Origin of the sequence: Pseudomonas sp. ICMP 8385 (assembly GCF_002699915.1) — a bacterium.
GTDB lineage: Bacteria > Pseudomonadota > Gammaproteobacteria > Pseudomonadales > Pseudomonadaceae > Aquipseudomonas > Aquipseudomonas gessardii.
The window spans coordinates 56,093-106,363 of the sequence record NZ_LKBY01000092.1; the positions used below are offsets into that span (position 1 = coordinate 56,093).

Annotated in this window: 41 protein-coding genes, 4 tRNA genes and 1 pseudogene (1 of these 46 running past the window's edge); 19 read left to right on the top strand and 27 right to left on the bottom strand. The window is 58.4% G+C overall.

Annotation, left to right across the window (positions count from 1 at the left end; translation table 11 throughout):
* Both AO268_RS11510 and AO268_RS11515 read right to left on the bottom strand, forming a co-directional pair.
* Positions 1-333 carry the 5' portion of a CocE/NonD family hydrolase gene (locus AO268_RS11510; RefSeq protein WP_099168750.1) on the bottom strand. 1,677 nt of this gene lie to the left of the window's left edge, so the window shows 333 of its 2,010 coding nt (coding positions 1-333); it begins with the start codon at positions 331-333; its stop codon lies beyond the left edge, outside the window.
* A gap of 27 nt (positions 334-360) precedes the next feature.
* Positions 361-1,944, bottom strand: coding sequence for a BCCT family transporter (locus AO268_RS11515; protein ID WP_099168751.1), 1,584 nt, complete (start codon positions 1,942-1,944; stop codon positions 361-363).
* A gap of 645 nt (positions 1,945-2,589) precedes the next feature.
* Between AO268_RS11515 and kdpF the strand changes: the two genes are divergently transcribed.
* From kdpF to AO268_RS11545, 6 genes are all read left to right on the top strand, one after another.
* Entirely contained in the window at positions 2,590-2,688 is a 99-nt protein-coding gene (gene kdpF / locus AO268_RS11520; RefSeq protein WP_003219423.1) for a K(+)-transporting ATPase subunit F, read from the top strand.
* A gap of 107 nt (positions 2,689-2,795) precedes the next feature.
* The gene (gene kdpA, locus AO268_RS11525) at positions 2,796-4,502 is read left to right on the top strand and encodes a potassium-transporting ATPase subunit KdpA (RefSeq protein WP_099168752.1); all 1,707 of its coding nucleotides are present in this window, start codon (positions 2,796-2,798) and stop codon (positions 4,500-4,502) included.
* A 10-nt stretch (positions 4,503-4,512) separates the two neighbouring features.
* Positions 4,513-5,166, top strand: a complete 654-nt coding sequence (gene kdpC, locus AO268_RS11530) for a K(+)-transporting ATPase subunit C (protein ID WP_099168753.1) — start codon at positions 4,513-4,515, stop codon at positions 5,164-5,166.
* A gap of 12 nt (positions 5,167-5,178) precedes the next feature.
* Positions 5,179-7,248, top strand: a complete 2,070-nt coding sequence (kdpB, locus tag AO268_RS11535) for a potassium-transporting ATPase subunit KdpB (protein ID WP_099168754.1) — start codon at positions 5,179-5,181, stop codon at positions 7,246-7,248.
* A 108-nt stretch (positions 7,249-7,356) separates the two neighbouring features.
* Positions 7,357-10,008, top strand: a complete 2,652-nt coding sequence (locus tag AO268_RS11540; protein ID WP_099168755.1) for a sensor histidine kinase — start codon at positions 7,357-7,359, stop codon at positions 10,006-10,008.
* Positions 10,005-10,697: a response regulator gene (locus AO268_RS11545; protein ID WP_099168756.1), complete on the top strand. Its 693-nt coding sequence runs from the start codon at positions 10,005-10,007 to the stop codon at positions 10,695-10,697. Before AO268_RS11540 ends, AO268_RS11545 begins: the two co-directional genes overlap by 4 nt.
* On the opposite strand, the gene AO268_RS11550 is transcribed toward AO268_RS11545, so the two are convergent.
* The 12 genes from AO268_RS11550 to AO268_RS11605 form a co-directional block, all read right to left on the bottom strand.
* Entirely contained in the window at positions 10,657-11,601 is a 945-nt protein-coding gene (locus AO268_RS11550; protein WP_099168757.1) for a LysR family transcriptional regulator, read from the bottom strand. The genes AO268_RS11545 and AO268_RS11550 overlap by 41 nt on opposite strands.
* Positions 11,602-11,752: 151 nt before the next feature.
* Positions 11,753-12,778, bottom strand: coding sequence for an SMP-30/gluconolactonase/LRE family protein (locus AO268_RS11555; protein ID WP_099168758.1), 1,026 nt, complete (start codon positions 12,776-12,778; stop codon positions 11,753-11,755).
* Positions 12,775-13,947, bottom strand: a complete 1,173-nt coding sequence (locus AO268_RS11560) for an alpha/beta hydrolase family protein (protein ID WP_099168759.1) — start codon at positions 13,945-13,947, stop codon at positions 12,775-12,777. Before AO268_RS11560 ends, AO268_RS11555 begins: the two co-directional genes overlap by 4 nt.
* A gap of 9 nt (positions 13,948-13,956) precedes the next feature.
* Entirely contained in the window at positions 13,957-14,886 is a 930-nt protein-coding gene (locus AO268_RS11565) for a 3-keto-5-aminohexanoate cleavage protein (protein ID WP_099168760.1), read from the bottom strand.
* 45 nt (positions 14,887-14,931) lie between these two features.
* Entirely contained in the window at positions 14,932-16,065 is a 1,134-nt protein-coding gene (locus AO268_RS11570; protein WP_169901124.1) for an FAD-dependent oxidoreductase, read from the bottom strand.
* Positions 16,066-16,109: 44 nt separating this feature from the next.
* A complete protein-coding gene (locus AO268_RS11575; protein ID WP_099168762.1) occupies positions 16,110-17,093 on the bottom strand; it encodes a VOC family protein in 984 nt (327 codons plus the stop codon).
* 162 nt (positions 17,094-17,255) lie between these two features.
* A complete protein-coding gene (locus AO268_RS11580) occupies positions 17,256-19,649 on the bottom strand; it encodes an efflux RND transporter permease subunit (RefSeq protein WP_099168763.1) in 2,394 nt (797 codons plus the stop codon).
* Complete coding sequence (locus AO268_RS11585) at positions 19,636-20,697, bottom strand: WD40/YVTN/BNR-like repeat-containing protein (RefSeq protein WP_169901123.1); 1,062 nt, start codon at positions 20,695-20,697, stop codon at positions 19,636-19,638. Before AO268_RS11585 ends, AO268_RS11580 begins: the two co-directional genes overlap by 14 nt.
* Before the next feature lie 53 nt (positions 20,698-20,750).
* Entirely contained in the window at positions 20,751-22,106 is a 1,356-nt protein-coding gene (locus tag AO268_RS11590) for a DUF1329 domain-containing protein (RefSeq protein WP_099168765.1), read from the bottom strand.
* Positions 22,107-22,132: 26 nt separating this feature from the next.
* Positions 22,133-23,764 (bottom strand): DUF1302 domain-containing protein, encoded by a 1,632-nt coding sequence (locus tag AO268_RS11595; protein ID WP_099168766.1) that lies wholly within the window; start codon positions 23,762-23,764, stop codon positions 22,133-22,135.
* Positions 23,765-24,244: 480 nt separating this feature from the next.
* A tRNA-Asp gene (locus tag AO268_RS11600) sits at positions 24,245-24,321 on the bottom strand.
* 18 nt (positions 24,322-24,339) lie between these two features.
* Positions 24,340-24,415 (bottom strand) — tRNA-Val (locus AO268_RS11605).
* A 201-nt stretch (positions 24,416-24,616) separates the two neighbouring features.
* Between AO268_RS11605 and AO268_RS11610 the strand changes: the two genes are divergently transcribed.
* The 3 genes from AO268_RS11610 (at position 24,617) to AO268_RS11620 (ending at position 28,643) form a co-directional block, all read left to right on the top strand.
* Complete coding sequence (locus AO268_RS11610; RefSeq protein WP_099168767.1) at positions 24,617-25,135, top strand: sigma-70 family RNA polymerase sigma factor; 519 nt, start codon at positions 24,617-24,619, stop codon at positions 25,133-25,135.
* A gap of 7 nt (positions 25,136-25,142) precedes the next feature.
* A complete protein-coding gene (locus AO268_RS11615; RefSeq protein WP_099168768.1) occupies positions 25,143-26,126 on the top strand; it encodes a FecR family protein in 984 nt (327 codons plus the stop codon).
* Between the two features lie 78 nt (positions 26,127-26,204).
* Complete coding sequence (locus AO268_RS11620; protein WP_099168769.1) at positions 26,205-28,643, top strand: TonB-dependent siderophore receptor; 2,439 nt, start codon at positions 26,205-26,207, stop codon at positions 28,641-28,643.
* A 151-nt stretch (positions 28,644-28,794) separates the two neighbouring features.
* On the opposite strand, the gene AO268_RS11625 is transcribed toward AO268_RS11620, so the two are convergent.
* Together AO268_RS11625 and AO268_RS11630 are read right to left on the bottom strand one after the other, a co-directional pair.
* Positions 28,795-28,871 (bottom strand) — tRNA-Asp (locus tag AO268_RS11625).
* 19 nt (positions 28,872-28,890) lie between these two features.
* A tRNA-Val gene (locus AO268_RS11630) sits at positions 28,891-28,966 on the bottom strand.
* A gap of 159 nt (positions 28,967-29,125) precedes the next feature.
* Between AO268_RS11630 and rdgC the strand changes: the two genes are divergently transcribed.
* The 3 genes from rdgC to sugE all read left to right on the top strand — a co-directional run bounded on the left by rdgC (position 29,126) and on the right by sugE (position 31,525).
* Positions 29,126-30,046 carry a recombination-associated protein RdgC gene (gene rdgC / locus AO268_RS11635; protein WP_029292788.1) on the top strand — a complete coding sequence of 307 codons (921 nt, stop codon included), beginning with the start codon at positions 29,126-29,128 and terminating at the stop codon, positions 30,044-30,046.
* A 101-nt stretch (positions 30,047-30,147) separates the two neighbouring features.
* Positions 30,148-31,104, top strand: a complete 957-nt coding sequence (locus AO268_RS11640; RefSeq protein ID WP_099168770.1) for a bile acid:sodium symporter family protein — start codon at positions 30,148-30,150, stop codon at positions 31,102-31,104.
* 106 nt (positions 31,105-31,210) lie between these two features.
* Complete coding sequence (gene sugE, locus AO268_RS11645; protein ID WP_099168771.1) at positions 31,211-31,525, top strand: quaternary ammonium compound efflux SMR transporter SugE; 315 nt, start codon at positions 31,211-31,213, stop codon at positions 31,523-31,525.
* 70 nt (positions 31,526-31,595) lie between these two features.
* Here the strand turns inward: sugE and AO268_RS11650 are convergent, their stop codons facing one another.
* The 6 genes from AO268_RS11650 to AO268_RS11675 all read right to left on the bottom strand — a co-directional run bounded on the left by AO268_RS11650 (position 31,596) and on the right by AO268_RS11675 (position 38,109).
* Positions 31,596-33,470: an MFS transporter gene (locus AO268_RS11650; RefSeq protein WP_099168772.1), complete on the bottom strand. Its 1,875-nt coding sequence runs from the start codon at positions 33,468-33,470 to the stop codon at positions 31,596-31,598.
* 67 nt (positions 33,471-33,537) lie between these two features.
* A complete protein-coding gene (locus AO268_RS11655) occupies positions 33,538-34,692 on the bottom strand; it encodes a TDT family transporter (protein ID WP_099168773.1) in 1,155 nt (384 codons plus the stop codon).
* Between the two features lie 253 nt (positions 34,693-34,945).
* Positions 34,946-35,725 (bottom strand): ABC transporter permease, encoded by a 780-nt coding sequence (locus AO268_RS11660; protein WP_099168774.1) that lies wholly within the window; start codon positions 35,723-35,725, stop codon positions 34,946-34,948.
* Positions 35,722-36,654, bottom strand: coding sequence for an ABC transporter ATP-binding protein (locus AO268_RS11665; RefSeq protein ID WP_099168775.1), 933 nt, complete (start codon positions 36,652-36,654; stop codon positions 35,722-35,724). The genes AO268_RS11660 and AO268_RS11665 overlap by 4 nt, the downstream gene beginning before the upstream one ends.
* Positions 36,655-36,788: 134 nt before the next feature.
* Complete coding sequence (locus AO268_RS11670) at positions 36,789-37,406, bottom strand: glutathione S-transferase family protein (protein ID WP_099168776.1); 618 nt, start codon at positions 37,404-37,406, stop codon at positions 36,789-36,791.
* 43 nt (positions 37,407-37,449) lie between these two features.
* Positions 37,450-38,109, bottom strand: coding sequence for a transglutaminase-like domain-containing protein (locus AO268_RS11675; RefSeq protein WP_099168777.1), 660 nt, complete (start codon positions 38,107-38,109; stop codon positions 37,450-37,452).
* 202 nt (positions 38,110-38,311) lie between these two features.
* On the opposite strand from AO268_RS11675, the gene AO268_RS11680 reads away from it, so the two are divergent.
* Together AO268_RS11680 and AO268_RS11685 are read left to right on the top strand one after the other, a co-directional pair.
* Positions 38,312-40,759 (top strand): acyl-CoA dehydrogenase, encoded by a 2,448-nt coding sequence (locus tag AO268_RS11680; protein ID WP_099168778.1) that lies wholly within the window; start codon positions 38,312-38,314, stop codon positions 40,757-40,759.
* A 76-nt stretch (positions 40,760-40,835) separates the two neighbouring features.
* Positions 40,836-41,243 carry a PA2817 family protein gene (locus AO268_RS11685; protein WP_099168779.1) on the top strand — a complete coding sequence of 136 codons (408 nt, stop codon included), beginning with the start codon at positions 40,836-40,838 and terminating at the stop codon, positions 41,241-41,243.
* A gap of 159 nt (positions 41,244-41,402) precedes the next feature.
* Here AO268_RS11685 and AO268_RS11690 read toward each other — a convergent pair whose 3' ends face one another.
* Positions 41,403-42,335, bottom strand: a complete 933-nt coding sequence (locus AO268_RS11690) for a LysR family transcriptional regulator (protein WP_099168780.1) — start codon at positions 42,333-42,335, stop codon at positions 41,403-41,405.
* 90 nt (positions 42,336-42,425) lie between these two features.
* Here AO268_RS11690 and AO268_RS11695 point away from each other — a divergent pair, with 90 nt between their 5' ends.
* Positions 42,426-43,052, top strand: coding sequence for a hypothetical protein (locus AO268_RS11695; protein WP_099168781.1), 627 nt, complete (start codon positions 42,426-42,428; stop codon positions 43,050-43,052).
* 154 nt (positions 43,053-43,206) lie between these two features.
* Positions 43,207-44,946, top strand: a complete 1,740-nt coding sequence (locus tag AO268_RS11700) for a dipeptidase (RefSeq protein WP_099168782.1) — start codon at positions 43,207-43,209, stop codon at positions 44,944-44,946.
* A 109-nt stretch (positions 44,947-45,055) separates the two neighbouring features.
* Here the strand turns inward: AO268_RS11700 and AO268_RS11705 are convergent, their stop codons facing one another.
* The 4 genes from AO268_RS11705 to AO268_RS11720 all read right to left on the bottom strand — a co-directional run bounded on the left by AO268_RS11705 (position 45,056) and on the right by AO268_RS11720 (position 47,629).
* Entirely contained in the window at positions 45,056-45,538 is a 483-nt protein-coding gene (locus tag AO268_RS11705) for a YybH family protein (RefSeq protein WP_099168783.1), read from the bottom strand.
* Between the two features lie 16 nt (positions 45,539-45,554).
* A complete protein-coding gene (locus tag AO268_RS11710; RefSeq protein ID WP_099168784.1) occupies positions 45,555-46,541 on the bottom strand; it encodes a zinc-binding alcohol dehydrogenase family protein in 987 nt (328 codons plus the stop codon).
* A gap of 10 nt (positions 46,542-46,551) precedes the next feature.
* Positions 46,552-46,929 carry a YybH family protein gene (locus tag AO268_RS11715; RefSeq protein WP_099168785.1) on the bottom strand — a complete coding sequence of 126 codons (378 nt, stop codon included), beginning with the start codon at positions 46,927-46,929 and terminating at the stop codon, positions 46,552-46,554.
* 154 nt (positions 46,930-47,083) lie between these two features.
* Positions 47,084-47,629, bottom strand: a complete 546-nt coding sequence (locus tag AO268_RS11720) for a TetR/AcrR family transcriptional regulator (RefSeq protein ID WP_236309838.1) — start codon at positions 47,627-47,629, stop codon at positions 47,084-47,086.
* Between the two features lie 171 nt (positions 47,630-47,800).
* On the opposite strand from AO268_RS11720, the gene AO268_RS11725 reads away from it, so the two are divergent.
* The 3 genes and pseudogenes from AO268_RS11725 to katA form a co-directional block, all read left to right on the top strand.
* Positions 47,801-48,697, top strand: coding sequence for an oxidoreductase (locus AO268_RS11725; RefSeq protein WP_257154367.1), 897 nt, complete (start codon positions 47,801-47,803; stop codon positions 48,695-48,697).
* Positions 48,688-49,590 carry a LysR family transcriptional regulator gene (locus AO268_RS11730; protein ID WP_099168788.1) on the top strand — a complete coding sequence of 301 codons (903 nt, stop codon included), beginning with the start codon at positions 48,688-48,690 and terminating at the stop codon, positions 49,588-49,590. The genes AO268_RS11725 and AO268_RS11730 overlap by 10 nt, the downstream gene beginning before the upstream one ends.
* Before the next feature lie 226 nt (positions 49,591-49,816).
* Positions 49,817-50,271 (top strand): annotated as a pseudogene (katA, locus tag AO268_RS11735) (catalase KatA); the annotation flags it as partial.

Sequence of the window (50,271 nt, forward strand, 5' to 3'; positions counted from 1 at the left end):
CTGGCACAGCCAGTCGATCACGTCGAGGGCGTCATCCTGCTCCTGCAACAGGTACTCATCGGCCATCAGGCCCTGGGATTCGCTATTGCCGCGCATATCGACCCGCACGCAGACATAGCCCTGCCCCGCCATCCATGCGTGGGTCAGGGCATCGCGCACCGCCGTGCCATCGCGCTTGCGATAGGGCAGGTATTCGAGGATCGCCGGGAAGGCCTGCGCGCCCGCGGTTTCAGGCAGCCAGATGCGGGCAGCCAGTTGCGTGCCATCGCTCATGGGGATCAGGCAGTGCTCGATCTCGCGAACCTTGTAGGCAAATTCGGTGACGATTTCCATGGGTAACTCCAGCAACCAAGAGACAAGTCAGCGGGCAAAATCCGCCACCGGGCGGGCACCCCGCAGGCCAGGTTCGACCTGCACCGCAGGGGCTTTGACGTCCAGCAGCGCGGGGTTCTGCAACCAGTAGAGCAACGACGTGCTGGCCAGCAGCACCAGGAGCATGCCCGGTAGGCCACCGAGGTTGGAGAGCATCTTCACCCCGTCGATGCCGACAAAGGCCACCATGACCCAGGACACCGTGCCGATGATCACGCCCCAGACAATCTTCAGCAGCGGGTTGCCGTCCAGGTCCGAATCGGCGGTGACGCCTTGGCTACACAGGTTGGCGATCACGTCGGTGCTGGAGTCGGCGGCGGTGACGAACGAGATAAACGCGACAAACAGCAAAAACGCGATCATCAGGCCGCTGGCCGGCAACTGCTGGAACATCTGGTACAGCACATGCTCCACGCCTTGTTCGTTGAGCACGCGGTTCAAGCTGCCATCGCCGAGGGCATCGAAATACAGGCTGCTGCCGGAGAAGATGCAGATCCACAGCGCGGTAAACAGCGCCGGGTACAGCATGTTGATCTGGATAAATTCGCGCACCCGGTAGCCCCGACCGATCTTGCCGAGGAACAGCGCACTGACCGGCGCCCAGGCAAACCACACCGACCAGTAGAACACCGTCCAGCTCTGCGGCCAGCTGTCGCCACTGGCGGCGCCGGTGGCCAGGCTGCGGCTGAAGAAGGTATCGAGGTAGACCCCCAGGGACTCGACGCCCAGGCTGAAGATGTACAGGGTCGGCCCGCACAACAACACGAACGCGCCCAGGGCCAGCATGATCCAGGTGTTGAACGACGACAGCATGACGATGCCGCGCTGCAGGCCGCTGGCGGCCGAGGCGACAAAGGTGAAGACGATGACCGCGATGATCAGGCCCAGGCGCAACGGCGTGGTCTCGCCGCCAATGTACTGGCTCAGGCCGCCAGCCAAGGTCAGCGCGCCGGTGCCCAGGGACGAGGCCATGCCTGCGACCAGGGCGAACATCGCTAGGGTGTCGATCAACCCGGCATAGCGCTTGACCCGTGCGGCGCCGAGCAAGGGTTGCAACATGGCGCCGATGGAGAAGTGGCTGCGCAGGTTGTAGAACACCAGGGCAAACACCAGGGAGGGCACCAGGTAAATGGCGTAGGGCGTGAGGGTCCAGTGCAGAAACATCGTCGACAGGGCAAAGCTTTTGGCCGCCGCGCTGCCCGCTTCGATCGGCAGGCTGCCGGGCGGTGAGTACAGGTGGTAGAGCGGCTCGGCCGTGGTCCAGAACAACACGCCCACCGCCAGGGTGGTGCACAGCGCGACCATGAACCAGCGCCATTTGCTCAACAGCGGCGTGGCGCCCTCCCCGCCGATACGCACCTGGCCCAGGGGCGAAAAATACACGATGGCCGTGAGCACCAACATGGCGAAAGAGCCGGCACTGAACAGCCAGGAGAAGTTTTGCAGGATCACCGTATTGAGCTGTTTGCTCACGGCGAGGAATGCCGTGAGGTCGATATAGCTGGCGATCACCGCCGCCAGCAGAATCAGAAAGGTTGGCCAGAAGACCAAAGGACGCAATGGGTATTTCATCTCGTGCGCTTCCCCAGACAGACTATTTTTATTGCCGTTGCAGGCCATTGTTAGAAGCGGGCACTGTGCCGCCTTGAAGTCTTCGCGTGGCTATAGATAAGCGTGGGTGCCGGCCGCGGTGCAATCGACCAATGGGTATGGGGGTATTCCGTCAGGTCATGGCCACTCCGGGGGGAACCGGGATCGTCGCGGCGCTGGTGCCCAGCACCGCGTAAAGAGTTCATATAGTTTGTCTATTCTGCATAACGTTTACGTCGCCGCTATTGAGTAACCAAGTGCAAACACTCTACCGTCACTGCCTACCCTAATACCCGTAGGAAGTTATCGTGGAAAGTTCAACTTTAGGCATGATCGTCCTGTCAATGATTGCGCTCTTCGGTGCTGCCGCATTTTGCTTCGAGCACCTCGCCACCCGCAGCGAGAAGAAAAACAAAACCAAATAAGCGGGGCGTCAACCTCAGCAGCACCCAGTGTTTAAAGGGATACCCGGGCGGCGGGCGATCCCTTTTTTTCGTCTGCCCGGCAGAACTTTCTCTATATGCCGTCTTAATACCGCCACGCGTAATCAGTGCCCGAACTTGATACCCCGGGGATTAACCTCCCCGCGTCCGCAGTTGCGGCTTATTTATTCAGGGGAGTTACACCGTGCTCACACTTAAGTTCATTTATATCGCCAGCGGCTTATGTGCCGTGGGGCTGTTCGCTTACTTGGGCTACGCCCTTATTCGCGCAGAGAAATTCTAGGGAGCTGGCCATGTACGACCTGATGTTTATCAGCCTTTCCCTGGTGTTTTTTGTTGCGACTGCCATGGCCATTGTCGCCATGGGCAAGATTTGAACGGAGCCACGACATGTTAAGCACGCTGTTGGAATTTGCGCTGGTCCTGGGGGTAATGACGGGGCTCGCCGTACTGATGGGCAAATGGCTGACCCGGGTCTTCACCGGGACCCGGCATGCCTTGCCGGAACGCTTTACCTATCGCCTGCTGGGCATCGACCCACAGGAAACCATGGGCTGGGCCCGCTTCGGTTCGGCGCTGTTGTTGTCGAACGCGGCGATGATGCTGCTGGGCTATCTGGTCCTGCGCCTGCAGACCTTCATGCCGATCAACCCACTGGGGCTCGCCGCGCAAACCCCGGACCTGGCGTTCAACACCGCCGCGTCCTTTATCACCAACACCAACTGGCAGGCGTACTCGGGCGAGACCAGCCTGTCGAACTTCAGCCAGATGGCGGTCATCACCTTTCTGATGTGCGTCGGCGCCACCTCCGGCGTGGTCGCGGCGGCCGGTTTTATTCGTGGCCTGAGCCGCTCCAGTTCGGGCGATATCGGCAACTTCTGGGTCGACTTCACCCGCACGCTGTACCGCGTGATGCTGCCGCTGTGCGTGGGCATGGCACTGGTGTATGTCTGGCAGGGCATGCCACAGACCTTCGCCTCCCAGGCCCTGGTCACCACCCTGGAAGGGGCGCAGCAACAGTTGATTGTCGGCGCAGTGGCCAGCTTTGAATCGATCAAGCACATCGGCACCAACGGCGGTGGCTTCTTCAGCATGAACGCCGCGCACCCGTTTGAAAACCCGACGCCGCTGACCAACATCCTGCATATCCTGAGCATGTTGCTGATCCCTTCGGCGCTGACCTACACCTTCGGCAGCATGCTGCTGCAACGCCGTCAGGGCTGGGTGTTTTTCGGCACCTTCCTGGTGATGTTCATCGGCTTCCTCGCCCTGGTCTACGGCGCCGAGCAAAACGGCAACCCACTGCTGACCCAGGCCGGCGCCAACCAGACCCTGTCCCTGGAACACAGTGGCGGCAACATGGAGGGCAAGGAACTGCGCTTCGGTATCGCCGACAGCAGCCTGTTCATTGCCACCACCACGGCGGCGACCACCGGTTCAGTCAACACCATGCATGACTCGCTGACCCCCATGGGCGGTTTCGTGCCCCTGGCGCAGATGATGCTCAACTGCGTGTTCGGCGGCGACGGCGTGGGCTTTATCAACCTGATCCAGTACGCCCTGCTGACGGTGTTCCTGGTGGGCATGATGATCGGTCGCAGCCCGGAGTTCCTCGGCAAGAAAATCGAGGCGCGGGAGATCAAGCTGGTGATGCTCTCGGTGCTCGCGCACCCCATCAGCATCCTCGGCTTCACCGCCCTCGCCGCCCTGTGGCCCGACACCATGGCCAGCCTCAACAACCTCGGCCCCCATGGGTTCAGCGAGGTGTTGTACGCCTACACCTCCGGCACCGCCAACAACGGCTCGGCCTTTGCCGGCTTGAACGCCAACACGCCGTTTTTCAACACCACCATCGGCCTGGCGATGTTGATCGGGCGCTTCTTCACCATGCTGCCGATGCTGGCCGTGGCCGGCTCCCTGGCGCTGAAAAAAACCGTGCCGGCCGGTGCCGGGACCATTCCTACCGCAACCCCGCTGTTCATGCTGCTGGTGGTGTTCGTGGTGCTGGTGGTCGGCGGCCTGACCTTTTTGCCGGCGCTCGCGCTCGGCCCGCTGGTGGAGCAACTGCAGTTGCTGTCCGGCCACACGTACAACTGAGGACACGTAGATGACAACTCAATCGATCTTCAAGGGGCTGTTGCGCCCGGTGCTGGTGTCGGCGGTATTTTTCATGCTGTTGACGGGGTTCGCCTACCCGGCGTTCACCACCGTGACCGCACAGCTGATGTTCCCGTTCCAGGCCCGCGGCTCGCTGATTGAACGCGATGGCCTGGTCATGGGCTCGACCCTGATCGGCCAGCACTTCACCCGGCCGCAATACTTCCATGGCCGCCCGAGCATGACCCTGGGCGCCGACCCGCAAGACCCGGGCAAAAGCGTGTCGCAGCCGTACAACGCCGGTTCCAGCGGCGCCAGCAACCTGGGGCCGACCAGCCAGAAGCTGGTGGACCAGGTGGCCGCCCGCGTGCAGGCCTATCGCCTGGCCAATGGCCTGGCCGCCGACGCCCAGGTGCCGGTGGACGCGGTCACCGCCTCCGCCTCGGGCCTCGACCCGCATATCTCGGTGGCCAATGCGCGCCTGCAACTGCCACGGGTCGCGCGCCTGCGGCAGATCCCCGAAGCCGAGCTGCTGCAACTGGTCAGCCAGCACACCAGCGCGCGCACCCTCGGCCTGCTCGGCGAGCCCCGGGTCAATGTGCTGCAACTCAACCTGGCGCTGGACGCCCGCCTGCCATCACCGCCTATTGCGGCCAGTGAGTAAGAGATTGCCCTCATGAAAAATGCTCGTTTACCTCTGTTTGATCGCGCCATCGTGCTCACCGCGTGTGGGGATGCGCTGAAGAAACTGCTACCCCAGGCGCAATGGAAAAACCCAGTGATGTTCGTGGTCTACCTGGGCAGCCTCCTCACCACCCTGTTGTGGTTCCAGTCCCTGGGCGGCCAGGGTGAAGCGCCCAGCGGTTTTATCCTCAGCATCACCTTGTGGCTGTGGTTCACCGTGCTGTTCGCCAACTTCGCCGAGGCCCTGGCCGAAGGCCGCAGCCGCGCCCAGGCCGCCAGCCTGCGCGGGATGAAACGCCAGACCCTGGCCAAGCTGCTGCAACAACCCAAGCACGGCGCGGCCTGGCTGCCGACCGAAGCGACGCTGCTGCGCAAGGATCAGGTGGTGCTGGTCGAGGCCGGCGACCTGGTGCCGCTCGACGGCATCGTGATCGAGGGCGTGGCGTCGGTGGATGAAAGCGCGATCACCGGCGAATCGGCACCGGTCATTCGCGAGGCCGGCGGCGATTTTTCCTCGGTCACCGGCGGCACGCGTGTGCTGTCGGACTGGCTGGTGGTGCGCATCAGCGTCAACCCCGGCGAGGCGTTCCTCGATCGCATGATCTCGATGGTCGAATCGGCCAAGCGGCAGAAAACCCCGAACGAAGTGGCCCTGACCATCCTGCTGGTGGGCCTGACCCTGTTGTTCCTGCTGGTGATCGCCACGCTGAGCCCGTACTCGATCTTCGCCGTGCTCATGAGCGGCAGCGGCAGCGTGGTCAGCGCCACGGTGCTGGTGGCCTTGCTGGTCTGCCTGATCCCCACCACCATCGGCGGCCTGCTCTCGGCCATCGGCGTGGCGGGCATGAGCCGGATGATGTCGGCCAATGTCATCGCCACTTCCGGGCGGGCGGTGGAGGCAGCAGGTGACGTCGATGTGTTGCTGCTGGACAAGACCGGCACCATCACCCTGGGCAATCGTCAGGCCAGCAGCTTTTGGCCGGCGCCGGGGATCAAAGAGGCCGACGTGGCGGATGCCGCGCAATTGGCCTCCCTGGCCGATGAAACCCCGGAAGGCCGCAGTATTGTGGTGCTGGCCAAGCAGAAGTTCGACATTCGCGCGCGGGACATCAACCAACTGGGCGCCAGCTTTGTGCACTTCACCGCGCAAACCCGTATGAGCGGCGTCGACCTGCCCGCAGGCCGGGCGATTCGCAAGGGGGCGGCGGACGCGATCCGCCGCCATATCGAGGCCTTGGGCGGTAGTTTTCCGGCGGCCTTGCAGGCCAAGGTCGATGAAGTCTCGCGGCGCGGCAGCACGCCGCTGGTGGTCAGCGACGGCGCCACGGCGCTGGGCGTGGTGGAACTCAAGGACGTGGTCAAGGGCGGCATCAAGGAGCGCTTCGCCGAGCTGCGGCGCATGGGCATCAAGACCGTGATGATCACCGGCGACAACCGCCTGACCGCTGCGGCCATTGCGGTGGAGGCCGGGGTAGATGACTTCCTCGCCGAAGCCCGCCCGGAAGACAAGCTGCAATTGATCCGCGACTACCAGGCCCAGGGCAAGCTGGTGGCCATGACCGGCGACGGCACCAACGACGCGCCGGCGCTGGCCCAGGCCGACGTGGCGGTGGCGATGAACAGCGGCACCCAAGCCGCCAAGGAGGCCGGCAATATGGTCGACCTCGACAGCAACCCGACCAAGCTGATCGAAGTGGTTGAAGTCGGCAAGCAGATGCTGATGACCCGCGGCGCCCTCACCACCTTCAGCGTGGCGAATGACGTGGCCAAGTATTTTGCAATCATCCCGGCGGCGTTTGTCGCGACCTACCCCCAGCTCGGCGCGTTGAACGTGATGCAACTGAGCAGCCCCAACTCGGCGATTCTCAGCGCGGTGATTTTTAACGCGCTGATCATTGTCGCGCTGATTCCCCTGGCCCTGCGCGGCGTGACTTACCGTGCAATCGGCGCGGCGGCCCTGCTCAACCGCAACCTGCTGATCTATGGCTTGGGCGGGGTGTTGGTGCCGTTTGCCGGGATCAAGTTGATCGACATGCTCTTGACCGCAGTGGGCCTGGTGTAACGACTCAACCCCAATGTGGGGGCGGGCTCGCCCGCGATAGCGCTGTGACTGATTCACCGCTATCGCGGGCAAGCCCCACACATTTGAACCCCATTGACCAGGAATGACATGCCCGCCTTACACAACGAACGCCCCGACCCCGACGCCCTGCTGGCCCGGGTCCAACAAGAAGAACAGGCCGCCTTGCGCGGCAAATTGCGTATCTACTTTGGCTCCAACGCCGGGGTGGGCAAGACCTGCGCGATGCTCGAAGCGGCGCGCCGCGAAGCCAGCCTGGGCCGCGACGTGCTGGCCGGCGTGGTGGAAACCCATGGCCGCCAGGACACCGCCGAGCGGCTCCACGGCCTCGAACAACTGCCCCGCGCCCAGCACCTGCACCGTGAGTTCGCCCTCAGCGAATTTGACCTCGACGCCGCCCTCTTGCGCCATCCTGCCGTGTTACTGGTGGACGAACTGGCCCACAGCAACGTGCCCGGCTCGCGTCACCCCAAACGCTGGCAAGACGTGGAAGAACTGCTCAGCGCCGGCATCGACGTGTGGACCACCCTCAACGTCCAGCACCTGGAAAGCCTCAATGACCTGGTCAGCGGGATCATCGGCATACGGGTGCGTGAAACCGTGCCAGACCATGTGTTCGACAACGCCCACGAAGTGGTAGTGATCGACCTGCCGCCCGACGATCTGTTGCAACGCCTCAAGGACGGCAAGGTGTACCTGGGCCCGGCGGCGGCGCGTGCGTCACAGCATTTTTTCCGCAAGGGCAACCTGCTGGCGCTGCGCGAGCTGGCCCTGCGGCGCACGGCCGACCGGGTCGATACGCAGATGCGCGTGTACCGCCGCGAGCAGTCGATCAAGACCCTGTGGCCGGCCCGCGAACGGTTGTTGGTCGGCATCGCCGGGGATGCCGGCGATGAACGCCTGGTGCGTGAAGCGGCGCGCCTGGCGCAAAAGCTGGAAGCCGACTGGATTGTGGTGCATGTGGCCTCGGCCCAGGGGCGCGGCGCCAGGCACTACCTGGGCGCGATGAAAACCCTGGCCCTGGCCGAGGAGTTCGGCGCCGACACCGCCACACTGCCGGGCATGGACGTTGCCGAAGCCCTCGCGGCCTGCGCCCGTGAACACAACGCCAGTCGCCTGATGCTCGGCCATCATCCGCGCCGCCGGTGGCGGTTCTGGCATCAGTCGGTCAGCGACCGGATCAGCCGCCATCACCCGCAAATCGACCAGATTGTGATTGCCCATGGCCTGCTGCCGGGCAAACCCGCCGTGCGCGAAAACACCACGCCACTGCCCGGCACTCGCCTGGCGTACGTCTGGACCAGCCTGGCCTGCTTCGCCACCAGCGCCGTCGCCGCCCTGCTGCTGCAGGTGTTCGACCTGGCCAACGTGGTCATGCTGTTTTTGCTCACGGTGGTGCTGGTAGCGCTGCGCTTTGGACGCGGCCCCGGCGTGTGGGCGGCGATGCTCGCGGTGCTGTGTCTCGACTTCTTTTTCGTCCAGCCGCGCTATTCCTTCACGGTCAACGACACTCAGTACTTCTTCACCTTTGCCTTGATGCTCGGCATCGCCCTGATCACCGGCCAACTCACCGCACGCCTGCGTCACGAAGCGCGCACCGCCGCCGCACGGGAACGCCGCGCCACCTCCCTGGCGCGCCTGGCCCGCGACCTGTCGGCGGCGCTGACCGTGGAGCAGATCAGCGAGGTCGCGCTGCGCACCTTCAGCGGCGTCTTCGAGGCCCGGGTGGGCCTGGCCCTGCCGGACGCCGCCGATGGCGTCCACAGTGTGAGCGCCGGTGGGCTGCCGATCGACGACAGCATCGCCCAGTGGACCTACGACCACGGCCACCCCGCCGGCCACGGCACCGATACGCTGTCGGCGGCCAAGGGCAGCTACTGGCCGCTCAAGGCGCCGATGCGCGTGCGCGGCGTGCTGGTGCTGGAACTGGCCCAGCGCGATCGCCTGCACGACCCGCAGGAACGCCGCCTGCTGGAGGCCTGCATGAGCCAGCTGGCAATTGCCCTGGAGCGCGTGCATTTCGTCGAAGTGGCGCAAAGCACCCTGGTGCAGATGGAAGGCGAAAAAATGCGCAACACCCTGCTCGCAGCCATTTCCCACGACCTGCGCACGCCGCTGACCACCCTGATCGGCGCCGCCGACACCGCCCTGCCCCACGCCCCGCCGGGGCCACTGAGCGAGTTGCTGCAGGGCATCCACGAACAGGCCACCTCCATGCAGCGGCTGATCGAAAACCTGCTGGATATGGCGCGCCTGCAAGAACACGGTGTGCGCCTGAACCGCCAATGGCACTCGCTGGAAGAAATCGTCGGCAGCGCCCTGCGCCAATTGCGCGAACCACTGGCGCAACACCGCGTACACACCACGCTCGACGCGCAGTTGCCGCTGGTGGACGTCGACGCGCTGCTGATCGAACGGGTGCTGGTCAACCTGCTGGACAACGCCGCCAAGTACACCCCGCCGGGCACCACCATCAGCGTGGCCGCCAGCCTGGCCGGCGAGCACATTGTGCTTGAGGTCAGCGACACCGGCCCCGGTAGCGCGCCAGCCAATCTGTTCGAGCCCTTCACCCGCGGCCAGCAGGAATCGTCGGTGGCCGGCATCGGCCTGGGCCTGGCGCTGGCCAAACGCATCGTCGAGGCCCACGGCGGGCGTATCGCAGCCAACCCCGGCTGCGCGGGCGGCATGCATTTCACCATCACGCTACCGGCAGGCACCCCACCGGCCATGGAACCCTTATGAACACTGCACGCATTCTGATCGTTGAAGACGAGGCCAACATCCGCCGCTTTGTGCGCATTGCCCTGCAAGATGAAGGCTTTCATGTGTTCGAGGCCGACAGCGTGAAACGGGCGCTGATCCATGCCGCCAGCCGCCAGCCCGACCTAGTGATCGTCGACCTCGGCTTGCCGGACAGCGATGGCAAACAATTGATCCGCGAACTGCGCGGTTGGCTCGCGGTGCCGATCCTGGTGCTGTCGGCCCGTGACCGTGAAGAAGAAAAAGTCGCGGCCCTGGACGCCGGTGCCGATGACTACCTGACCAAGCCATTCGGCGTGCCCGAGTTGCTCGCCCGCATCCGCGCCCAACTGCGCCGGCATGGACACACCGGCACCGTGATGGCGACCAGCAAGGTGGCGTTTGGCGAGATTGCCGTCGACCTGGCGACCCATGAAGTGTGGCGCTCAGGCCTGCCGGTACACCTGACCCCCATCGAGTACCGCTTGCTCTGCGCGATGATTCGCGGCCAGAGCCGCGTACTGACCCACCGGCAACTGCTGCTGGAAGTGTGGGGCCTGGATTACGTCGACCGCGCCCACTATCTACGGGTGCATATGGCGCATCTGCGGCAAAAACTGGAGGTGGACCCGGCGCAGCCGCAGTACTTTATTACCGAGTTGCAGGTGGGCTACCGGTTGGTGGGGTTGTGAGCAAGCCCCCGACATACCGAAACTGCTCTCTGACCCAGGATTGAATAGGGTCTGACTGTTGATAGGCGTGCCACTGCATCATCTCGTTAAGAGGAGGGATAGGGACTGGACATTCAAAAATACGAAGCGGCCAGCGCTGGGCTGCCCATTGTGCTAACCGGGTCGGTAGTGTGCCGATTCGCCCGGTACCCACTACGTATTGAGGTATCTGCGTGAACGTAGAAACCCAGGTCTCGATACGCCGGGACAGGTTATGCTCCTGGAGAAAAGACTCGTCCAAAGCTTTGATACGGCCTACTCCCCACTGAGCGACTACATGCCCCAGGCTCAAATACTCTTCAAGACTTAGAGTTGCGCCGAGCTTCCGGTTTTCATCCCAAACGACACAAGAAAATGTATCAGTGAAGAGCATTTCCGAAGGATGCTCGTCGCTGATCGCCTTATCAGACGTGATGAGAAAATCTATCTCTGCGCTGTCGATTTCTTCTAAATACCGGGATGAAAATGGACGTATATCAAATGCAATACTGGGCGCTTGTTCATAAATATGCGCTAAAACCACTGGCATAAAGATCGAAGCGACATAGTCCGAACATGTAACCGAAAGCCGACGGGCAACCGTTGCTAGGTTTATATCGGACGGCGACGCAGAGATAACAGCCTGCATGCGTAACAACAGGTCGCGCACGGGAGCCTGCAATGACAGGGCAAAGGGTGTAGGCACCATTGTTTTGCCCACCTGCGTCAAAATTTCATCGTTGAAATACTCACGCAGCCGTGCCAGCGCATTGCTCATGGCAGGGCGGCTTAAGAACAGTCGGTCGCCAGCGCGCGTTATGCTCTTCTCTGCTAACAACGCATCAAGACAGACCAGATTATTAAGATCGAATTTATTAAGACGCATTTTTTATTGGGCTCGATCATTGATACGCCTCGTAGGCAATTTCACACTAGCGCAACAATGGTTATTCCGCAAATCGAGCAAGGCTGTTCGGAACGCTCACTACCCCGTATACATATTCAGGTCTCAACCGCCCCGCACAACCAGACCCAAGTCAGCGCCAGTGAACCATTGGCAAACCGGCAACAGGAGAGATGAAAGTAGGGATAGTCGTCCCCTTAAGGCTACCGACATAAACCGTTTTGAGATCCGGCCCACCAAACGTAATACTGGCCATCCAAGGCGAGACCGTTCCTCCACATGCCGCAAGCGTTTCAAAAGATAGCGCCTGGCCAGACTGGAATTCGCGCTCGAACTGCTCGACAGCAGGGTCTTCGCCGTCATCAAATAGGGTCTTCAAATCCCCTTCGGGTGTAATTGCGATAAGCCTGTCAGAGAGACACATCGCCCCCCAAAGGTTTCCATAGGCATCAAAGGTAATACCGTCAATCAAGCCTCGCCCTAAATCGCTCGGACCAAATACTTCCCTCCCGGAAAGTGTTCCGTCAGGCGCAACTTTTAAGCGGCTAACGTGATTCGCAGTGGTTTCAGCGACATAAAGGTACTCTTCGTTCGCATCCAGGCAGATTTCGTTGGTGAAGGCAAAACCCTCAGCAACAACCCGCAGCCCATTGCCATCTATTAAGGCGATATATCCATCAGCAAGATCTTTACGGACCGCATCGCTCCACGGATTGGTACGAGTAGAAACGGTCAACCAGATCCGATCTTTTGAGTCACGCATCACATAGTTGACCTTACCGAGTGGCTTTCCATCGATCGTGTCGTGCAGTACACGCGAACGCCCGTCTCTGGTCATGAGTTCCAGGGTGTCAGTACCAAAGTTTGCGATCAGAAAGTCGCCATGGCTTGTGAAGGCAAGTCCGTTGGGCAACGTTCCAGAAAGCAGGCTCGACTTGATATCTGCCTTGAGGTCAAAGTGAGAACTCTGCCGCTGAACAAGCAGGTGTTGATCGCCGCTGGGATCAATGCGCATGACACCTCCCCGAGCGTCGGCACTCCAAAGCGTGCCGTCGGGCTCAGCGAGGATACATTCCGGCCTTCTCAGGTCATGTCCAACGTGCTTAATGTCGGCGCGGTTAAGCACCCAGCCGTCAAGAGGGTTTTTCCCACGCGTCATGTTCTCACCCCGCTAGCCCCTAGCTCAGTGAAGGTTTCCGCGATCCAATCAACGATATAGTCGCGTACGTTCGTCATATTGTCTGCGCTGCAATGTTCAATGCCGCCTTCACGACGAGTGAAGAATTTGAGCTCCCGTTTAGGACTATTAACCGCGCCGTCATATTGTTGATGGGCATACTCGCTGGGGATCTGACGGTCCGCCTCACCATGAACGACAAGGAACGGCACAGTGATTTTGTCGATGACGGGTGCCAAGGTAATGCCTTCAGAAAAGGCCATGAACTCATCAAGGTTTGGCTTGCCCCAAACCCACTGCACATGATCCCAATAATGCGGTACCGGCCGGTCGCCTTCACGTGCCAGACGGCGCTTTTGCAATTCCCCCCAGTTAAAGTTCGCGCCCCACGCCACACAAAGCTTGAAACGCTTTTCCATCGCGACAGCCCGAGGTGAGTAGTACCCCCCAAGCGACCAGGCGCACATACCAATATTGCCGCTGTCGACATCGTTTTGCTGCTCAAGGTAGTCAATCACTGCGCCGGCCCATACTTCCGCTTCAATCAGCGCTGTCAGACCATTCAAACGCAAGGCTTCGCCGGTACCCGGTTGATCAATCGCAATGCTCGAAATTCCACGGTTGGCGAGCGCATCCTGGATGCCGCTGCCGTAGATCATTTCCTTGAAGCTATCCAGGCCGTTCGCAAGCACCACACAGGGGGCCGGGCCCTGACTGTTCCTGGCCTTGACTAACAAACCGGCCAGTGTCTTACCACGGTACGGAATATCAACGCGCTGACAGTTGGCCCCGCTGAGTTGAATATGCCGGGCGAAGCAGTCCAGACCTTTTTTGTAGGCTTCTTTTCGCGGCTCGAAGGTTGGGTGAGTCACCCGCTCGCCCGTGATGTAATACACGGCGGCACGAGCGAGTTTGGTCCCCGCACTCAGCTTTCTCCCGGCGGCCAGGTCGTCCTCGGCAAGCGAATAAAGGCGGTCCCCAAGGTCGCGCCATGCCATGAAGAACTCTTCTGCGCCACTATCATCTGTACGTTGGGACGGCTCAATCAAAGGTCGGCAGACCTCATCAATCTCACCCGTATTCCCGCCCGTACCTAAAGCGATATTGACTGATAAGTTCCAGACGTAATTAGTTGGAAAATACTCGACCATTTCAGTTCCTCACAAATTGACGGCATCGCGCCCCTTGAGGGCAAGCATCGTGCGTGCTTCATCGGGTGTTGCTACTTCGAGCGACAGTTCACTCAGAATGCGGCGTACCTTGCGCACCTGGTCGGCATTGCTCACGGCGAGTTCGCCTTTACCAAGAAACACACTGTCTTCAAGACCTACGCGCACGTTCCCCCCCATGACTGCGGACATCGCAGCGAGAGGCATTTGGTGGCGGCCAGCTCCCAGGACAGAAAAACGATAGTTCTCGCGCCCGAACAGTCGATCAGCCGTGGTGCGCATCAACGAAAGGTTTTCTGGATCAGGCCCCATTCCACCCAGGACGCCATAAATCGACTGAATAAAGAACGGTGGTTTGATCAACCCCTCATTCAAGAAAAAAGCCAGGTTGTAAAGATGACTAATGTCATAGCACTCAAACTCGAATCGAGTGCCACACTCCTCACCCAACTTCAACATGATGTGCTTGATATCTTTGAACGTATTTTTGAAAACTTTATCTTCAAAAGCTTCGAGATACGGTTTTTCCCAGCTAAAGCGGAAATCTGTTATTTTTTTTGCGAGAGGGTGTAATGAAAAATTCATCGACCCCATGTTCAACGAACACAGTTCAGGCTTGATTTGCAAAGCATAGGCAAGACGTTCTTCAAGCGACATTCCCATACTGCCGCCCGTCGTTATATTAATCACGGCATTGGTTGCTTGTGCAATGCGCGGGACGAACTGAGAGAATACTTTCGGATCCGGTGTCGGCCGTCCATCCTGAGGGTCACGAGCATGCAGGTGCAATATCGCAGCACCAGCCTCTGCCGCTTCAATCGCATGCTCTACAATTTCATCTGGCGTAATGGGTAAGTAACGAGACATAGTCGGTACATGAGCCGACCCAGTAATCGCACAAGTAATAATGACTTTACTCATCTAATAAATTACCTTTTAGTTAGTGGCTTTAACTGACTCACGAAGTCAGATCGGTTGCATTAGTGTTGTATAAGTACTGTTCATAAGTGCACCGACATCACCATGAGGTTGCCCATTCCACTGAGCCATCTCCCACTCTCCAAGGCGAACACTCACGTCATAGACAAGTTTTGCCCTTGGCGCCCGGCGTTGTTCAAACATCGTCAAAGCCAATTCGACGTTTTGGCCATTAGTGGCTAATACTTCGGCAAGAAGAACCGAATCTTCGATCGCCATTCCCGCACCTTCGGCAAGGTGTGGAGTGCTTGAGTGCGCCGCATCACCAATCAGCACGACTCGCCCCTTGTGCCAAGGTTCAGGGAGCATCACAACTTCCATCGGGCGATAGACCACGTCATTCGCATCGACAATCTGTTCGGACAGCTGCTTCACGATGCCGCCGTACTCTGCAAGGCGTTCTTTAAGCAAGGTGTGAAGCTGATCGGTAGGGTGTTTCGGATTACCGGGCTCAGGTGTGGCAACAAAGAGGTACATGAGCGTTTCAGAGATCGGTACAAGGCCTGCCTTGCTTTTCCCGCCAAAAAAGAGCATTCCCCAGTCGAGATCGCGAGGGCGCTCAAAGTTATGACGCCAAACGCCCTGGCCGGTGAAGCTTGGCTTAGACATATCCCCGAATATCTGTTGACGCAGTTTTGAATAGGCCCCATCCGCCCCAATAATCAGGTCGTATCGCCCTTCGGTTCCATCGCTGAAAATGGCGTCAACACCTTCGAGATCTTCTACCCATGAGCTGAGCGTAACCCCCAGGCGAACTAAAGTGCCTTGTCCCAGGGTCGTTTCCGTAAGGATCTTATGAAGGGCGGGCCGACGAATCCCATTGACAGGCGGGTAGTCCGGCCCAAGAACATTATGACTACCGGCTTCGCCGAGCAGGTTTCCTTGAGCGTCACAGAAGCGCCACCCCTGAAAGCCACGACCGTTCTGAATACAGGCGTCGCCCAATCCAATCTCGTGTAGAGCACGTAGCACGTTTGAGGGTTGGATGATCCCGACACCATAAACAGACCAATTTGGATCACGTTCTATTACGTCGGCCTCAATCCCTTTTCGACGAAGTGCAATAGCAGCGGTCAGACCACCGATGCCACCGCCAACAATCAGGACTTTGCGAATTGCCAATTTAGTCACCTGTTATTGTTAGAATTATTATTTTCTGAACGTGTCTACTTTATCTTCGGGATCTTTCCATCGGTCAAATAACGGAACTCCCAGGCCGGGGCTTCCACTAAAAAGGGGGGAATGTCTTGAACCCAGTGGGAATAAGCAAAGAGTGGTATCGGCCACTCTCTCGGCACCCATGTGTCATCCACATAGTCGGCATCGGTGCCGTACTCGATCTCGCCACCGGCCGGACACGGCAGGTAACAGAACAACGCCGAGTCGATTCGGTGACGACCCAATCCAAAGTGAGACTTAGGCCAGCCGGCGCGCTCCATGTTATTCACGCCGATCATTAATTCATCCAGATCGCAAACACCAAAATTGGCGTGATGGAAACGCAATTGTCCATCCATTCCAGGCGTTGGCATGGAGGCATTCATGGCAAGCAATGAATGATGGTTATTAGTGCCGTCCGCTCGCAAGTAGACACCGACATTATGTTGATAATCAGATAACTTGAAACCCAGACGCTCTTGGAAGAAGGCAGTTTCTTGCAAAAAATCAGGCACCGCAAAAACGATATGATTAATAGTTTTTGGTATAGCTTGAGTTCGCCAAGGCCGTGGAGTATTTAAGCGACAGACCATCCCGGGGGCGTTGGTCGGTGCTGGAGCGTTCACAATCGGTTTCTTTGTAAACTGACGAAGACCAAAAGCAAGGCCACCATCCGTGAAAAACCGAGCGGTGCCGTCACTGTCGACGCTCACTTCACGATCTTGACTCAGGCTCTGAACCAGTGCAGTTAATGCTTGCTGCGTATCAACACCCCAGATCACTTCGCGCACACCAAAACCTACTTGTTTGGAGTTAGGAATACGAGAGTCATTAATTGATCTAACATATACACTTGAACCCTCAGCCAGCTCAAAAACAGCTTCGGTTTCATCGCTGCGCTTCAGTGCCAAACCAAAATCTTTCAAGTATTGGGTACACAGAGCAATATCATCGACACCATACACAAGACTTTCAATCCCAATGATCGACATAAATAAACCTCCAGTTACTTCCACCTTGATCGACTAGGACGATTTTTGTATATCGGATTATGGAAGAGTAAAAAACCAGAGAAAAGTTCTTTCCGCAAACGTTCAGGGTTCACACAATGAACTCGCAACAGGAAACCATATTTTCGCTCTGATAGCAGCATGCTATTTTTCATTTTTCACTTGAGGCGCGGACAACAGGAAGTATGCCAAAGCCGGCAGCAGTATCAGCGCACCCAGCATATTTAAAAGAAACATGAAGGCGAGAAGAACCCCCATATCTGCCTGAAATTTTATCGGGGAAAATACCCAGAAAAAGACAGCGGCAGAAAGAGTGATACCAGTCAACATCACCACCTTGCCGGTAAAAAGTAGAGCACCGTAGTAAGATTCAGAAAGCCCCAGACCAGCGCGATGATTCTTTAACAACACACTCATAACGTATAGCGCATAGTCAACGCCGATACCGACACCTAACGCGATAACTGGAAGAGTGGCCACCTTGATCCCGATACCCAGCCATACCATCAATGCTTCGCATAACACGGATGTCAGCATCAAAGGCAAAATAGCACATAGTGTTGCACGCCAACTTCGGAAGGTTATCAGGCAGAGTAGCGCAACAGCCGCATATACCCAGATCAGCATTTCACGATTAGCGTCCCTTACAACTTGATTCGTGGCTGCCTCAAACCCTGCACTGCCTGCAGCCAGCAAAAACTGCACTTCAGTTGTGGCGTTATCTCTCGAAAAATCCGTTACTAAATTGGTAACGCCTTCAAGCGTATTCGCTTTATGGTCAGACAAATAGATAAATACGGAAAGGAGGCTGCAGCGTTGGTTAAATAAATCGCGCGAGGCATTCGTAGCAATTGAATTCAGCATCGCTTGATTCTGCGACAGATCAAACCACTTGGGGTTACCTTCATTCATTCCAACCAGCCCGGCCCGACTGAGCTGAGCGAGTGATCTCGTCGACTCCACGCCTGGGAGATCACGAAGCCTCCATACCAGGTCATCTACCTTTGCCTGGGTTTTATAAAGGGCGCATTGATTTTCTGGCGTTTTCACCATAACGATCATTACGTCGCTACTGGCCGCATAATTTTCCGTTATATACGCGTTATCAAGGTTGTAGCGTGAGTTGGCCCGAAGCTCTGGGGCCCCGGGTTCAAGGTCACCAATCTTCACATGCAAACTTACGTAAAAACCGAAAACCGCCAAACCGAGTGCGCCGCACACGGTAGCCGTTGCCCATCCACGCTGGGTAAAACGATCCAAGAAAAGCCAAACTCTATGTCGATCTTCTTTCACGAGCCCCACTGCGCCGCTCTGCATACTTTTGGCCGCGGCTGCAGGACTAACACCGACATACGACAACAAAATCGGCAGCAAAACCAAATTCGTGAAGATCAACATTCCCACGCCAATACTGGCCACCAAAGCAAGATCTTGGATAACTTCAATCTTGATAATCGACAGAACAGCGAAGCCGACGGCGTCACAGAGAAGCGCTGTCAGCCCGGTAAGGAACAGACGGCGGAATGTAAGGCGTGCAGCTATTAGTTTGTGCGCACCCCGCCCAATATCCTGCATGATGCCATTCATTTTTTGTGCACCATGACTTATGCCAATAGCAAAAACAAGGAACGGCACAAGAATCGAATAAGGGTCGAGCCCTAGTCCAAAGAGAGGGAGAAGCCCCAATTGCCACACAATAGCGATGAGTGAGCAGAACAAAACCAGAAATGTACTTCTAGCGCAGCGTGTGTACCAAAGAAGTACCGCCCCGATAATAAATACGGCCAGAACAAAAAATATGATGATTTTCTGTAATCCAGAGATGAGGTCGCCCACCACCTTGGCAAATCCAATGATGTGTAGCTCGACGCCCCGCTGGGAATACTTATCACGTAGCGTTTCGAGCCTTTGCGATAAGGCTTGGTAATCGATGGTAAGTCCTGTCTCGGTATCCAGATTAAGTAAAGGAACATAGATAACGCTTGAGCGGCCATCTAAAGCAACCAACTTACCTATTTCACCTGAACGTTCGACGTTACTTTTTACGACATTCAAGGATTGGGCATCACCACTATAGTCATCAGGAATCACTGCTCCCCCGTCAAGCCCGTCTTCAGTAACGGCCATCCACCGAGTCGATGGTGTCCATAAGGAGCGCATGAAAGGGCGATCAATTCCAGGTATCAGGAATACTTCATCGTTGATTTGCTTGAGGGTCTCCAGGTAAGTCGATTCGTATATAAAGCCGCGCGTATTTTCAACGGCAATTCGCAAAGAGTTTCCTTGTCCCCCCAACTCATCCCTATTGCTCAGGTAGTTTTGAACATACGGATGATCATAAGGAATCATTTTTTCAAAATTTGCGTTTATTTCAAGATGCCGTAATTGCCCTGACAGAATGACGGTGACAAAAAAACAGAGGAGCAACACTAAGCCTCGCCGATTGAACAACAGTCTTTCCACCAGACTACCGGATCTTTTGTCAAACGACTGTGGATCAGAAAAATCAAGCGGATCAGTCGATTCAGAGAGCTTCATGGCCTGCCCCTCCAGTGGATATTTCTTTATCGACCGTTATTCTTTTTATACCCGAGGCACCGACAATTACAAATGCGCCTTCAGAGTCGATAACAAATGCCGAAAGAGGTAAATCCGCATTTTGTACTGGCGTAAGCGTATTCCCTACCAGCCTTGTAAGACGGCCATTTAAATCGGCAAAGTAGATTCTTCCACGATCATCTTTCTCACTGTCAATCAGAGTGCCAATCTGCCCAGTATCGAGCCTGGTCCAAGATCCCCCTTGATTAACAGTTAGTACAAGGATCCCTTGTAGTCCGGCCGCTAGAATCTTGCCCTGGTTGTCCACCTGCAGAGTAAAAAAACTACTGCCAACGTCGGTTTTCAACTTGAGAAATGTCCTGCCTTGATCAAGCGAACGTGCAAGATAGCCTTGTTCTCCGGCAAGGTAGATGGCATCACCGGCTTGAGCAATGGCATAGAGATGAGACTCTTGAGGGTTCTCGACGTGGGCCATCCAAACCTGCCAAGTGTCCCCTCCGTCGTCTGAGCGCAATACCATCCCATAGGCGCCCACCACTAGAATTTTGTTGGTCCCAAAAAACAGAATGTCAAACAGCGGATCGCTTGCCTCACTTTTATCGAGACGTTGCGCGTATAGCTCAAGCTCAGATGCTTTGTGGCCTAGCTGCGAATCAGAGCTGATCCTTGCCGCAGCTTCTCTGGTCAGTTCTGCAACCTGTGCGCCCTGCAGTACAGTTCTCCAGGTCTGCCCCCCATCACTTGTCTTGAGGATGGTACCGCCATGACCGAGCGCGAAGCCTTCTCTGTCATCGAAGAATCTAACGGCTGTAAGGGTGTTGGTAACACCTCCCTCAACAGATTGCCAATGTTTGCCATTATCTTCGGATAGCAGCACTTTTCCGTGTTCGCCGACTGCAACCAATCGATTACCGGCTTTACTAACAGAAGTGAGATAAGTGGAGACATCCTCAAATCTGACGGCAAAGACATTTTGGGAAAGCGACAGGAGGCCTAGCAGCCCAACGGCACATAACAACTTATTCATTTCTTCTCCGACCATGAAAGTTACCGTGCCAAATTATCCGGCGCAGCTGAAGTTCAGCGAACACCCTCACTGGCGAGCGAGTCAGGCGAGAAGAACGAGTCGGGCCAAGGTTTATGGAACGTGATTTGGTCTTCATAGCTGTTAAAAACATTGTTAGCAAACCAGTTCCCCGTCTGCAGGTCGTAGACGCCAAAGCTTGAGTTCACGACCCCGGGAAGCTCAGGGGCTACGATATTCAGCATATAAGCTGTTTTCCAAAGTTTTCCCTTGGCATCCCAGTTATCAGCAAGCACAGCTTGCCAAGTGTCTTCGTCGAGATAGAACTTGCGCTTTGGCATCACATGCCGGTTGCCGGGGATAAGCTCTGCTTCTACGACCCACACGCGATGTAGCTCCCATCGTACGTAGTCGGGATTCAGAAAGTTGGCACCGAGAACATCCGAATCTTTAGTGGGTTGCAGGTTTTTATTATTGTTATAGGGAACGTACAACTCTTGTTTACCGATAAGTTTCCAGGAGTATCGGTTCATCGGCCCTTCAAATATATAAACCTCGTCATAATTCATCTGCCCGGATGTGACAAATGACGGAGTGTCATAAGCCGCATTCGGTAGTTTCCTCGTCCGCCGCTGACCGGTCAGGTATTGCCAAGTCGGGCGCCCGTTGGCCAGGGGATCCAGTGGATCAAACCCCAGAATCGATTGTCCTGCCTGAAGTGGAGGCGCTGTCGGCAATAGCTTGATCTTCCGATAGATGCCATTAAACGTGTCACGGCCGTCTTTTATATAGTACGGAAACTGGTAATACGCGGTGTTTGTTGAAGTGAGCGAGGTGCGTCCGGTAGACGTTCCGTTATAAGCACTAAATTCCGACGTATAGGCCTCACCTTGCCAGCGGAGCATGTGGTTCCACATTGCTTCGTTACCATTGGCTGGAATCGGAAACGGGACGCCGCCGTAGGCACCCTGCACCGCCGCCCCCTCTTTCAAGACTTTGGCTTCTTGAGCGTTTCGATAGGTATTGTCATACACCCATTGCGGAGCGGCTGCGGTTCGATGAGTAGGGTAAACATCAATACGATAATCAGGGTACTTGGCAAACATTGCCTGCTGCCCCTCGATCAGCCGGTTCGCATGTTCTTTATAATTATTAGCTGTAATACTTAAAATTGGTTTTTCAGCCGCAAACGGGTCACTGCGCTTACCGTTGGGCCTATAGTTGCGGTCAACCGTGGTGTAGCCACCTTCCCATTTTGGAATAGTGCCATCAGTATTGCCCGCCCGCTCTGCACCGAAGGGTGTCAGTTCAGACTTTAATCTATTTGCTTCATCTACCGTGTTCGAGGCAATCGCTGTGTTTGCAAAAACCAATGCCGCGCCAGCCATAAATAGGAAACGAGAAAATTTCATATAAATACTCCGAATCAAGCCGTACGTTAAAAGGCACGCTGAATGGAAATAGAGATAAAATCACGGTCGCGATAGGCATTATTTTTCGTACTGGCGCTGCCATAAAAATGCGAGTAGTTAATCAGCCCGTTCCATTTATTCTCATAAACCCCGCGCAGTCCAATGCTCAGATCACCACCGCCATCCGCGTTGTAGTTGTTAAATGCGGGATCAATAGGTGATTTGCCATGGGTATACCCCATGCCGACCGGGACAAACAAATCCAGACCGGGCGCTGCTTGGTAATAACTCGGCTCTAATACGAAGCGCATCCCGATGGCGCTATTGGTGAAGTCCTCACTATCAAACTGCTCTTTGTTACGCGTCACAGACAGCAGTCGATGCCAGGCTAACTCGCCGACGAAAGTCGCCGACTCCCAAATGGGGGTTCGAGGGACGAGATAAATGGTTGACAATTGCGCATGTAGCGTGCGGCCTTCGGCATGACGGCTACGGTCGTTATCATCCAACGCAACGAATACGGGGGTGTTTTTTCGCAACGGCATGTCATAGCGCGTGGAAAGCTCGCCGGCGAAATTGGCTTCGCCTACGCTGGAGCTGAAGCTCGCGCCGAACATTTTGACACCCTCAGAATATACCTCAGTAAATTCGCCCACTTGCCCGGGTTGCTGTAAAAACCCCCTCCCTTGATAGGCATATATCTGCGGCAACCGATTGTTAAAACGCAAGGCATAGAAACCATATTCTGTATTGCCGTCTCCTGGACGCATAGTCAATGAGAGCCCAAACTGCCCGGACTTACTGGCCTCTCGACTCTTGCCCCGGTACAGCGCGATGTTTCCCTGTGCATCACCGATGAAGGGCGACTGCCCAACAATGATCTTCTCGTTCCCTTCCCCAATAACATCCGACACACTGAAGTAACTACCCACAGGGGGAAGCCGAGTCTTTTCCCAATCCAGTTGGTAGAACGCAGCCATGCTGACCGTGTCCGAGAACTGAAACTGGGCTGAGAGTTGGTTGATCGGCCTGAACAACTCTGCCGCTCGAGTGTTAGGTACCGACAGAGCTTTCACCACATCGATTGGCGCCTGTCCGTAAGCAATACCATTTGTGGGAAAGAATAGGCTCTGCCCCCACAGAAGGGTATGTTTGCCGAGCCTGAATGAGGCCCGGTGGCCGTCGATGTCCGTGGAGCCGTATACAAATGCGTCAAGCAGTTCGCCTTTTCGGCCGGCTATTTTTCTAGTGTCGCTGCTGAACTCATCATACTGGCCGTTATGGTTTACGGTCACCGGAGAGTCGTTGTCATTACTTTGGTTATAGGCCTCGTCATACCAAGTCGCGCCGCTCACGCGAAAACCCAGGTTTTGGTAACTCAAACCCAGTTCAGAGAATAGGTCGACCCTATTGGAGATAAGACCTTTATCGAAATTTCGGTTGCCATCATCGGCATTTGGCTCGGCTATAAGACTACGGTCTTTATCCGACACTCGGAACGCACTACTGTACTTCAACGTATTGTCAAAATACCCATTTATGTCGGAATCTTTTAACTTAAATGGAAAAGCATCCACGAATGGAGCATATAAGGGAAGGATAAAAAGTAAAGGGGCGGCCATGCCGATTTGGCGTCTATTATTGTTTTCCGTACGCATGGAGGATCTCTCGATTATTTTTATTTTATTTATCGATCTATAGCTTTATTACGAAATAACGTTCCTTTTCATTGAACTATAAGGATGCACGCTCGCAGATCATCACCTTCTAACAGCTTTGAGGCCCTCCTTTTTTGTGAGATCGATCATGAGGTAGCCAATAACTGGAGAAAAGTTTGTTGTGCAGACGTCTATGGTTCATACCATCAACACATAGAACAAGCGCGCAGGGAACGTAAGGCAGTGGTTATCCCAGCCTTAGTGGAGTGAAACGAAGATTGTCCCAGAAGCCGCGTGCAGGCCAATGAGTACAGAGATATTTGCCGTCAGCGAAAAGCTGTACTGCATCGAACTAGCGAGGTCACGCAGGAAAGTATCTTAGAGAGGCTCTTCATGGAACCCTGAAAACGAAAAAAGCGGCTCAAGGCCGCTGTTTCCGTGACTTCCAGGTGCTTAGTAGCACCTTATTGGAAGCAAATATGGCGCAGCGGACGGGACTCGAACCCGCGACCCCCGGCGTGACAGGCCGGTATTCTAACCGACTGAACTACCGCTGCGCGTAGCATTGGACGTAATGGTGGGTGATGACGGGATCGAACCGCCGACCCTCTGCTTGTAAGGCAGATGCTCTCCCAGCTGAGCTAATCACCCTTTACGTTCGGTGCGGGGCGCATCATATACGAAAATTTTGCAATGTGTTGATTTAAATGCAATTTATTTGAAATATCTTGGCCACGACCGCCCGCCCCCTTGAAAACCGGCGTTTGCAGCAGCTAAACGCGAGTCTCTTGCGTTTGCCCAACCCTGGTCCCACAATTAGAAATTATTCTCAATAACACCTGGGCCACGCCGATGTCTGTGGGTGAACCGCCATTCCAACGGGAAATAACCCAGCTCTACAGCGAGCATCATGGCTGGCTGTTCACCTGGCTGCGGCGCAAGTTGGGTTGTCGGCAGAATGCGGCCGACCTGGCACAGGACACTTTCGCCCGCATCCTGCACACCCGTGAGTCGGTGGCGACGATCCGCGAACCCCGGGCCTACTTGAGCACCACCGCGCGCCGCCTGATTATCGACCAGGCCCGACGCAAGCAAATTGAACAGGCCTACCTGCAAGAGCTGGCGCTGACGATCGATGCCCTGGAGGGGTTCCAGTCACCGGAGCAGATCCACACCACCCTCGAAGCCCTGGAACAGATCGCCTTTATCCTTGAAGGCATGCATGAGTATTCGCGCCAGGCGTTTGTGCTCTATTACCTTGAAGAGCTGACCCAAGTGCAGATCGCCCGGCAACTCAAGCTCTCGGAACGCACGGTGCGCAAATACCTGATCCAGGCCCTGGTGCATTGCGGCCACAGTATGGACACCTGAGCCACCCATGCCCGACGCCCGCCAACAGATCGAAGAACAAGCCGCCGAATGGATGCTGCGCCTGCATGAAGGCGAGCTGAGCGAAGCGCAGCGCCTGGCGTTCGAGTGCTGGAAACAACAAGGCCCCCACTACGCCGCAGCCGCCGCACGCATGGAAGCGGTGATTTCGCGGATGCAGGCCCTGCGCGGGAAAAAATCCCCGGCGCGGGCGGCGCTGAATGCAGCGTTCGCCGAGAAAAAAGCGCGGCGCGGCAAACGTGCGCTACGCAGCCTGTTGCTGGCGGGCAGCCTGGCCTTGCCGGCGGCGGCGCTGCTGTTGAGCCCTTACCCACAACAATGGATGGCCGATGTGCGCAATGGCCCCGACCAGTGGCAAACCCTGCGCCTGGCAGACGGCTCGGCGCTGAGCCTCAATGGCATCAGCGCGGCCAACTTGCATTTCGACGCCACGCAGCGGCGCATCGACCTGCTACAAGGCGAAATCCTGGTGCAAGTGGCCCACGATCAGGCACGGCCATTTATCGTACAGACCGCCCACGGCAGCCTGCGCGCACTGGGCACGCGGTTTGTGGTCAAGCGCGAGGGCGATAGCACCGTGCTGACCATGCTCGAATCCCGCGTGGCTGCCCATAGCGCCGATGCCCGGCAGACCCTGGAGGTCGCCGCCGGCTCCCAGGCCCTGATCAGCACCGACAGCGTACGCCTGACCGGCAGCATAGACCCGGCCAGCATCAACGAAGCCTGGCGCCGCCACCAACTGGTGGTGGAAAACCGGCCATTGCCCGAAGTGCTGGATGAAATCGCCCGGCATCGCACAGGCCGCCTGCAATTTGATCGTGCCGCGCTACAGGGCCTGCGAGTGTCGGCGGTAATCCCCCTGGATGACAGCGACCACGCCCTGCAACTGCTGGCGCAGGCCCTGCCGATAAAACTGCGCGCCTTTACCCCGTGGCTGATCGTGGTCAACCCCGACCCCACACCCAAAAAATAATTATTCGCATTGGCTTCCGGTTTTTGCGCAGTTGCCCGTCAAGCAAGGTAATTCGACACCGAAAGGATTGCCTTGACCATGCACACCCCTTCCTCCCCCCGTGGACGCTTTGGCCTACTGAGAAGCGCGCCGTTTTCCCTGGCCATGCTCGCCGTCACCGTTGGCGCCTTGCACAGCAGCCCGGCCCAGGCGGATATGGCCAGCACCGTTGCCCAGGCTTACAACATTCCTGCCGGGCCTCTGGGCAGTTCGCTCAACCGCTTTGCCCAGCAGGCCGGCGTGGCGCTTGTGTTCCAGTCCCGCGAGCTGGAAGGCCTCGCTGGCCCTGGCCTGCAAGGCAACTACGGGATCCAGGACGGCTTCGACCGGTTGTTGCACGGCAGCGGCTACGTCGCGGTCAAAAGCAACCAGGGGTATGCGCTGCAACCCGCGCCCACCGCCAGTAACGGCACCCTGGAGCTGGGCCCGACCCAAGTCAGCGGCAACCAGTTGGGTAACGTCACCGAAGACAGCGGCTCCTACACCCCCGGCAGCATCGCCACCGCCACACGCCTGGTGCTGACGCCCAAGGAAACCCCGCAATCGGTCAGTGTTGTTACGCGCCAGCACATGGATGACTTCGGCCTGAACACCGTCGACGATGTGATGCGCCATACCCCGGGCATCACCGTGTCGGCCTTCGACAGCGAGCGCAGCAACTACTACGCCCGGGGTTTTTCGATCAATAACTTCCAGTACGACGGCATTCCCTCGACGGCGCGCAACGTCGCCTATTCGGCGGGCAACACCCTGAGCGACATGGCGATCTATGACCGCGTCGAAGTGCTCAAGGGCGCCACCGGCCTGCTCACCGGCGCCGGTTCCCTGGGCGCGACGATCAACCTGGTGCGCAAGAAACCCACCGCCGATTTCCAGGGGCATGCCACCCTCGGCGCCGGCTCCTGGGACAACTATCGCAGCGAACTGGACGTCAGCGGCCCGCTGACCGAGAGCGGCACTGTGCGCGGCCGGGCAGTCGCGGCCTACCAGGACAAGCACTCGTTCATGGACCACTACTCGCGCAAGAGCCCGACGTACTACGGCATCATGGAGTTCGACCTGTCGCCGGACACCCTGCTGACTGTCGGCGGCGATTACCAGGATACGTTGCCCAAGGGCTCTTCCTGGTCAGGCAGCTTCCCGCTGATCAACTCCAAGGGTGAACGTAACAAGGTCAAGCGCTCGTTCAACAACGCCGCCGACTGGAGCAGCTGGGAGCAATACACCCGCACCGTGTTCGCCATGCTCGAACATGACCTGGGCAACGGCTGGGTGACCAAGCTGCAACTGGACCACAAGATCAACGGCTACCACGCACTGATGGGCTCGATCCAGGGCGACCAGCCGCAGCCGGACGGCACCGCACAACTCACCTCGGGCAAATACACCGGGGAAACGGTCAGCGACTCGGCGGACTTGTACGTGAGTGGCCCATTCAGCCTCGGCGGCCGGGAACATGAACTGGTGCTGGGCGGCTCCATCAGTGCCTCCGAATGGAAAGGCAAAGGCTATTGGAACCTCAGCCCGAACATCGTCGATTTCAATAACTGGCACGGCCACGCCACCCTCCCGGACTGGGGCAATGCCCAATCCCTGACCGACGACACCGTACGCCAGACCGGCGCCTATGTGACCACGCGCCTGAACCTGGCCGATGACCTCAAGCTGCTGCTCGGTGGTCGCGTGGTCAACTACCAGGTCACCGGCTACAACCCCAATTACCGCGAGTCCGGGCGCTTTGTGCCGTATGTCGGCGCGGTCTACGACTTGAACGACACCTACTCGGTGTACGCCAGCTACACCGATATCTTCATGCCCCAGGAAAACTACAACCGCGATCGGGACAACAAGCTGCTTGAGCCGGATGAAGGGCAGAACTGGGAGCTGGGGGTGAAAGCCGACTTCCTCGACGGCCGGGTGAACGCCAGCGCGGCGTACTTTGAAATCCATGAATCCAATCGCGCGCTGTCGGATGACGCCTACAACAATCAGACGCCGATCCCATCCAACTATGCCTATAAGAGCAGCAAGGCCGTGACCAAGGGCTACGAAGTGGAGATGTCCGGCGAGATCGCCCCCGGCTGGCAGCTCCAGGCCGGCTACACCCACAAGATCGTGCGCGATGACAAGGACGTGAAGATCTCCACGTTCGAGCCTGAAGACCAGGTCAAGCTGTACACCACCTACAAACTCAAGGGCGAGCTCGACAAGTTGACCGTCGGCGGCGGCGTGCGCTGGCAGAGTGTGGGTTGGCAGGATATCTACAACACCCCGCATAACGGGTATGAAGAGTTTTCCCAGCAAGCCTACTGGCTGGTGGACCTGATGACCCGTTACCAGGTCACCAAAAATCTGTCGGCGACACTGAACGTCAACAACATCTTCGACAAGTCCTACTACACCAATATCGGCTTCTATAACTCGGCGGCCTACGGTGAACCGCGTAACTTCATGGTCACCACGCGCTGGGATTTCTAAGCGCCCCATAAAAAACGCCGCCGGTCATCGGAAATGATCGGCGGCGTTTTTTATGGCCAGGGATTTTCACAAACCCCAGACAGCAAAAAGCCCGCTCGATGAGCGGGCTTTATGTGGTGACCTGGCGTTCAGTGTTCCAGGTTACCGAATATGGCGCAGCGGACGGGACTCGAACCCGCGACCCCCGGCGTGACAGGCCGGTATTCTAACCGACTGAACTACCGCTGCGCGTAACACATGAAGCGAATGGTGGGTGATGACGGGATCGAACCGCCGACCCTCTGCTTGTAAGGCAGATGCTCTCCCAGCTGAGCTAATCACCCTTCGTTTCGGTGTGGCGCGCATTCTACGGAGCGTCCCCTGCTCTGGCAAGCACTTTCTTAAATCTTTTTTTTCAGCCCTTCCAATGGCTTAGGCAGGGTTGGCCTGGGGCGCTATCAAGAGAATAATGCCCCACTTTGTATAAAGGAGAGACTCACCCCATGTGGTTCAAGAACCTGCTTATCTATCGCCTGACCCAAGATCTGCCTGTTGATGCCGAGGCGTTGGAAACTGCAATGGCCACCAAACCGGCGCGCCCTTGTGCAAGCCAGGAGCTGACCACTTACGGTTTCGTCGCGCCGTTTGGTAAAGGTGAAGACGCGCCCCTGGTGCATGTCAGCGGTGACTTCCTGCTGATCGCAGCACGCAAGGAAGAACGTATCCTGCCCGGTAGCGTGGTGCGTGATGCGGTGAAGGAAAAGGTCGAAGAGATCGAAGCCGAGCAAATGCGCAAGGTCTACAAAAAGGAACGGGACCAGATCAAGGATGAAATCATCCAGGCCTTCCTGCCCCGCGCGTTTATCCGTCGTTCATCGACTTTTGCTGCCATCGCGCCGAAACAGGGCCTGATCCTGGTGAACTCGGCCAGCCCCAAGCGCGCCGAAGACCTGTTGTCGACCCTACGTGAAGTGATCGGCACCCTGCCGGTACGCCCGCTGACCGTGAAAACCGCGCCCACCGCCATCATGACCGACTGGGTCACCACCCAGAAGCCGGCCGATGACTTCTTCGTCCTCGACGAATGTGAACTGCGCGACACCCACGAAGACGGCGGCATTGTGCGCTGCAAGCGCCAGGACCTGACCGGCGAAGAAATCCAGCTGCACCTGACCACCGGCAAAGTCGTGACCCAACTGTCCCTGGCCTGGCAGGACAAGCTGTCGTTTATGCTCGACGACAAAATGACCGTCAAGCGCCTGAAGTTTGAAGACCTGCTGCAAGACCAGGCCGAACAGGACGGCGGCGACGAGGCCCTGGGCCAACTGGATGCCAGCTTTACCCTGATGATGTTGACCTTTGGCGACTTCCTGCCCGCACTGGTAGAAGCATTGGGCGGTGAAGAGACCCCGCAAGGCATCTAAGCCGTGTGAAGATAAAAATGTGGGAGTTGGCTTGTGTGGGAGCTGGCTCCTACAGTTGATTGGGTTGCCAGTTCCAGCACTCTAATAATAAGGACATCGCCATGCGCGCACTCGCCGCCCTGAGCCGTTTCGTCGGCAATACCTTCGCCTACTGGGTGTTGATTTTTGCCGTGGTGGCGTTTTTGCTGCCCACCTGGTTTATCGACCTGAAAAGCGCCATCGTGCCGCTGCTGGGCCTGGTGATGTTCGGCATGGGCCTGACCCTCAAACTTGAAGACTTCGCCGAGGTCGCGCGCCACCCCTGGCGCGTGGCCCTGGGTGTGATCGCGCAGTTTGTGATCATGCCCAGCGTGGCCTGGCTGCTGTGCCAGGCTTTCAACCTGCCAGCGGAAATCGCCGTTGGCGTGATTCTGGTCGGCTGCTGTCCTAGCGGCACCTCTTCCAACGTCATGACGTGGCTGGGCCGTGGCGACCTGGCGCTGTCAGTGGCCATCTCTTCCATCACCACCCTCCTCGCCCCACTGCTGACGCCTGCCTTGATCTGGCTGCTGGCCTCGGCCTGGTTGCCGGTGTCGTTCATGGAACTGCTCTGGTCGATCCTGCAAATGGTGTTGCTGCCTATCGTGCTGGGTGTCTTGGCACAACGTCTGCTGGGTGAGCGCGTGCGTCATGCCGTCGAGGTGTTGCCGCTGATCTCCGTGGTCAGCATCGTGACCATCGTCGCTGCCGTGGTGGCTGTAAGCCAGGCGAAGATTGCCGAGTCGGGCCTGCTGATCATGGCGGTCGTGATGTTGCACAACAGCTTTGGCTACTTGCTGGGTTACCTCACCGCCCGCGTATTCGGGTTGCCGCTGGCGCAACGCAAGTCGTTGGCGCTGGAGGTGGGCATGCAGAACTCGGGGCTGGGCGCCGCGCTGGCCAGTGCGCACTTCTCGCCGCTGGCGGCGGTGCCCAGTGCGCTGTTCAGCGTCTGGCACAATATTTCCGGGGCGTTGTTGTCGACGTATTTCCGCCGGATGAGCGAGAAGGAAGATCGCAAGGCCCTCGCCGAAACTTGATCGAATCCTGACTTTTCGGCACTCTACGCCCCTTCGCGGGGACGACCCCGCGACTCGTTCGAGCATTCCATCCGGGGACGGCCCCACTTCTAAAAGGAAGGTCAATATGTCCTGGGTCATTCTGTTTTTTGCCGGGCTGTTTGAAGTGGGCTGGGCCGTCGGCCTGAAATACACCGATGGCTTCAGCAAACCGATGCCCACCGCCCTGACAATTGCGGCCATGGCCGTCAGCCTTGGCCTGCTGGGGCTGGCCATGAAGGAGCTGCCGCTGGGTACCGCCTATGCCATCTGGACCGGTGTCGGTGCAGTGGGCACGGTGATTGCCGGGATTATCCTGTTTGGGGAGTCCATGGCGCTGTTCCGCTTGGCCAGTGTGGCGTTGATCATTGCCGGGCTGGTCGGGCTCAAGATCAGCGCTTAAGCCACTAACGCTATCGCAGGCAAGTCGAATCGTCGACTTGCCTGCGATGAGACCCTTAAATCCGAAAAACCTACCTGACACTCCCCCGCAACGCCCCAACCTGTTCCTGCAAGGCCTGTGGCGTCGCCTGCTCCACCGCCAACGGCGGCCCCGCCACCAACGTCACCCGCGACCAGACCCGGTGAAAGATCCCTTTGTTCGGGTCGCGACTGAAAAAGCTCCCCCACAACCCCTGCAGCGCCATGGGAATCACCGGCACCGGGGTTTCCTCAAGAATCCGCGTCACGCCACTCTTGAATTCATTTATCTCACCGTCAGCGGTCAACTTGCCTTCCGGGAAGATGCACACCAACTCGCCATCCTTGAGGTATTGGCTGATACGCTGGAAAGCCTTGTCGTAGATCTCCAGGTCTTCATGGCGTCCGGCAATCGGAATCGTGCCGGCTGTGCGGAAGATAAAGTTGAGCAGCGGCAAGCGGTAGATCTTGTAGTACATCACAAAGCGAATCGGCCGACGCACCGCGCCGCCAATCAGCAGTGCATCGACAAACGACACATGGTTGCACACCAGCAACGCCGCGCCTTCGTCCGGTATATGTTGCAGGTCGCGATGCTGCACGCGGTACATGGAATGGCCGAGCAGCCAGATCATAAAACGCATGGTGAACTCGGGAACAATCCTGAAGATGTAGGTATTGACCGCGATGTTAAGCAGCGACACCACCAGGAACAGCTCGGGGATCGACAGTTTGGCCACGCTCAGCAGCACGATGGTGACAATCGCCGAGACCACCATAAACAGCGCATTGAGAATATTGTTGGCGGCAATCACCCGTGCCCGCTCGTTTTCAGCGGTACGCGACTGGATCAAGGCATACAACGGCACAATATAGAAACCGCCAAACACCCCCAGGCCAAGGATATCGGCCAGTACCCACCAGGCCTGGCCGTAACCCAACACCGCCAGCCAATCGTTGGCCTGGACGTTTTGCGGGAAGCCGCCGGAATGCCACCACAGCAACAGGCCAAACACCGTCAGGCCGAACGAGCCGAAGGGCACCAGGCCGATTTCCACCTTCCGCCCGGAAAGCTTTTCGCAGAGCATCGAGCCCAGGGCGATACCGACCGAAAACACGGTGAGGATCAGGGTCACCACGGTCTCATCGCCATACAGCCACTCTTTGGCGTAGGCCGGGATTTGCGTGAGGTAGATCGCCCCGACAAACCAGAACCACGAGTTGCCGACAATCGAGCGCGACACGGCGGGCGTTTGCCCCAGGCCCAGGCGCAAGGTGGCCCAGGATTGGCTGAAGATATTCCAGTCCAGGCGCATCTCGGGGCTGGACGCCGCGGCCCGCGGGATACCCCGGCTGGCCAGGTAACCCAGCACGGCAATCGCCACAATCGCCGTGGACACCACCGGCGCATAGTGCGTCGAGGACATCATGACCCCGGCGCCGATGGTCCCGGCAAGGATCGCCAGGAACGTGCCCATCTCCACCAGGCCATTGCCGCCCACCAACTCCTCTTCGTGCAAGGCTTGCGGCATGATCGAGTACTTCACCGGGCCAAACAGCGCCGAGTGGGTGCCCATGGCAAACAGCGCCAGCAGCATCAATTCCAGATGGTTGGTCATAAAGCCCACGGCACCGATGGCCATGATCACGATCTCGCCGATCTTGATTGCGCGGATCAACGCATCCTTGTTGAATTTCTCGCCAAACTGCCCGGCCAGGGCCGAGAACAGGAAGAACGGCAGGATAAACAGCAAGGCGCAGAGGTTGACCCAGATCGAGCGGTCGCCCTCGATGGCCAGCTTGTAGAGAATCGCGAGAATCAACGACTGCTTGAAGACATTGTCGTTGAACGCCCCCAGGGACTGGGTGATGAAGAACGGCAGAAAGCGCCGTTTGCGCAGCAAGGTGAATTGCGAGGGGTGACTCATCGTCCGTGTTCCTGCGTGGCCTGAAGGCTTTATTGATTTTTCAGGCCACGACTTTACCTAATCCTGCTTACTTATTCCCCAATCCTGCAATGCACGGTGAAACAAACAGCTCGCCTTTATAGGCGCCCTGCACCGTGCGCTTGCTGACCACCAGCCACATCAGGGCCAGGGCGGCGACCAGCACGCTGCCGGTCACGCTGAAAAATGCCAGGTGCAGGGTGCTGCCCAGTTTCAAGGTGGTCAGGGCATACACCCCCAGCGGAAAGGTAAACCCCCACCAGCCCAGGTTGAACGGAATCCCGGCACGCAGGTAACGCAGGGTGATCAGCACCGCGATCAACATCCACCACAGGCCCAGGCCCCACAAGGTGATCCCGGCAACCAGCCCCAGGCCGGCGGCAATCTCGCCGATGCCGGCAAAGCCATTGGCGGCAAAAATCGCCGGTGCCTCATGGCCCAGCAACAACATGCCCAGGGCGCCGGTGCCGATCGGGCCAAGGGCCAACCAGCTCGACGCCGCCATATTGGCGTGGGGCAGTTTATGCAGGGCCATGCGCAACATCAGGATCGTCAGAATGCTAAACGCAACCGGTAGGGAAAATGCCCAGAGCACGTAGCTGGTCACCAGCATCACCAGTTGCCCATGGGCGTCGGCCAGGTGCGGCGCCAGCAGGCCACCACTGGCGGCGGCGACTTCGGCAGCCACCACCGGCAACAGCCAGACAGCGGTCATCTGGTCGATGCTGTGTTCCTGGCGAGTAAACATCATGAACGGGATCAACACCCCACACGCCAGGGCCATGGCCACGTCCAGCCACCACAGGGCCTCGGCCAGTTGCACCACGCCCTCGCCCCAGCGCGGCAGGCCAAACAACAGCAGGCCATTGATGATGGTCGCCAGGCCCATGGGAATGGTGCCGAAGAACATCGAGACCGTGGAGTGCCCGAAAATCTGTCGCGCTTCGTGAAAAAACATCACCCAGCGCGCCGCGTACAAGGCGCTGAACAACACAAACAGAACGATCGTCAGCAGCCACAGCGCTTCGGCGATGGCATAGATACCCGGCAGTTGCACCGGCAATTGCGCCAGGGCCAACGCCAGCACGCCGGTGCCCATGGTGGCGGCGAACCAGTTGGGGGTGAACTGGCGAATCACCTCCCTGGGGCCGGCCAGGTGGCTCAATGGTTTGTAACGGGTGGTAATGCTAGTGGGGCACGTCATGGCTCAATCCTCTGCCTCGTATGAGGTTGAGCCCATGATAGAAGCGAAACGAATATCTATATAACGGGTAATATCTCTAACTGTTATCTATTTTACCTATATAGCGCTTTGGCCGGCGCTGGTTTCAGCAAACCTATAGGATTGTGTTTGGCGTTGCCTCGATGTGGGTGAGGGCTGCATGAGCGGATCGAGATAGCCCTGCACACTTGATGAATCACACAAGCCCACACCCACACTTTTTGCGGCTGAACGCTTAGGTACGCATCCCGCGCCCACTCACCAGCAACCGCGCACAGCCGAGATACAACACCACCGTCGCCACGATCATGAAGGTGATCGCCACGCTGATCTTGATATCCGACACGCCCAGGATCCCGTAGCGGAAGGCGTTGACCATATGCAGCACCGGGTTGGCCAGCGACACGGTCTGCCAGAATGGCGGCAGCAGGCTAATCGAGTAGAACACACCGCCCAGGTAGGTCAGCGGGGTCAGCACAAAGGTCGGGATGATCGAGATGTCATCGAAGTTGCGCGCAAACACGGCGTTGATAAAGCCCAGCAACGAGAAGATCGTCGCCGTCAGCACCACCACCAGGATGGTCAGCCCCAGGTGATGCACCTGCAGGTCGGTGAAGAACATCGACAGCAGCGTCACAATCGCCCCGACCATCAAGCCACGCAACACGCCACCCAGGGTGTAGCCGATCAGGATGGTGTGTGGCGACACCGGCGAGACCATCAACTCTTCGATGGAACGCTGGAACTTGCTGCCAAAGAAACTCGACACCACGTTGCCGTAGGAGTTGGTAATCACCGACATCATGATCAGCCCCGGCACGATGTATTCCATGTAGGTGAAGCCACCCATCTCGCCAATCTGCCGGCCGATCAGGTTCCCGAAGATCACGAAGTACAGGACCATGGTGATCGCCGGCGGCAGCAGGGTCTGCGGCCAGATGCGCATAAAGCGCTTCACTTCGCGGTAGACAATGGTATTGAGCGCGACCAGGTTGGGTTGGAGCTCGGAACTCATACCGCCACCTTCGCCAGATTTTTCTCCACCAGGGACACGAACAACTCCTCAAGGCGATTGGTTTTGTTACGCAGGCTCAACACTTCAATGTTCTGCAAGGCCAACTGGCTGAACAGCGCGGTGATGCCCACGGCTTTGTCCACCTGGACTTCCAGGGTGTGGCTGTCTACCAGGCGGTTGGGATAGCCGGTCAGCGCGGGTGGCGCAGACAGGTTGTTCTTCAAGTCGAGCAGGAACGTCTCCACATGCAACTGGCCCAGCAGGTTACGCATGCTGGTGTTCTCGACAATGGTGCCGTGGTCGATGATGCCGATGTTGCGGCACAACTGTTCAGCCTCTTCCAGATAATGGGTGGTGAGGATGATGGTGATGCCTTTCTGGTTCAGTTCGGTGAGGAAGGTCCACATCGAGCGCCGCAATTCGATGTCCACCCCCGCCGTCGGTTCGTCGAGGATCAGCAGGCGCGGTTCGTGCACCAGGGCGCGGGCGATCATCAGGCGCCGCTTCATGCCGCCGGACAGGGAGCGGGACGGCACATCGCGCTTGTCCCACAGCCCCAACTGGGTCAGGTATTGCTCGGCGCGCTCCTTGGCGATCTTCGGCGGGATGCCGTAGTAACCGGCCTGGGTCACCACGATATCGAAGGTCTTTTCAAACTGGTTGAAGTTGAACTCCTGGGGCACCACGCCAATGCTGCGCTTGAGCGCGGCCGGGGACTTATCCAGGTCATGGCCAAAGATATTCACCGTGCCACTGGTCTTGTTGACCAGGGTCGACAGAATGCCGATGGTGGTGGACTTGCCGGCCCCGTTGGGGCCGAGCAATGCAAAGAAATCACCTTCGGCGACATCCAGATCGATACCACTCAGGGCCTGGAAACCGTTGCCGTAGGTTTTGGTTAGCTGCCGGATGGACAGAGCGGAACTCATATCGGATTACGCACCAAGGAAGGGAATAGAAAGAATAGATAAGGCCACGCCACACTTAATACAACTGCGGCGCACGGTAAGCATGGTGCTTGCCCGCGCCGCACAAGTACAGTCACCTGTATTAATAGTCAGTATTAAGTCAACGCGGTCATCACGGCTTTTTGATAGGCCGGGCGTTGCTGCAAGCGCTGGTACCACGCCTCCAGGTGAGGCATCGAGGGCCGTTCGATAGGCATCTCGAACCAGGCATAGATAAAACTGCCCAGGGGAATATCGCCCATGCCGATCTCGGCACCGGACAGGTAGGGTTGCTCGGCCAGGGCCTGGTCCACGGTTTTCAACACCTCGATACAGGCATTGCGCCCGGCATGGATGCTGCCCCAGTCCTGCCGCTCGGCCGGCGTGCGCAAAATCCCCCAGAACACGGTCTTGAACGGTTCGGCAAAGGTCGAGGTGGTCCAGTCCATCCACTTCTCGGCATTGGCCCGCGCCTGCAGATCCGTGGGGTACCAGCTCGACGCCTGTTTGGCGCAGAGGTAACGCACGATGGTGTTGGATTCCCACAACACAAACTCGCCGTCCTCGATCATCGGCACCCGGCCATTGGGGTTCAATGCCCGGTACTGCGGCGTATCGACCACACCAAAGGCCCCGCCCGCATCAATTGCCTCATAGTCCAGGCCGAGCTCCTCGGCGCACCACAGTGCCTTCCTGACGTTTGACGAATTTTTACGACCCCAGATCTTCAGCATAACCGCCTCCCAGTGGATGAATGCCGAAGCAGCATACGCCGGTTCAGTCGCGACTCAAATCGCTCTGCATATCGCCTAACAATTGCGGCGACTGCTCGCCAAACAGATGCGGGTAACATTTCGCTATATGGGCAAAGAAGAAGGCCTCGGGCACCTCGGCAAATTGCCCATGGTCCAGCACATACTCCATGGAACGCTGGCCCTGACGGTTGAACGGATGGAACACGCTGTCGTTGATTCCGTCGAAATCCAGGGGCGACACATCGAACAATTCGCACAGTTGCTGGTTGAACGCCGGCGTGGCCTTGACCCAACGCTCATCCAGGTACAGCTCGGTGTAGCCGTGCATGGCGAACACATCACTCTTGAGCAGCTCGATCAGGCGCGGGGTCGATAAATGATTGCGCACATCGGCCAGGCCAATGCGCGACGGTATGCCGCAATGCCGGGCGCACGCCGCCAGCAGGGTGGCCTTGGGCACGCAATAGCTCTGGCCCGCGGCCAGGGCGTAGCTGCCACACAGGGTTTGCGGATCGCGGCTGAAGGTGTAGGGGTTGTAGCGCACCGCTTCACGCACGGCGTAATACAGGCTGACTGCCTGGTCACGGGGCTCACGGCTCGAACCGCGATGTTTTTCGGCGAACTCCACCACCGTGGGGTGGTCACTATCGATGAAGCGGCTGGGACTCAAGTACGCTTTCATGGGTATTTTCTCCGAGGCGAGCCTGGAGTCTAACCACAGGCCTGGCGCAGGGATAACGACGATTCGGCCAAATGCCGGCGCCTGCCGCCTGTGACTGGAGAGCACTTCCCGCCACACCACGTAACACCCTCGGGCTCCGCTTCTTCGGATGCCGACTAAGCTCTGAGGGTGCTTCTGCCCCTGGTTTCACGGAGGATTGAATATGCTGTTGTTGTGGATACTGGTTCTGGTGCTCGGCATTGCCTACCTGGCACACCGTCGTACCGCGCCCCTGCCCGCCCTGGGCGTGGTCGCCGTCTATCTGTTGGCGATGGGCGCCTTCAGCCATGCACCGGGCTGGTTGCTGCTGGTGTTCTGGGTCCTGCTGGCGGTGGTCGCCGCCCCGCTGCTGCTGCCTGACCTGCGCCGCCAGTATTTCACCGCGCCGCTGTTCAGTTGGTTCCAGAAAGTATTGCCGCCGATGTCCGAGACCGAGCGCGATGCCATCGACGCCGGTACCGTGTGGTGGGACGGCGAGCTGTTCAGCGGCCGCCCCGACTGGGACAAGCTGCTGGCCTACCCCAAGGCGCAGTTGACCGAAGAAGAACAGGCCTTTATCGACGGCCCCACCGAAGCGCTGTGCGCCATGGTCACCGATTGGGAAATCGGCCAGGCCATGGACCTGCCGGCGGCGGCCTGGGACCATATCAAGCAACATGGCTTCTTTGCCCTGATCATCCCCAAGGAGTTCGGTGGCAAGGGCTTTTCCGCCTACGCCCACTCCCAGGTGGCGATGAAACTGGCCACCCGCAGTGGCGACCTCGCCTCCACCGTGATGGTCCCCAACTCCCTGGGCCCAGCCGAACTGCTGCTGCACTACGGCACCGACGAACAACGCAACCACTACCTGCCGCGCCTGGCCCGCGGCGACGATATCCCGTGCTTTGCCCTGACTGGCCCGCTGGCTGGTTCCGATGCCGGCGCGATGCCCGACACCGGGGTGATCTGCAAGGGCGAATGGCAAGGCAAGGAAACCCTTGGCCTGCGCCTGAACTGGGAAAAACGCTATATCACCCTGGGGCCGGTCGCGACCCTGCTCGGCCTGGCGTTCAAGGCCTATGACCCGGACCACCTGCTGGGTGAAGAAGAGGACCTGGGCATCAGCCTGGCGCTGATCCCCACCGACACCCCCGGCGTGGAAATCGGCCGTCGTCACCTGCCCCTGGGCGCCGCGTTCATGAACGGCCCCAACTCCGGCAAGGACGTGTTCATTCCCCTGGATTTCCTGATCGGTGGCCAGGAGATGCTCGGCAAGGGCTGGATGATGCTGATGAATTGCCTGTCGGTAGGCCGTTCGATCTCCCTGCCGGCGGTGGGCACCGGTGCAGCCAAGTTCACCAGCCTGGTGACCGGCCAGTACGCCCAGGTGCGCGAGCAGTTCAACGTACCGCTGTCCGCCTTTGAAGGTATCCAGGAAGCCCTGGCCCGTATCGGCGGCAATGCCTGGCTGATGGACAGCGCGCGGATACTCACCGCCAATGCCGTCGACCTGGGGGAAAAACCCTCGGTGCTCTCGGCGATCCTCAAGTACCACCTGACCGAGCGCGGCCGCGAGTGCATCAGCCACGCCATGGACGTGCACGGCGGCAAGGGCATCATCATGGGGCCCAACAACTACCTGGGCCGCAGTTGGCAAGGGGCGCCGATCTTCATCACCGTCGAAGGCGCGAATATCCTCTCGCGCAACCTGATGATCTTCGGCCAGGGGGCGATCCGCTGCCACCCGTTCGTGCTCAAGGAAATGGCCCTGGCCGGCCGTGAAGACCGCGACCAGGCCCTCAAAGAGTTCGATGGGCTGCTGATGCAACATATCGGCTTTGCCGTGAGCAACGCCGCCAGCACCCTGGTGTTGAACCTGGGCCTGGGCCACTTTGAAAAAGCCCCGGGCAACCGCTTGAGCCAGGGCTACTTCCGTGCGCTCAATCGCCAGGCCGCTGCGTTCGCCCTGCTGGCGGACCTGAGCATGATGCTGCTGGGTGGCGAGCTGAAGCGGCGCGAACGCCTCTCGGCACGCCTCGGCGATGTGCTCAGCCATATGTACCTGGCCTCGGCGGCGCTCAAGCGTTACCACGACCTCGACTCGCCGGACCATCTGGAACCGCTGTTTGCCTGGGCCATGGAGGAAAGCCTTGGCCAGTCGGAGCGCGCGCTGGATGAGTTGCTCAGCAACTTCCCCAACAAAGTGCTGGGCTGCCTGATGCGCGTCATCGTGTTCCCGTTCGGGCGCCGGCATAAAGGCCCGTCCGATGCCCTGGACGCTGAAGTCGCCGCAGTGATTGGCCGGGCCAAGGGCGACCCGACCCTCGAAGAGCTGCTGGCTGGCTGCTACCGCCCGCAATCGGCACAAGATCCGGTCGGCGCCTTGCAACATGCCTACGACCTGCTGGATGCCAGCCATCCGTTGCAAAAAACACTGCACACGGCCCTCAAGAGCGGACAGGTCAAGCCACGGGCCGGGGAACACGCCATCGATGCCGCACTGGAAGCTGGCGTGCTGCAACCGGCAGAGGCGCAGACCCTGCGCGACGCAGAAGCGGCGCGACGCAAGGTGATCGACGTGGATGACTTCAGCAAGGAGGAACTGGCCCAGGCCCCCGGCAGAGTGCGCTAAGGCCAGCGGTCATATAAAAACGGGCGCGAGAGCTATATACTCTCGCGCCCGTTTTTGCTTTTGAGGACTTACTCTCGTGTCCAACGTCGTTGCCGATCATCTCGTCTTGCTCGACCACCTGCGCAGTATCCTGGTTGCCGTCGGCGAAGCCGAACAGGTTCCCGAGGAAAGCCACGCGTTGTTCCTGGAACGCTTCGATGAACTGCGCGCCATGCTGCCCATCGACCCGATCGAAAGCCAATACCTGGGCCAGGACATGATGAGCCAGGTGATCCTGCGCTACCCGCAGATCGCCCACCTGGTCCCCCGCGACCTGCTGTGGTTCTTTGGCGGTGACTGCCTGCACTTTATGCCCGACGATGAACTGGACCTGTACCAGGCCCTGGAAGAACGCCGCTTTGAAGCTGAACAGAACGACGAGCCGTTCGACTGGAACCAGGAAAAGCAATTGCTGGCCATGTCCAACGACCAGCCCAAGCACTGATCTCAAAAGCACCAAAGATCCCAATGTGGAGCGGGCTTGTGTGGGAGCGGGCTTGCCCGCGATAGCGGTGTATCAGTCAACCAATGTATCGACTGACACTCAGCCATCGCGGGCAAGCCCGCTCCCACACTAACCTGCTCCACATTCTCGATCGCGCGCCTACCGCCGACGCAATGTCGGCTCCCTGGCCATGCACTCCACCAGATAATCAATAAACACCCGCAACTTCGGCGGCAGGTAGCGTGTGGGCGAATGCAGCAACCAGGCATCCCCATGGTACGAGGCAATGAAATCCCATTGCGCCAGGACCTGCACCAACCGCCCCTCCTCCAATGCATGCCGCGCGGTGAAGTACGGCAGGCTGCCAATCCCCACACCCTGCAGCACCGCATCCAAGCGCACCCCCGTGTGATTGGCCGCATACCGACCGCGCACACCCACTGTCACGGTTTTGCCAGCCTGGCGCAATTTCCAGCGCGCATCCCCGGGGGTTTCGCCCAGGTAGATACAACTGTGCTCCAGCAAGTCATGAGGATGCAGCGGCGTGCCGTGCGCAGCCAGATACTGCGGCGTGGCACACAGCAAATGCTCGATCGGCAATAACTGGCGCCCGACCAGCCCCGGCGGTGGGCTATCGGTGATTCGGATGCTCAAATCGACATTGTCATCAATCAGATCCACCTGCCGATCTTCGAGGATCAGTTGCACATCGACCTTGGGATAGCGCCGCAGGAACTCCGGCATATGCGGATGCACCACAAAGCGCCCAACCGCCTTGGGCACGCTGACCCGCACCAGCCCTTCGGCTTCGTCGGTGTACTGGCCGCTGATTTCCATCACCGAGCGCGCCGCGTTGACCATCTCCTGGCAGCGCTTGAAGACTTCTTCGCCGCCTTCGCTCAAGCGCAGCTTGCGCGTGGTGCGCTGCAACAAGCGTTTGGCCAGGGCCTGTTCCAGGCGCGAGATGCTGCGGCTCACCGCCGATGGCGAAGCCCCCAGTTGGCGCGCGGCTTCAGAGAAGCTGCCGGTTTCCACGACCTTGACGAAAATCGCCATTTCGCCCAACAGCGGCAAAGGAAGATTGATGCTCATGACGCACAAGTCCATTGAAGTTTCAGCGGATTATCACCTATTAGCGCACTGCTTATACTGCTATCCAGAACCCTGATGCGGATGTAGAAAATGACCCAGCGCCTGTTTTTCACCCATGACCACCTGGTTGCCGATGTTGATGTGCTGGAGTGCACGCCCTATGAGCAACACTTTGCGGTGGTGCTGCAGTCCACCATTTTCCACCCCCAGGGCGGCGGCCAGCCTTTTGATACGGGGTGGCTGGGGGACAGCAACGTGCTGAAAGTGGTGCAGGAAGCCGAACGCATCGTGCACTACGTGGATCAACCCGTTGCACTTGGCCCGCAGCAAGCGCGGGTCGATGCGCAACGCCGCGCCCTGCATACACGCCTGCATTCGGCCGGGCATCTGATCGGCAATGCCGGTGAAACCCTGGGCTGGATGCCGATCAAGGCCCACCACTGGCCGGGTGAAGGAAAGATCAGTTTTATCCGTGGGGAAGCCGCACAAAACATGGAGGCCGATGCCTTGCAGGCACAGGTCAACCAATGGATCGCCGCAGACCTGCCACGCCATATGACGCTGGACAGCGGCACCCGTGAGGTCGGTTTTGGCGACCTGCCGCCCTATACCTGCGGCGGTACGCACGTACAAACCCTTGCCCAAATCGGCCCGATCACGATCCTCGGCCTGTCGGAGAAAAAGGGCACGCTGTCGGTGCGTTACAGCCTGGACTGACGTCACCACCATCTTGATGGCAGGCGGCGTTTTCGTATTGCGATAGGACATCCCGCCACCAGAGGCTCCCCTCCAGCGTATAGGTGATGCTAGTGTGCGGAAATGTTTCTGACAGAAACTTCCCACTCACTACCTGCAAAGGAATGCCCCAGCAATGGATTTTTCCCTCAAGCACCTGGCCGCCGCCACCCTGATGGTCGCCAGCCTGTCCGCCTTTACCGCGCCAGCCTTGGCCAATCTCACCCCGCAACAGAACGCGACCATCCTCAAGACGTTCAATGACGCCTCGATCAAGGACTTCCGCACGTTCCTGGGCAGCCTGGCCAAGAGCGAACTGAGCAAAGCCGCTGACCTCGGCCCGGCCATCAGTGCGTTTCTCGACAACAAGAGCCTTTCGGCCGACCAGCAAAACGAGATTCATCGCCTGCTGGGCCTTTATGCCCGGGTGAAATACGGCGCGGCAGCGACCGAGACCCTGCGCGAGCTGGTGGCCATCCCGACCTTCCAGGTCGAAGGCGTCGCCCAGCACGACAACCCTGAATTCATCAAGATCGCCGACAAGATCAAGAGCCTGGCCCAGGCGTTCAACCTGAACTTTCGCAACGTCGACAACCGTGTCTACGAAATTTCCCTGGAAGGTGCCGGCGATGAAGTGGTCGGCATTCACGCCCACGCCGACGTGGTGCCGGTGACCCCGGAAAACTGGGTACTGGCCGACGGCACCCGCCTCGACCCGTTCAAGGTCACGCTGATTGGCGACCGCATGTACGGCCGTGGCACCGAGGATGACAAGAACGGCATCGTGGTCACGCTGTATGCGATGAAAGTGATCAAGGAAGAAAACCTGCCACTGGCACGCCACTTCAAGCTGCTGGTGGACACCACCGAAGAAACCACCGGTGACGCCATTCCTTACTACTTTGAACGCAACCCGACGCCGAACTACAACCTGGCGCTGGACGGCGGTTACCCGGTGGTGATCGCCGAGAAAGGCTATGGCACGGTCATGGCGACCTTCGCCAGGCGCAAGGCCGAGGGCAAAGGTGCGCAAATCCTCTCAATGACCGGCGGCCTGGCGACCAACCAGATTCCCTCGGCATCGGTGGCCACCTTGCGCAGCGATAAACCCGCCGAGTTGGCCGCCAGCCTGCAGCAGGCCGGCACTGCGTTCGCCAAGGCCAATGGTGGCGATTTCACGGTAGCTGCCAAGGTCGTCGGCAAAGACGTCAAGCTGACCGTTACGGGCGTGTCGGCGCACTCTTCCGAGCCTGAATCGGGTATCAACCCGGTGGCGCGGATGCTGGTTTTCATTAACAGCCTGGATGGCAAGGTGGCGCTCAAGCATAACGAAATCACTGACGCCGCCCGCTACGCCGCCGATAACTGGGGCCTGGATTACCTGGGTGGCAAACTGGGCGTGGGCTTTTCCGATGCGTTCATGGGACCGCTGACCACTTCCCTGACCTTCGTTGGCCAGGATGAAAAAGCCTTCAAGCTGGCGGTCAACCTGCGGGTACCAAAGGGTAAGTCCCCGGACGTCCTCAAAAAAGAAATTGCCGACAAGCTAAGTGCCTGGAGCAGCAAGACCCGCATTACACCCGCCTTCGATTACTCGGTCGCCGCGCCGATGTATCGCAACCCCGAGGGCGAATGGGTCAAGGCGCTGCTGGCCGTGTCCACCGAAAACCTGGGCATGAAGCCCGAGTTCGGTACGTCGGCCGGTGCAACATCGGTGCATGAACTGCCCAATGGCGTGCAATTCGGCCTGGCCCGGCCCGAGGCCAAGTACACCGGCCACACCGACAATGAGTTCAAGACCACCGAGCAGTTCCTGCTGGACTTGCAGATCGTGACCGAGATGATGGGGCGTATCGGGCAGTTGCCGAAACTCTGATCCCACCATGGGCGCCGCGAGGCTCTTGCACTTGCCTTAAATCGCCGGTCAACAAAAACGCCGCTCATAACCGAGCGGCGTTTTTGTGTATCGCCATCCCCGCTCGCAACTACTTGGGAGCGTTGGTCGTAGAGAAAATGTAGCGTGCAAAACGCCATTTCCCGTCGGTCTCGCGATGCAGCAAGAATATTTCCTGATTACCTTCAGCACCGGCCGGTTGAGCCGTTCCCAGCGGCGTGGCGGTGCCGTTGGAGCGAGTGCGCGCAAATGCCCAATCCTTTGACAGCGGTCGAACCTCGTCAATCGTAAAGCGGATGTTGAGTTTGATCGCGGCGAACACCTGCTGATAGGCCTTGCGCACCGCATCACGCCCCACAGCCGGCAAACTGTTTTGCGCCATGAACACCGCGTCCTGTGCATAAAGCGCCATCACCTGATCCAGGTCCGAGGCGTTCAGCGCCGCTTGATAATGGTTCAGTTGGGCTGTAACGGCCTCTTTCACGTTCTCTTTGTCAGGGGCCGGTTGAGCCGCCATGGCGATGGCGGGGAGAAGCAAGACGCCCAAGGTCAGGGCCCGTAATGAAGTACGCATGATGTGCTCCTTAGTGTCAGAGTTTTACAACCAGTTTGCCCAGAGCCCCATTGCTTTCGATCAAGCGATGGGCATCAGGAATCTGCTCGAAATCGAAGGTTTTCGTGCGGATTGACGGCATGCGCCCCGCTTCGATTTCCTTGGCAATCCACAACAGGGGGCTGTCCTTGAGAGGCATGTCCTGCGTACCCAGCAGGCCGCTGCCAAAGAAGTTCAACTTCACCGCCGCCGGCAGGTCCTGCATCAGGTTCAATTGCTCCAGCACCGGCGCGCCCCCCAGCAATCCAATAACGCTGACAGCACCGAATGGGCGCACGGCCTTGAGGCTGTCGCGCACGGTTGCCGCACCGACCACTTCCAGTACCGCATCCACGCCTTGCGCAATCAACTGGCGAACCTGCTCGGCAATCGAGCCATTGTCGATCAGCACGTGATCGGCCCCCATCTCACGCAGACGCTGGACGTTATCTGCCGAACGGGTCGTGGCGATCACCTTCAGACCGCGGGCCTTGGCATAGGTAAGCGCCGCCATCCCTACCGAAGAAGTCGCCCCCCGTACCAACAAGGTCTGGCCGGGTTGAATCGCCAGGCTCTTGTCCAGTGCGCCCCAGACCGTGAGATAGGCCTCGGGCAACGCGGCAAGCTCCTCCCATGACAGCGTCGAACCGTCCAGGGAAATCACGTTGCTGCGTAACACCGTCACCTCTTCGGCATAACTGCCATGGCGTGCGAACTGCATGCCCCCCATGGCCGTCGCCACGCGCTGGCCGGTACGAAAGGTTCCCGACGGGTCATGAATCACTTCGCCCACGGCCTCGATCCCTGGCACTCGGGGAGCGGTGATCGGGCCCATTTTCCCGGCACGCAGATAGGTCTCGGCACGGTTGAGGCCCAATGCCCGCACGCGGATCCTGACCTCATCACTGGAGGGTTGCACAGGGGCAATGTCTCGCAACTTCAAGGCATCAGGTGTGCCCGCTTGTTCAATGACAAAAGCTTTCATGGTGATGACCTCAGGCGCGTGGTTGAGTGGTGGCGAACAGATAGCGATGAATCTTCCAGCTACCTTGTTCATTGCGGAACACGAACAACTCATTGTTGCCTTCGGTCACATCCAGCCCGGCCGCCAGAATGCGCGTGATCCCCGCCGAGGAGGTGCGTACCCAGGCCCAGTTACCGACTTCCTCGATCTCGTGGATGGTGAACTTGACATTCAGCTTGAGGGTGGCAAAAACCTGTTGGTAACCGGCTTGCACCGCGTCACGACCAACCAGGGCCGGCGCATGCTGAGGCATGAACACCGGATCACTGCCATACAAGTCGAGAATGGTCTTGATGTCGTTGGTATTAAGGGCCGTTTCATAAAGGCTTAGAACAGATTTAATCGTCATCATGAGGCTCCGATTGATGTGAAGGTTCCGGCGTTGAGCCAGTGACCTCACTATCTACCAATCAGAATTGGATATTAACCACTCAGAATGACAACTTATATTTCATATATGGAAGGGACAAAACAGTAAGGGGCCGTCGTGCGGTCTTGCAGGGTCACAACGATAGCGGCGGCCAGACGCCCATCGCGGTCTCCACAAATGCAACCATCTGCTCATACGCAACCTGGTCTTTGGCCTGTACGCTCAGGCCAAACATGACGGTGGTATAGAAACCCGACAGCGTTTCAATATTCGTCCCCACCGGCACGTCCCCCTCCAGCAGGCCCCGGCGAATACGCGCCTCGATCAGGCGGTGGGTTTCTCTGCGCTGCAAGCTGAGTTCGTCCTGGATCAGTTGGCTTTCGGGGGTTCCAGACAACGCCGCCAACACCACCAGGCAGCCACGGGGTGGATGGCTGTGATAAAACCGCGCGACGGTCTCCTTGAGCAGGGCCTGCACGCCCTCGCGAGCCGTCGGGGCATCTGCCAGGACGCTGTAGCGATAGGCACCATGATGCGTCAGGTAATGATCCAGCGCGGCCCGGAACAAACCTTCCTTGTTCTTGAACGCCGCATACAGGCTGGGTGGATTGATCTCCATCGCCTGGGTCAGCGCGGTCAACGATGCCCCTTCGTATCCCCGCAACCAAAATACATCCATGGCCTGCTCCAGTACCTGCCCGCGGTCAAAGGCGCGAGGTCTTCCTCGTTCAGCCATGCTTCTCCCCTGATTCTAACGATCACTACAAAAAATATTGACACTGTCATTCCTCTGAATTATTACATAGTGGTCATTATGTATATAGCCCCGTTTTCCTGGCGGTTCCAGAGGATGTACCCGTTGACAACGCGCTTACTTTCCCCCCTGGATATCGGGCACCTGACCCTGAAAAACCGTATGATTTTTACCCCCCCGCAGCCCTCTCCATCGCAACCCAACCTGTCGTGCTGCGTTCAAAGTATGCAGGCTGGGTTGGTTATTGCGTCGGGGGTGCCTGTCTGCTCCGAGGGGCAGGGCCCCAGTTCTACTCCTGGGCTCTATTGCGCCAGGCAGGTTGCCGGCTGGAAAGTCATTACCGACACCTTTCATGAAGTCGGCAGCCTGATTGCTGCGCAGCTCTGGCATGTGGGCCGGGTGGCGACTGCAAGCCCCGGAAAAATGACGCTGGGAGACATTCGCCTGACCCAACAGGCGTTTGTGGACGCCGCCGTCAATGCAATGACGGCCGGGTTTGATCTGGTTGAGCTCCATGGCGCCAGCCATTCCCTGATTGGGCAATTCCTGGCCACTGGGCCCCATTCGCGCCAGGACGAGTACGCAGGCTCACTGGAGAGCCGGGCCCGGTTCCTACTGGAAATCGTGGATACGTTGATCGGGGTCCTGGGGGCGGAGCGCATTGGCGTGCGCCTGTCACCCTGGGGCCTCCTCAATGACAGAGAAGATTGCGCGCCCCATGCCATGGCCCTGTACCTGGCCGAGGAACTCAACCAGCGCAACATTGCTTACCTGCACGTGATTGAATGGATGCCCGGCACAGGGCCGGCCTACCCCGAAGGCTTTCGCCGCTGGCTGCGAGCGGCCTTCAAGAAACCCCTGATCATGTGCGCCGACCTCAATAGCGAGCGCAGCGAACGGATATTGCTTCAGGGCCTGGCAGATGCCGTCGCCATGACGACCCCCTTCAGCCTCTGCGCCTCACAGACCACAGCCACGGCAACATGGATCTGAATGCTGTTCGCATGTTCGCGGTCACGGCGCAATGCGGCAGCCTGAGCGCCGCTGCCGAGCGCCTGGGTATTCCGCTTGCCACCGTCAGCCGTCGGGTCCGGGACCTGGAACAAGCGCTCAATGTGCAACTGTTGCAACGTTCGGTGCAAGGCACATGCCTCACAGACGCCGGCATGCGCCTATACCAGCACGCCCGGCGGGGCCTTGAAATAATGGCCAATGGTGAACGCGCCTTGCTCAGTGATCAGAGCCGGCTCAAAGGGCTCCTGTGCCTTTCTTTACCGTCTTCGCTCAAGCCCTGGTGGGAGATGCTCTCAAGGTTCCAGCAGCGTTACCCAGACATTGTGTTGCAAGTGCGAACTAGCGACAGGCTCATCAACCTGATCGAAGATAATATTGATGTGGCCATGCGCATTGGCCGTTGCACTCAGCAACCCTCGAACACGCAACGGGTGCTCGCCTACCGCCACGTCCTGGTGGCGGCTCCCGCCTTGCTCCAGCGCCTGGGGGTGCCCGCCAGGGTCACAGACCTGCACACCTTCCCGTGTGGCGCCTGGAGCCAAGGCAGCACGGCTCGCTGGCATTTGGGCACGGAACTGTTCAAACCCGAGCCGACAATAATCACCAACGATTACGCCTATTTGTGCAGCCGCGCCCTGGCGGGTGACATCGTGACCGAACTGCCTCCATTCATGGCCATGGAACACATCAAAAACCATCAATTGGTCGCCCTGCTGGAAAATCACCCGCTCCCCGAGCTGGAGATCACCCTGCACCACCCTTTACACCCCCATCCCTCCCCCATCGTGCAGACCTATCTGGATTTTGTCCGACAGCACATAAAACATCCGGCACAGCCGAATACCCATTCGACCTTGCCGGCTCACGCCTAGGCCAGCCTTTCTCTCAAGAACGGGAGCCTGCCTCTCGCCTGCGACGCTACCCATCAACATCAAATGGCATTAGTTTTTTCAAGGTTTGCAAACGCATCCATGGACCAAGCCGCTGCTGCAGCCTGCGACCTGGAGCAACAGTCAATCGTCGCACTTAAGCCCTTCCTCTCCTGGGGTGGATGGCTAAGGCTGGCGCTTACATTAGCCCTGATGGTGAAAATCGATCATGAAAAAGCTAACCACTGCGTTTGGCGCTCCAGTCGTCGACAACCAAAATATTCAAACCGCCGGCCCGCGCGGCCCTGCCCTGCTTCAAGATATCTGGCTGCTGGAGAAAATGGCCCACTTCGACCGGGAAGTCATTCCTGAGCGGCGCATGCATGCCAAAGGCTCGGGCGCGTTCGGGACGTTTACGGTGACCCACGACATTACCCGCTACACACGGGCTAAGATCTTCTCCGAGATCGGCAAGAAGACCGAAATGTTCACCCGCTTCTCGACGGTGGCCGGTGAGCGCGGTGCCGCCGATGCCGAGCGCGACATCCGCGGCTTTGCCATGAAGTTCTATACCGAAGAAGGCAACTGGGACCTGGTGGGCAACAATACCCCGGTGTTTTTCCTGCGCGACCCGCTCAAGTTTCCCGACCTGAACCACGCGGTCAAACGCGACCCGCGCACCGG

Bases quoted from the DNA above. Each gene is read 5' to 3' on its own strand.
- AO268_RS11515 (WP_099168751.1), bottom strand. From the start codon at position 1,944: ATGAAATACCCATTGCGTCCTTTGGTCTTCTGGCCAACCTTTCTGATT.
- kdpA (WP_099168752.1), top strand. From the start codon at position 2,796: ATGTTAAGCACGCTGTTGGAATTTGCGCTGGTCCTGGGGGTAATGACG.
- kdpC (WP_099168753.1), top strand. From the start codon at position 4,513: ATGACAACTCAATCGATCTTCAAGGGGCTGTTGCGCCCGGTGCTGGTG.
- kdpB (WP_099168754.1), top strand. From the start codon at position 5,179: ATGAAAAATGCTCGTTTACCTCTGTTTGATCGCGCCATCGTGCTCACC.
- AO268_RS11540 (WP_099168755.1), top strand. From the start codon at position 7,357: ATGCCCGCCTTACACAACGAACGCCCCGACCCCGACGCCCTGCTGGCC.
- AO268_RS11545 (WP_099168756.1), top strand. From the start codon at position 10,005: ATGAACACTGCACGCATTCTGATCGTTGAAGACGAGGCCAACATCCGC.
- AO268_RS11550 (WP_099168757.1), bottom strand. From the start codon at position 11,601: ATGCGTCTTAATAAATTCGATCTTAATAATCTGGTCTGTCTTGATGCG.
- AO268_RS11555 (WP_099168758.1), bottom strand. From the start codon at position 12,778: ATGACGCGTGGGAAAAACCCTCTTGACGGCTGGGTGCTTAACCGCGCC.
- AO268_RS11560 (WP_099168759.1), bottom strand. From the start codon at position 13,947: ATGGTCGAGTATTTTCCAACTAATTACGTCTGGAACTTATCAGTCAAT.
- AO268_RS11565 (WP_099168760.1), bottom strand. From the start codon at position 14,886: ATGAGTAAAGTCATTATTACTTGTGCGATTACTGGGTCGGCTCATGTA.
- AO268_RS11575 (WP_099168762.1), bottom strand. From the start codon at position 17,093: ATGTCGATCATTGGGATTGAAAGTCTTGTGTATGGTGTCGATGATATT.
- AO268_RS11580 (WP_099168763.1), bottom strand. From the start codon at position 19,649: ATGAAGCTCTCTGAATCGACTGATCCGCTTGATTTTTCTGATCCACAG.
- AO268_RS11585 (WP_169901123.1), bottom strand. From the start codon at position 20,697: ATGAATAAGTTGTTATGTGCCGTTGGGCTGCTAGGCCTCCTGTCGCTT.
- AO268_RS11590 (WP_099168765.1), bottom strand. From the start codon at position 22,106: ATGAAATTTTCTCGTTTCCTATTTATGGCTGGCGCGGCATTGGTTTTT.
- AO268_RS11595 (WP_099168766.1), bottom strand. From the start codon at position 23,764: ATGCGTACGGAAAACAATAATAGACGCCAAATCGGCATGGCCGCCCCT.
- AO268_RS11610 (WP_099168767.1), top strand. From the start codon at position 24,617: ATGTCTGTGGGTGAACCGCCATTCCAACGGGAAATAACCCAGCTCTAC.
- AO268_RS11615 (WP_099168768.1), top strand. From the start codon at position 25,143: ATGCCCGACGCCCGCCAACAGATCGAAGAACAAGCCGCCGAATGGATG.
- AO268_RS11620 (WP_099168769.1), top strand. From the start codon at position 26,205: ATGCACACCCCTTCCTCCCCCCGTGGACGCTTTGGCCTACTGAGAAGC.
- rdgC (WP_029292788.1), top strand. From the start codon at position 29,126: ATGTGGTTCAAGAACCTGCTTATCTATCGCCTGACCCAAGATCTGCCT.
- AO268_RS11640 (WP_099168770.1), top strand. From the start codon at position 30,148: ATGCGCGCACTCGCCGCCCTGAGCCGTTTCGTCGGCAATACCTTCGCC.
- sugE (WP_099168771.1), top strand. From the start codon at position 31,211: ATGTCCTGGGTCATTCTGTTTTTTGCCGGGCTGTTTGAAGTGGGCTGG.
- AO268_RS11650 (WP_099168772.1), bottom strand. From the start codon at position 33,470: ATGAGTCACCCCTCGCAATTCACCTTGCTGCGCAAACGGCGCTTTCTG.
- AO268_RS11655 (WP_099168773.1), bottom strand. From the start codon at position 34,692: ATGACGTGCCCCACTAGCATTACCACCCGTTACAAACCATTGAGCCAC.
- AO268_RS11660 (WP_099168774.1), bottom strand. From the start codon at position 35,725: ATGAGTTCCGAGCTCCAACCCAACCTGGTCGCGCTCAATACCATTGTC.
- AO268_RS11665 (WP_099168775.1), bottom strand. From the start codon at position 36,654: ATGAGTTCCGCTCTGTCCATCCGGCAGCTAACCAAAACCTACGGCAAC.
- AO268_RS11670 (WP_099168776.1), bottom strand. From the start codon at position 37,406: ATGCTGAAGATCTGGGGTCGTAAAAATTCGTCAAACGTCAGGAAGGCA.
- AO268_RS11675 (WP_099168777.1), bottom strand. From the start codon at position 38,109: ATGAAAGCGTACTTGAGTCCCAGCCGCTTCATCGATAGTGACCACCCC.
- AO268_RS11680 (WP_099168778.1), top strand. From the start codon at position 38,312: ATGCTGTTGTTGTGGATACTGGTTCTGGTGCTCGGCATTGCCTACCTG.
- AO268_RS11690 (WP_099168780.1), bottom strand. From the start codon at position 42,335: ATGAGCATCAATCTTCCTTTGCCGCTGTTGGGCGAAATGGCGATTTTC.
- AO268_RS11695 (WP_099168781.1), top strand. From the start codon at position 42,426: ATGACCCAGCGCCTGTTTTTCACCCATGACCACCTGGTTGCCGATGTT.
- AO268_RS11700 (WP_099168782.1), top strand. From the start codon at position 43,207: ATGGATTTTTCCCTCAAGCACCTGGCCGCCGCCACCCTGATGGTCGCC.
- AO268_RS11705 (WP_099168783.1), bottom strand. From the start codon at position 45,538: ATGCGTACTTCATTACGGGCCCTGACCTTGGGCGTCTTGCTTCTCCCC.
- AO268_RS11710 (WP_099168784.1), bottom strand. From the start codon at position 46,541: ATGAAAGCTTTTGTCATTGAACAAGCGGGCACACCTGATGCCTTGAAG.
- AO268_RS11715 (WP_099168785.1), bottom strand. From the start codon at position 46,929: ATGACGATTAAATCTGTTCTAAGCCTTTATGAAACGGCCCTTAATACC.
- AO268_RS11720 (WP_236309838.1), bottom strand. From the start codon at position 47,629: ATGGATGTATTTTGGTTGCGGGGATACGAAGGGGCATCGTTGACCGCG.
- AO268_RS11725 (WP_257154367.1), top strand. From the start codon at position 47,801: ATGTACCCGTTGACAACGCGCTTACTTTCCCCCCTGGATATCGGGCAC.
- AO268_RS11730 (WP_099168788.1), top strand. From the start codon at position 48,688: ATGGATCTGAATGCTGTTCGCATGTTCGCGGTCACGGCGCAATGCGGC.